57 protein-coding genes and 5 tRNA genes (2 of these 62 running past the window's edge) are annotated in these 55,424 nt (G+C 58.3%); 16 read left to right on the forward strand and 46 right to left on the reverse strand.

Annotated features, from left to right (window positions below):
* The 5 genes from ACP3TY_RS15260 to ACP3TY_RS15280 all read right to left on the reverse strand — a co-directional run.
* Positions 1-799: the beginning of an amidohydrolase gene (locus ACP3TY_RS15260; protein WP_282354532.1), read on the reverse strand. It extends 1,040 nt beyond the left edge of the window; only the first 799 of its 1,839 coding nucleotides appear in the window; its start codon is at positions 797-799; its stop codon lies off the left edge, out of view.
* A 43-nt stretch (positions 800-842) separates the two neighbouring features.
* Positions 843-1,469: an antibiotic biosynthesis monooxygenase gene (locus ACP3TY_RS15265; protein WP_053119045.1), complete on the reverse strand. Its 627-nt coding sequence runs from the start codon at positions 1,467-1,469 to the stop codon at positions 843-845.
* Positions 1,462-1,878, reverse strand: a complete 417-nt coding sequence (locus ACP3TY_RS15270; protein WP_159815775.1) for a DoxX family protein — start codon at positions 1,876-1,878, stop codon at positions 1,462-1,464. Before ACP3TY_RS15270 ends, ACP3TY_RS15265 begins: the two co-directional genes overlap by 8 nt.
* Before the next feature lie 273 nt (positions 1,879-2,151).
* Positions 2,152-2,511 carry a DUF6124 family protein gene (locus ACP3TY_RS15275; RefSeq protein ID WP_212546165.1) on the reverse strand — a complete coding sequence of 120 codons (360 nt, stop codon included), beginning with the start codon at positions 2,509-2,511 and terminating at the stop codon, positions 2,152-2,154.
* 516 nt (positions 2,512-3,027) lie between these two features.
* The gene (locus ACP3TY_RS15280) at positions 3,028-3,951 is read right to left on the reverse strand and encodes a LysR substrate-binding domain-containing protein (protein ID WP_426617898.1); all 924 of its coding nucleotides are present in this window, start codon (positions 3,949-3,951) and stop codon (positions 3,028-3,030) included.
* A 212-nt stretch (positions 3,952-4,163) separates the two neighbouring features.
* On the opposite strand from ACP3TY_RS15280, the gene ACP3TY_RS15285 reads away from it, so the two are divergent.
* Positions 4,164-4,586 (forward strand): helix-turn-helix domain-containing protein, encoded by a 423-nt coding sequence (locus tag ACP3TY_RS15285; protein WP_426617900.1) that lies wholly within the window; start codon positions 4,164-4,166, stop codon positions 4,584-4,586.
* A 142-nt stretch (positions 4,587-4,728) separates the two neighbouring features.
* Positions 4,729-7,623: an ATP-binding protein gene (locus ACP3TY_RS15290; RefSeq protein WP_426617902.1), complete on the forward strand. Its 2,895-nt coding sequence runs from the start codon at positions 4,729-4,731 to the stop codon at positions 7,621-7,623.
* Here ACP3TY_RS15290 and ACP3TY_RS15295 read toward each other — a convergent pair.
* Together ACP3TY_RS15295 and ACP3TY_RS15300 are read right to left on the reverse strand one after the other, a co-directional pair.
* Positions 7,588-9,024 (reverse strand): ATP-binding protein, encoded by a 1,437-nt coding sequence (locus tag ACP3TY_RS15295; RefSeq protein ID WP_426617903.1) that lies wholly within the window; start codon positions 9,022-9,024, stop codon positions 7,588-7,590. The two genes, ACP3TY_RS15290 and ACP3TY_RS15295, sit on opposite strands and share 36 nt — an antisense overlap.
* An 89-nt stretch (positions 9,025-9,113) precedes the next feature.
* The gene (locus tag ACP3TY_RS15300; RefSeq protein ID WP_401239312.1) at positions 9,114-10,064 is read right to left on the reverse strand and encodes a GlxA family transcriptional regulator; all 951 of its coding nucleotides are present in this window, start codon (positions 10,062-10,064) and stop codon (positions 9,114-9,116) included.
* A gap of 220 nt (positions 10,065-10,284) precedes the next feature.
* On the opposite strand from ACP3TY_RS15300, the gene ACP3TY_RS15305 reads away from it, so the two are divergent.
* On the forward strand, positions 10,285-11,007 hold the full coding sequence (locus ACP3TY_RS15305; RefSeq protein ID WP_426617905.1) for a pirin family protein: 723 nt from the start codon (positions 10,285-10,287) through the stop codon (positions 11,005-11,007).
* Positions 11,008-11,055: 48 nt separating this feature from the next.
* Here the strand turns inward: ACP3TY_RS15305 and ACP3TY_RS15310 are convergent, their stop codons facing one another.
* Both ACP3TY_RS15310 and ACP3TY_RS15315 read right to left on the reverse strand, forming a co-directional pair.
* Entirely contained in the window at positions 11,056-11,472 is a 417-nt protein-coding gene (locus tag ACP3TY_RS15310; RefSeq protein ID WP_426617906.1) for a hypothetical protein, read from the reverse strand.
* Between the two features lie 238 nt (positions 11,473-11,710).
* Positions 11,711-12,586 carry a LysR family transcriptional regulator gene (locus ACP3TY_RS15315; RefSeq protein WP_426617907.1) on the reverse strand — a complete coding sequence of 292 codons (876 nt, stop codon included), beginning with the start codon at positions 12,584-12,586 and terminating at the stop codon, positions 11,711-11,713.
* Positions 12,587-12,697: 111 nt separating this feature from the next.
* Between ACP3TY_RS15315 and ACP3TY_RS15320 the strand changes: the two genes are divergently transcribed.
* The 3 genes from ACP3TY_RS15320 to ACP3TY_RS15330 all read left to right on the forward strand — a co-directional run bounded on the left by ACP3TY_RS15320 (position 12,698) and on the right by ACP3TY_RS15330 (position 16,096).
* Positions 12,698-13,981 (forward strand): YbfB/YjiJ family MFS transporter, encoded by a 1,284-nt coding sequence (locus ACP3TY_RS15320; RefSeq protein ID WP_426617908.1) that lies wholly within the window; start codon positions 12,698-12,700, stop codon positions 13,979-13,981.
* A gap of 62 nt (positions 13,982-14,043) precedes the next feature.
* Positions 14,044-15,042 (forward strand): NAD(P)H-quinone oxidoreductase, encoded by a 999-nt coding sequence (locus tag ACP3TY_RS15325; protein WP_426617909.1) that lies wholly within the window; start codon positions 14,044-14,046, stop codon positions 15,040-15,042.
* 109 nt (positions 15,043-15,151) lie between these two features.
* On the forward strand, positions 15,152-16,096 hold the full coding sequence (locus tag ACP3TY_RS15330; protein ID WP_426617910.1) for an alpha/beta hydrolase: 945 nt from the start codon (positions 15,152-15,154) through the stop codon (positions 16,094-16,096).
* Positions 16,097-16,149: 53 nt separating this feature from the next.
* On the opposite strand, the gene ACP3TY_RS15335 is transcribed toward ACP3TY_RS15330, so the two are convergent.
* On the reverse strand, positions 16,150-16,479 hold the full coding sequence (locus tag ACP3TY_RS15335; RefSeq protein WP_426617911.1) for a hypothetical protein: 330 nt from the start codon (positions 16,477-16,479) through the stop codon (positions 16,150-16,152).
* Positions 16,480-16,676: 197 nt separating this feature from the next.
* Between ACP3TY_RS15335 and ACP3TY_RS15340 the strand changes: the two genes are divergently transcribed.
* Together ACP3TY_RS15340 and ACP3TY_RS15345 are read left to right on the forward strand one after the other, a co-directional pair.
* Positions 16,677-16,955, forward strand: a complete 279-nt coding sequence (locus tag ACP3TY_RS15340) for a hypothetical protein (protein WP_426617912.1) — start codon at positions 16,677-16,679, stop codon at positions 16,953-16,955.
* A 270-nt stretch (positions 16,956-17,225) separates the two neighbouring features.
* Positions 17,226-17,693, forward strand: a complete 468-nt coding sequence (locus ACP3TY_RS15345) for a hypothetical protein (protein ID WP_426617913.1) — start codon at positions 17,226-17,228, stop codon at positions 17,691-17,693.
* A 410-nt stretch (positions 17,694-18,103) separates the two neighbouring features.
* Here ACP3TY_RS15345 and ACP3TY_RS15350 read toward each other — a convergent pair whose 3' ends face one another.
* The 10 genes from ACP3TY_RS15350 to thrS form a co-directional block, all read right to left on the reverse strand.
* A complete protein-coding gene (locus ACP3TY_RS15350) occupies positions 18,104-18,571 on the reverse strand; it encodes a hypothetical protein (protein ID WP_426617914.1) in 468 nt (155 codons plus the stop codon).
* Between the two features lie 204 nt (positions 18,572-18,775).
* A tRNA-Pro gene (locus ACP3TY_RS15355) sits at positions 18,776-18,852 on the reverse strand.
* Between the two features lie 89 nt (positions 18,853-18,941).
* Positions 18,942-19,298 carry a MerR family transcriptional regulator gene (locus ACP3TY_RS15360; RefSeq protein WP_003179985.1) on the reverse strand — a complete coding sequence of 119 codons (357 nt, stop codon included), beginning with the start codon at positions 19,296-19,298 and terminating at the stop codon, positions 18,942-18,944.
* Entirely contained in the window at positions 19,279-19,581 is a 303-nt protein-coding gene (gene ihfA, locus ACP3TY_RS15365; protein ID WP_002553164.1) for an integration host factor subunit alpha, read from the reverse strand. The genes ACP3TY_RS15360 and ihfA overlap by 20 nt, the downstream gene beginning before the upstream one ends.
* A 3-nt stretch (positions 19,582-19,584) precedes the next feature.
* Positions 19,585-21,963, reverse strand: a complete 2,379-nt coding sequence (gene pheT, locus ACP3TY_RS15370) for a phenylalanine--tRNA ligase subunit beta (RefSeq protein ID WP_426617915.1) — start codon at positions 21,961-21,963, stop codon at positions 19,585-19,587.
* Between the two features lie 26 nt (positions 21,964-21,989).
* Positions 21,990-23,006 (reverse strand): phenylalanine--tRNA ligase subunit alpha, encoded by a 1,017-nt coding sequence (gene pheS, locus ACP3TY_RS15375; RefSeq protein WP_003226365.1) that lies wholly within the window; start codon positions 23,004-23,006, stop codon positions 21,990-21,992.
* A 109-nt stretch (positions 23,007-23,115) separates the two neighbouring features.
* Positions 23,116-23,472, reverse strand: coding sequence for a 50S ribosomal protein L20 (gene rplT / locus ACP3TY_RS15380; RefSeq protein WP_007913489.1), 357 nt, complete (start codon positions 23,470-23,472; stop codon positions 23,116-23,118).
* A 28-nt stretch (positions 23,473-23,500) separates the two neighbouring features.
* Positions 23,501-23,695 carry a 50S ribosomal protein L35 gene (gene rpmI / locus ACP3TY_RS15385; protein ID WP_002553160.1) on the reverse strand — a complete coding sequence of 65 codons (195 nt, stop codon included), beginning with the start codon at positions 23,693-23,695 and terminating at the stop codon, positions 23,501-23,503.
* A gap of 60 nt (positions 23,696-23,755) precedes the next feature.
* Positions 23,756-24,307 carry a translation initiation factor IF-3 gene (gene infC / locus ACP3TY_RS15390; protein ID WP_170947229.1) on the reverse strand — a complete coding sequence of 184 codons (552 nt, stop codon included), beginning with the start codon at positions 24,305-24,307 and terminating at the stop codon, positions 23,756-23,758.
* On the reverse strand, positions 24,307-26,229 hold the full coding sequence (gene thrS, locus ACP3TY_RS15395; protein ID WP_007913488.1) for a threonine--tRNA ligase: 1,923 nt from the start codon (positions 26,227-26,229) through the stop codon (positions 24,307-24,309). The genes infC and thrS overlap by 1 nt, the downstream gene beginning before the upstream one ends.
* 372 nt (positions 26,230-26,601) lie before the next feature.
* On the opposite strand from thrS, the gene ACP3TY_RS15400 reads away from it, so the two are divergent.
* Together ACP3TY_RS15400 and ACP3TY_RS15405 are read left to right on the forward strand one after the other, a co-directional pair.
* Positions 26,602-26,904, forward strand: coding sequence for a hypothetical protein (locus ACP3TY_RS15400; RefSeq protein WP_212544426.1), 303 nt, complete (start codon positions 26,602-26,604; stop codon positions 26,902-26,904).
* Positions 26,905-27,194: 290 nt separating this feature from the next.
* Positions 27,195-27,407, forward strand: coding sequence for a cold-shock protein (locus ACP3TY_RS15405; RefSeq protein WP_003179963.1), 213 nt, complete (start codon positions 27,195-27,197; stop codon positions 27,405-27,407).
* Between the two features lie 72 nt (positions 27,408-27,479).
* Here the strand turns inward: ACP3TY_RS15405 and ACP3TY_RS15410 are convergent, their stop codons facing one another.
* A complete protein-coding gene (locus ACP3TY_RS15410; protein WP_400651562.1) occupies positions 27,480-27,797 on the reverse strand; it encodes an I78 family peptidase inhibitor in 318 nt (105 codons plus the stop codon).
* A 167-nt stretch (positions 27,798-27,964) separates the two neighbouring features.
* Positions 27,965-28,270, reverse strand: coding sequence for a hypothetical protein (locus ACP3TY_RS15415; protein ID WP_159814881.1), 306 nt, complete (start codon positions 28,268-28,270; stop codon positions 27,965-27,967).
* A gap of 132 nt (positions 28,271-28,402) precedes the next feature.
* Here ACP3TY_RS15415 and ACP3TY_RS15420 point away from each other — a divergent pair, with 132 nt between their 5' ends.
* Complete coding sequence (locus ACP3TY_RS15420; RefSeq protein ID WP_400754843.1) at positions 28,403-28,609, forward strand: hypothetical protein; 207 nt, start codon at positions 28,403-28,405, stop codon at positions 28,607-28,609.
* A gap of 148 nt (positions 28,610-28,757) precedes the next feature.
* Here ACP3TY_RS15420 and ACP3TY_RS15425 read toward each other — a convergent pair whose 3' ends face one another.
* From ACP3TY_RS15425 to ACP3TY_RS15460, 8 genes are all read right to left on the reverse strand, one after another.
* On the reverse strand, positions 28,758-29,786 hold the full coding sequence (locus ACP3TY_RS15425) for a nucleoside hydrolase (protein WP_426617916.1): 1,029 nt from the start codon (positions 29,784-29,786) through the stop codon (positions 28,758-28,760).
* A gap of 31 nt (positions 29,787-29,817) precedes the next feature.
* Complete coding sequence (gene rbsD / locus ACP3TY_RS15430; RefSeq protein WP_053118990.1) at positions 29,818-30,222, reverse strand: D-ribose pyranase; 405 nt, start codon at positions 30,220-30,222, stop codon at positions 29,818-29,820.
* Positions 30,219-31,136: a ribokinase gene (rbsK, locus tag ACP3TY_RS15435; protein ID WP_426617917.1), complete on the reverse strand. Its 918-nt coding sequence runs from the start codon at positions 31,134-31,136 to the stop codon at positions 30,219-30,221. Before rbsK ends, rbsD begins: the two co-directional genes overlap by 4 nt.
* 24 nt (positions 31,137-31,160) lie before the next feature.
* Positions 31,161-32,180 (reverse strand): LacI family DNA-binding transcriptional regulator, encoded by a 1,020-nt coding sequence (locus ACP3TY_RS15440; RefSeq protein ID WP_426617918.1) that lies wholly within the window; start codon positions 32,178-32,180, stop codon positions 31,161-31,163.
* 9 nt (positions 32,181-32,189) lie between these two features.
* On the reverse strand, positions 32,190-33,167 hold the full coding sequence (locus tag ACP3TY_RS15445) for an ABC transporter permease (protein ID WP_053118984.1): 978 nt from the start codon (positions 33,165-33,167) through the stop codon (positions 32,190-32,192).
* The gene (locus tag ACP3TY_RS15450; RefSeq protein ID WP_426617919.1) at positions 33,164-34,717 is read right to left on the reverse strand and encodes a sugar ABC transporter ATP-binding protein; all 1,554 of its coding nucleotides are present in this window, start codon (positions 34,715-34,717) and stop codon (positions 33,164-33,166) included. Before ACP3TY_RS15450 ends, ACP3TY_RS15445 begins: the two co-directional genes overlap by 4 nt.
* Before the next feature lie 56 nt (positions 34,718-34,773).
* Positions 34,774-35,730 (reverse strand): sugar ABC transporter substrate-binding protein, encoded by a 957-nt coding sequence (locus tag ACP3TY_RS15455; protein ID WP_159814877.1) that lies wholly within the window; start codon positions 35,728-35,730, stop codon positions 34,774-34,776.
* 198 nt (positions 35,731-35,928) lie between these two features.
* Positions 35,929-36,375, reverse strand: a complete 447-nt coding sequence (locus ACP3TY_RS15460) for a hypothetical protein (RefSeq protein WP_426617920.1) — start codon at positions 36,373-36,375, stop codon at positions 35,929-35,931.
* Between the two features lie 349 nt (positions 36,376-36,724).
* Between ACP3TY_RS15460 and ACP3TY_RS15465 the strand changes: the two genes are divergently transcribed.
* The 3 genes from ACP3TY_RS15465 to ACP3TY_RS15475 all read left to right on the forward strand — a co-directional run bounded on the left by ACP3TY_RS15465 (position 36,725) and on the right by ACP3TY_RS15475 (position 38,978).
* The gene (locus tag ACP3TY_RS15465; RefSeq protein ID WP_159814875.1) at positions 36,725-37,813 is read left to right on the forward strand and encodes an asparaginase; all 1,089 of its coding nucleotides are present in this window, start codon (positions 36,725-36,727) and stop codon (positions 37,811-37,813) included.
* 198 nt (positions 37,814-38,011) lie between these two features.
* On the forward strand, positions 38,012-38,281 hold the full coding sequence (locus tag ACP3TY_RS15470) for a DUF1654 domain-containing protein (protein ID WP_371262368.1): 270 nt from the start codon (positions 38,012-38,014) through the stop codon (positions 38,279-38,281).
* Positions 38,282-38,285: 4 nt separating this feature from the next.
* On the forward strand, positions 38,286-38,978 hold the full coding sequence (locus ACP3TY_RS15475; protein WP_426617921.1) for an endonuclease: 693 nt from the start codon (positions 38,286-38,288) through the stop codon (positions 38,976-38,978).
* A 54-nt stretch (positions 38,979-39,032) separates the two neighbouring features.
* Here ACP3TY_RS15475 and ACP3TY_RS15480 read toward each other — a convergent pair whose 3' ends face one another.
* Together ACP3TY_RS15480 and ACP3TY_RS15485 are read right to left on the reverse strand one after the other, a co-directional pair.
* Entirely contained in the window at positions 39,033-39,932 is a 900-nt protein-coding gene (locus ACP3TY_RS15480) for a siderophore-interacting protein (protein WP_426617922.1), read from the reverse strand.
* Between the two features lie 86 nt (positions 39,933-40,018).
* Positions 40,019-40,387: a sporulation protein gene (locus tag ACP3TY_RS15485; RefSeq protein WP_053118968.1), complete on the reverse strand. Its 369-nt coding sequence runs from the start codon at positions 40,385-40,387 to the stop codon at positions 40,019-40,021.
* 250 nt (positions 40,388-40,637) lie between these two features.
* Here ACP3TY_RS15485 and csrA point away from each other — a divergent pair, with 250 nt between their 5' ends.
* Positions 40,638-40,832, forward strand: a complete 195-nt coding sequence (csrA, locus tag ACP3TY_RS15490; RefSeq protein ID WP_003179932.1) for a carbon storage regulator CsrA — start codon at positions 40,638-40,640, stop codon at positions 40,830-40,832.
* A 220-nt stretch (positions 40,833-41,052) separates the two neighbouring features.
* On the opposite strand, the gene ACP3TY_RS15495 is transcribed toward csrA, so the two are convergent.
* Positions 41,053-41,508, reverse strand: a complete 456-nt coding sequence (locus tag ACP3TY_RS15495; protein WP_053118966.1) for a DUF2214 family protein — start codon at positions 41,506-41,508, stop codon at positions 41,053-41,055.
* A gap of 810 nt (positions 41,509-42,318) precedes the next feature.
* Positions 42,319-42,395: transfer RNA gene (locus ACP3TY_RS15500), tRNA-Val, on the reverse strand.
* Positions 42,396-42,578: 183 nt separating this feature from the next.
* Here ACP3TY_RS15500 and ACP3TY_RS15505 point away from each other — a divergent pair.
* Positions 42,579-43,862: an NAD(P)/FAD-dependent oxidoreductase gene (locus ACP3TY_RS15505; RefSeq protein WP_053118964.1), complete on the forward strand. Its 1,284-nt coding sequence runs from the start codon at positions 42,579-42,581 to the stop codon at positions 43,860-43,862.
* Between the two features lie 130 nt (positions 43,863-43,992).
* Here ACP3TY_RS15505 and ACP3TY_RS15510 read toward each other — a convergent pair whose 3' ends face one another.
* The 12 genes from ACP3TY_RS15510 to ACP3TY_RS15565 form a co-directional block, all read right to left on the reverse strand.
* Positions 43,993-44,964: an XdhC family protein gene (locus tag ACP3TY_RS15510; protein ID WP_053118962.1), complete on the reverse strand. Its 972-nt coding sequence runs from the start codon at positions 44,962-44,964 to the stop codon at positions 43,993-43,995.
* Position 44,965: 1 nt separating this feature from the next.
* Positions 44,966-46,201 (reverse strand): c-type cytochrome, encoded by a 1,236-nt coding sequence (locus tag ACP3TY_RS15515; RefSeq protein WP_426617923.1) that lies wholly within the window; start codon positions 46,199-46,201, stop codon positions 44,966-44,968.
* A gap of 2 nt (positions 46,202-46,203) precedes the next feature.
* Positions 46,204-46,743, reverse strand: coding sequence for a (2Fe-2S)-binding protein (locus ACP3TY_RS15520; RefSeq protein WP_053118958.1), 540 nt, complete (start codon positions 46,741-46,743; stop codon positions 46,204-46,206).
* The gene (locus ACP3TY_RS15525; RefSeq protein WP_426617924.1) at positions 46,736-49,567 is read right to left on the reverse strand and encodes a xanthine dehydrogenase family protein molybdopterin-binding subunit; all 2,832 of its coding nucleotides are present in this window, start codon (positions 49,565-49,567) and stop codon (positions 46,736-46,738) included. Before ACP3TY_RS15525 ends, ACP3TY_RS15520 begins: the two co-directional genes overlap by 8 nt.
* A 474-nt stretch (positions 49,568-50,041) precedes the next feature.
* Positions 50,042-50,118, reverse strand: a tRNA-Asp gene (locus ACP3TY_RS15530).
* A gap of 93 nt (positions 50,119-50,211) precedes the next feature.
* Positions 50,212-50,288 (reverse strand) — tRNA-Asp (locus ACP3TY_RS15535).
* Positions 50,289-50,343: 55 nt separating this feature from the next.
* Positions 50,344-50,419: transfer RNA gene (locus tag ACP3TY_RS15540), tRNA-Val, on the reverse strand.
* Between the two features lie 167 nt (positions 50,420-50,586).
* Positions 50,587-51,363 carry an SDR family oxidoreductase gene (locus ACP3TY_RS15545; protein ID WP_053118953.1) on the reverse strand — a complete coding sequence of 259 codons (777 nt, stop codon included), beginning with the start codon at positions 51,361-51,363 and terminating at the stop codon, positions 50,587-50,589.
* Positions 51,360-52,571, reverse strand: coding sequence for an O-succinylhomoserine sulfhydrylase (locus ACP3TY_RS15550; protein ID WP_053118950.1), 1,212 nt, complete (start codon positions 52,569-52,571; stop codon positions 51,360-51,362). The genes ACP3TY_RS15545 and ACP3TY_RS15550 overlap by 4 nt, the downstream gene beginning before the upstream one ends.
* A gap of 148 nt (positions 52,572-52,719) precedes the next feature.
* Positions 52,720-54,225, reverse strand: coding sequence for an amidophosphoribosyltransferase (gene purF, locus ACP3TY_RS15555; protein WP_053118948.1), 1,506 nt, complete (start codon positions 54,223-54,225; stop codon positions 52,720-52,722).
* A gap of 41 nt (positions 54,226-54,266) precedes the next feature.
* Positions 54,267-54,827 carry a CvpA family protein gene (locus ACP3TY_RS15560; RefSeq protein WP_053118946.1) on the reverse strand — a complete coding sequence of 187 codons (561 nt, stop codon included), beginning with the start codon at positions 54,825-54,827 and terminating at the stop codon, positions 54,267-54,269.
* Between the two features lie 98 nt (positions 54,828-54,925).
* Positions 54,926-55,424 carry the 3' portion of an SPOR domain-containing protein gene (locus ACP3TY_RS15565; RefSeq protein WP_282354448.1) on the reverse strand. The gene runs 164 nt beyond the window's last position, so only the last 499 of its 663 coding nucleotides appear in the window; its start codon lies beyond the right edge, outside the window — the gene reads right to left on this strand; the stop codon is at positions 54,926-54,928.

Below are 55,424 nucleotides of genomic sequence, written 5' to 3' on the forward strand. Positions count from 1 at the left end.
GTTTCTGGGTGAACAGGTTGTAGGCGATGCGCACGGTCAACTGGTCGTCTTTGGCCAGTTGCTCGATCACTTGATAATCGTCCGGGTAGTTCTGGAAACCACCGCCAGCATCGATCGCGCTGGTCAGGCCGAGGCGATTGAGTTCGCGCATGAACTGGCGGGTCGAGTTGACCTGATACTCCAGCGGCAGCTTCGGCCCTTTGGCTAGCGTCGAATAGAGAATCATCGCGTTAGGCCGCGCGACCAGCATGCCGGTCGGGTTGCCATTGCTGTCGCGAACGATCTCGCCACCCGGCGGGTTCGGCGTGTCGCGGGTGTAACCGGCGACACGCAGCGCGGCGCGGTTGAGCAGCGCGCGGTCGTACAAATGCAAGATGAACACCGGTGTGTCCGGCGCGGCCTGGTTGATTTCTTCAAGGGTCGGCATGCGTTTTTCGGCGAACTGGAATTCGTTCCAGCCACCGACCACGCGCACCCATTGCGGGGTCGGCGTGCGGTCAGCCTGATCCTTGAGCATGCGCAGCGCGTCGGCCAGCGACGGCACGCCTTCCCAGCGTAGTTCGAGGTTGTAGTTCAAACCGCCACGGATCAAGTGCAAGTGCGAGTCGTTGAGTCCGGGGATGACGCAGCGGCCGTGCATATCGACCACTTGCGTGTTCGGCCCGCGCAGGGCCATGGCTTGGTTGTCGTTGCCGACGACCACGAAACGGCCGTCGGTAATCGCCACGGCACTGGCCAGCGGTTTGGTGCGGTCTACGGTATGAAATTGGCCATTGAACAGAATCAGATCGGCGCTCATCGCAGTTCCTCAAGCAAAGTAAAAAGAAGCAAACCCCGCGCGCTCAGCGTGGCGAGGTTTCTTGGGAATCGAGGTGTTCATGGGCCTGACTGGCTTCGAGCCACGGCGCGAACAAGCGCGTGACGCGCGGCATGAACACGTACACCACCGACACGACGATGGTCAGAGTGATCAGGAACGTGGCGACCACGTAGTTGGAAAGCAGCGGATGCAATCTGAGCAGCGGCCCCCAGATCAGCGGCACCAGCAAGGTGTGCGGCAGAATCACCAGCAGCGTGATCACTGCTTGTTTCCAGCGCGGCGGTGGCGAAGCGGCTTCGGCCAGCGGCGAGAACCAAAACTCGTTGACCGGCGCGACTTCGGTCTGGTCGCCATCGGCAAGCATCGGCGCAGCTTCATCGACCAGCGCCTGACGCTGCGGCGATTCCAGCCACGACTGCATCGCATCGGTCGAACAAAAACGCAGCACGCAGGTATAAAAGTCGAGGCCGGCACGCTTGCCGCGCACCACATCAACCCCCAAGTGCCCTTCCCGCTGCCCCGCGACCCGCACGATATTGCGTAGCCAGGCTTCATACGCCGCCTCAAACCCGGCCTTGACCCGGTGCTTGACGATCAGCGTCACGGTCTCATCAGACCCCGGTGCTTTTGGACTCAGGACTTCAGGCATAACGCAGCACTCCGGGCAAACGGACATTGAGCGCCAGCCGTCCCGGCCCGGCGATAAACACAGTGGCAAACAGGATCAACAGCAACCAGCCGAACTGCCCCTCGGCCACACTCCATTGCGGATGCACGACCAACAACGCCACCAGCAGAACAAAGAGAATAGGCACGCAGGCCAATCGCGCCAGTACCCCGGCGACGATCAGTAGCGGGCAGACGACTTCGGCGAAGATCGCCAGCATCAGGGTGAGGTGCGAACCGAGGTGGAACGGATCTTCGATCAGCTGCAATTGCGCGCTGAAATCCAGCAGCTTGGGCAAGCCGTGTACCCACAGCAAAAACAACCCGCCGCTGACCCGCAGAAACAGCAAACCGACGTCGCGCGCCCGTTCATCGCGTTGCAAAGCGTTCATGACCCCATCCTGGAAACTTCATCGACCTGAATAATGCCGATGCCGGGAAGGGAAAAATTGAACGGGTGTGCTCAGTTCACCAGCGTGCCGAGATATTCAGCACACCACAAAACCCTGTGGGAGCGGGCTTGCTCGCGAAGGCGTCGGGCCAGTCGATTGATCGTTCCCACGCTCTGCGTGGGAATGCAGCCCGGGACGCTCCGCGTCCCTTCCAGGGCCGAACGCGGAGCGTCCGTTGAGGCATTCCCACGCAGAGCGTGGGAACGATCATGTTCAGGCAGGTGGATTGAGGTTATCCAGCACCCGATTCACCGCGAGCTCGCCGAGCATGATCAACTGCGCTATCCCCAACAATGCCCGGCGCTGCGCTGCGGGCAAGAGGTGAGCGACGTCCTGGGCAATGGTTTTGGCTGAGGCGAGGGTTTCGCTGGCGTCGGTCAGTAGATCTTCGTTTTTGGTGTCAGCGGTGACGGCGTACATTCCACGGGTTTTACGTGGAGGCGGCGTAGAGCCGGGTGGGCAAAGGTAATGGTCGAGGGCGCGGTCGGCGGCTTGGTGGAGTTTTCTGGAATCGATGGATGCGTAGGGGGATGTGGGGTCGATGTCTGGTGGGTTGGGGGTGACTTTGAACATGGTGAATCTCCTTTTTAGCGCAGGGATCACCACGTCCAGTCGCTAAACAGGATGGGTGGCGACCGTATGCAGGTTAGCGAACCGGAAAAAAGGCAACCCGGTAGACCCGAAGGTCTCCCGCATACAGCCGCCATAGCGAGGTGCAGACGATAGCCCGCAACGAAGCATGGAGCGTTGATGCACTTTTTTGATCCGAGTCGCTAAACCCGATCGCTGAATATTTCAGCGACCGCCAAACGATAGAGACCGGGCCACAAGCGCACAAGCCGGCGGATTCTGTCTTAGCTGTAGGCAAAGGCGCAAGGTTGTGTAGCCTGAAAGAGTGTCTGTGCATGTTGCTTAAACAGCGGTGTTTAAAACACCCACAATTCAAGCATGACGCAGATGCCAATGTGGGAGCGAGCCTGCTCGCGAAGGCGTCGGGGCAGTCGATAAATGCTTTGACTGACACGCCGCTTTCGCGAGCAGGCTCGCTCCCACAGGGGTCTTTTATTGTCTGTGAGATCGGCGCTGGGTTTAGACCGTTGGGATATCCAGCGGCGCCGCCATGAACTGACTGATCCGCGACCGCAACCACTTCTCCGCCGGATCGTTGTCATGCACCCCGCTCCACGCCATCGACAACTGCGCCGCATCAATCGGAAACGGCGGGTCTTCGGCACGCAACGCACAGCCTTCAACCAATGCACACGCCGCATAATCGGGCACGGTGGCGATCATTTCGGTGCCGGCCAGCAACGCGCGCAAACCACTGAACTGTGGCACGCCGAGCACGACGCGGCGGCTGCGGCCGAGCTTGGCCAAGTCGAGGTCGATGTTGCCGCTCAAGTCGCCGGAGAACGAGACCATCGCGTGCGGGCGTGCGCAGTATTCGTCGAGCGTCAGCGGGCCTGGGCGACCGTCGCCGCGCAGGACTTTGCAGGGGATGTCGCGGAGTTTTTTGCGTTTGGCGTTGGCCGGCAGGTCGGTGGTGTAACTGACACCGACGGAGATCTCGCCGGACGCCAGCAGCGCCGGCATCAGCAAGTAGTTGGCGCGGCGCACCACGACGACGATGCCCGGTGCCTCTTCCTGAAGCTGACGCAACAACGGCGGGAACAGGCCGAATTCCGCGTCGTCCGACAAGCCGATCCGGAACACATCGCAGCTGCTTGCTGGCTCGAATTCCTTGGCGCGGCTGACAGCGCCGGAGATCACGTCCATGGCCGGTTGCAGTTCTTTGAGAATATCGAGCGCGCGCGCCGTCGGCTCCATGGCGCGACCGTTGCGCAGCAGCAACGGATCATCGAACAGATCGCGCAAACGGCCTAACGCGGCGCTGACGGCGGGTTGGCCCATGAACAGTTTTTCGGCCACGCGGGTCAGGTTCTTTTCGAACATCAAGGCTTCGAAAATCACCAGCAGATTCATGTCGACGCGGCGCAGATCGTTACGGTTCATGGGCTCGATTTCCTTGTATGGCCAGCCAGACGCAAGTGCTACGCACTTTACTCGATCAACAGCCCATCCAGCGCGGATCTGTTAAGCGAATTAACAACGATTAACTCGTCAGCGGCCAGCCCGCGCACAACAATCGGTGGCCTGCGCAGCGTTGTTTTTTGACCTGAGGGAAAGCGCCGAGTGTGCGTTCCCCACCGACACGGATCCTGGCCATGGCTCACTCTCTGCAAACCGTCGCCCTCGCCCCTGCCTGCGAACCCCTCGTGCCACGCACCGGTGGCCTCAGCCCGCAACGGGTGCGGCGGGTCAAGCAACTGATCCTCGACCGTCTCGGCGAAAGTCTGGAAGTCACCGAACTGGCGCAGGCGTGCTCGCTGTCGCGCAGTCATTTTTCGCGAGCCTTCAAGTGCAGCACCGGCGTGTCGCCACAAGACTGGATACGCAGCCAACGCCTCGCCCGCGCCAAACTGTTGATCCAGCACACCGACCTGAGCCTGACGCAAATCAGCCTGGAATGCGGTTTCTGCGATCAGGCGCATTTCTGCCATATTTTTACTCGCAGCGAAGGGATCAACCCGTTCGCCTGGCGCTGCCAGGTCATGCGTGAACCGAGAAGTCCTCGCCCACTGTCATGAAGTTTTGAACCCACCACTCACACCAGCCGTTGCACCGATGCTCAAACCTGAGGATTATGCCCGGACACCGCGAAACAGACGCCCTGCGCGCTCGCCCAGTGCTGTTTCGTCCTGTCCGCTGCAGCACCGCAGGAGTGAGTGGTTGAGTCTTCCGTCAAATCAGGCCATCGGCTTCGGCCCTTATCGGATTTACCCGGCACAACGGCTGGTGCTTGAGGGTGAGCAACCGTTGAGGCTGGGTCGCCGGGCCATGGACATTCTCCTGATTTTGCTGGCGCACGCTGGCGAAGTGGTGAGCAAGCAGGCGTTGATGGCCGGAGTGTGGCCGGACAGCGTTGTCGAAGACATCAATTTGCGCGTGCACATGGCCGCCTTGCGCAAGGCACTCGGCGATGGTCAGGCCGGTCAGCGCTACATCGTCACCGTGGCGCAGCGGGGTTACAGCTTTGTCGCACCGATTCTGCAACAGAACATCGATCAACAACCCGCTGGCACGCACGTTGGGCGACATAACCTGCCGCTGCGGCGCACGCGGATGATCGGCCGCCAAATGCTGGTCGACAGCCTGATGACGCAATTGCCGCGTCAGCGCTGCATCACCTTGGTCGGCCCCGGCGGAATCGGCAAAACCACGGTTGCCCTGCGCGTTGCCGAGCAATTGATCGGGCATTATCGCGATGGCATTCGCTTGCTCGATCTGGCACCGCTGAGTGATCCGCGAATGATCTACTCGCACCTCGCCGCCCTCCTCGACACGTTGCTCAACGATCACGATCCGCAGACCAGTCTGATCAACGCCCTGCGCGATCGGCAAATGCTGCTGGTGATCGACAATTGCGAGCACTTGATCGACGCCGTCGCCCTGCTCAGCGAGAGCATTTTGCGCGGCGCGCCGCAGGTGCACATTCTGGCGACCAGTCGCGAAAGCCTGCGCGCCGAGGGCGAGTATGTGCAGCGGCTGGAATCCCTCGACTGCCCGCCGGACATCGTCCTCGACCGCGCGCAGGCATTGAGTTTTGCAGCCCTGCAACTGTTCGTCGAACGGGCCATGGCCGCTTGCGAAAACTTTGAAATCAGCGACGCCGAACTGCCGCTGGCGATTGAAATCTGCCGACGCCTGGACGGTATTCCGCTGGCGCTGGAGTTGGCGGCCGCGCAAATCGGCGAATTGGGATTGAGCGGTTTGTCGAAGCAGTTGCAGGGGCGTTTGCCGCCCGTGGCGCCGGACAATCAGGATCGTCACGTCACACTGCGGGCCACGCTGGACTGGAGTTTCAATTTGCTCACCGCTTGTGAGCAAACCTGCTTGCGGCGGCTGGGGGTGTTTCGCGGCGGCTTCACGCTAGAGTCCGCTGCGGCAGTCATTGGTGGCCAGCACCTCACGCCCGGTGAAGTGTTTGGCTCGATCACGCAATTGGTCGCCAAATCACTGCTGAACGTTGAAGTCGGCGATGAAGAGGTGTTCTACCGTTTGCTCGACACCACCCGCCGTTATGCCCTGGAAAAACTCTATATGTCGGGCGAGCTTGGACAGACCCGCAAGCGCCACGCGGAGCGCTGTCTGGCGCTGATGCATCAGGCGCAGAGCGCTTGGGAACACACGCCGACCACGCTGTGGATCGAGCGCTATGCGCGAGGTCTGGAAGATTTGCGCGCGGCGCTGGACTGGAGCCTGAACGGTGACGGCCCGGATGAGCTGGCGATTCGATTGGCCGCCGCTTCCGCGCCGTTATGGCAGGAACTGTCGCTGCTCAAGGAATACGGCGGTTACGTGCGTCAGGCGCTGTCCCTGCTCGAGGATGCAGAGACGCCGTGTCCGCGTCTGCAAATCGCCTTGAATCTCGCACTCGGCAGCGCCTGTTATCACACTTGGGGCGGCACCCCGGAAACCATTGACGCGTTTGCCAATGCCACTGCGCTGGCCCATCAGCATGGCGATGTCGCCGGGCAACTGCGGGCGGTGTCGGGGCACATGGCGGTCAATCTCAGTTGTGGGCATTACCAAATGGCTCTTGAGCAGAGCGAACAATTCGATCGCCTCGGCCTGCACGGTGATCCGCTTTTGACATTAAGTACTCACCGTTTGCGCGTGCTGGCGCTGCACTACGCCGGCGACCAGACGCAGGCGCGCATCCACGCCGAACAAGTGATTCAGCGCATGGCGCAGAGCGGTCACCTCAATCGCTTTACCCACGGTTTCGGCGTGCAATACGACCAGAGCGTCGCTTCGCTGACCGTACTCGCCCGCGTGTTGTGGTTGCAGGGTTTTCCCGAACAGGCGTGGAATACGGCGCGGCAGGCGCTGGACATCGCGGTGCAGATCAATCATGGCACCTCGATTTGCTACACCCTGGCGCTGTCCACCTGTCTGATCGCGCATTACAACGGTGATGAGCAGAACGCGCGGGCCTTGCTGCGTCTGCTGCTGGAGCAGTCGCAGAAGCATTCGGTGCTGCTGTTTCATACGTGGGGGCGGCATTACGCGCAGGTGATTGATGCTGAGACGCCGACGGTTGTGCGGGCGGAGGGTGGCGGGTTGATCCGGGAAATCATGGTGACGCTGGACAGTGGTTTTGTGGATGACGCGTTGCTGGAGCGGGCGCGCAGTGGTGCGGCGGGTTGGAGCACGGCGGAGATATTGCGGGCTCGGGCGGAGCAGCTTTTGGCTGAAAATTTGGGCTGTGAAGAAGGAAGCCTTCGCGAGCAGGCTCGCTCCCACAGAGATTTATGCCCGACGCAATGCCAATGTGGGAGCGAGCCTGCTCGCGAAGGCGCCAGATCCAACATCACAAAAACCCAAGAAGCAGAACACATCCTGCTGCAGGCCCTGTCCATCGCCCAAACCCAAGGCGCGCTGGCCTGGGAACTGCGCAGCGCCACGTCACTGGCCCAGCTCTGGCAGCAACAATCGCGCTACCACGAAGCCCTTGATCTGCTGACCCCGATCTACCAACGTTTCACCGAAGGCTACGCCACCCCGGACTTGCGCAAAGTGCGCCAGCTACTCAACAAGTTGCGCAGTCAAACGCAAGCCTGAAACCCGGGATGACCGCCGCAGAAAATGTAAATGGCGATGTTCAAAATCACCGCTGATGAGTTTTGCCCGCGCGTACAACCGAGTGGTATTGAGCATTCGATAGTGCAACGCCCCCTCTCCGCGCTTTACCGTCAGTAACGACTTCTGCACCAACTGATCAATGATCAACTGCCCGTGTGCCTCGGCGAGCACCGCCAGCGCCGCCTCAAGCGTAAAAGCCACTTTGAACACCGACAAACGTTGCAGCACCCGCTGCTGTTGTTCGCTCAAGCGCTGATAGCTCCAGTCCAGCGCGGCTTGCAGGGTCTGATGCCTTGGCTCAGCAGTGCGCCGCCCCTGAAGCTGTAGACTATTACTCAATTGCGCTTGCAACCCCACCAGCGCCAGCGCATCGATTTGCGCTGCCGCCAGTTCTATCGCCAACGGCAAACCGTCGAGGCGCCGACAGATTTCGCGCACGACTTCCAGATCCTGAAGTCGCAGGCAAAACCCCTGCTGACGTGCGCGGGCGCGGCTGACAAACAGCTGCACCGCCGAATAACCCATGGTTTCCTCGACACTGTCCAGCGCGCTCGACGGGGGAAGGCTCAGCGGAGGCAAGTGCTGCACGGTTTCCAGATCGGCTTGCAGCGCTTCGCGGCTGGTCACGAGGATCGACAAACGCGGCGCCGCATTCAGCAGTTTCTCCACCAGAGACTTGCAGGCGTCGCGCAGATGCTCGCAGTTGTCGAGCAGCAACAGCGTATGACGACTGGCCAACGTGGCGAGATCGGTATTTAGCGTTTGCAAAACGTGATCAAACAGCGCCGTGCCATCGTCGACAAGCGCCAGATCCACCCGCCACACGCCATCGCGAAAGTGCTGCAGCAACAACTCGGCCGCGCGCAAAGCCACCGTGGACTTCCCGACCCCGGCCGGGCCCGTCACGCTCATCAACCGGCACAGTGGCAGTTGCCGCACCATCGAACCGACTAACGAATCGCGGCCGGTCACCGGCGTCAGGCGTGCCGGCAGATTGTGCTGGGGCGCTTGCAGGGTTTCGAACACCACTTGCGCGGTATTGTCGCCCTGCACCGGGGCGACGAAGCTGTAGCCGCATTGCGGCACGTTGACGATGTAGCGCTGGCCATTTTCACCGTCACCCAGCGCTCGGCGCAGCGCGGCAATGTGCACGCGCAAATTGATCTCTTCGACCACCGACGTCGGCCAGACCAGCGCAATCAAGTGCTCCTTCTTGACCACTCGACCGGCGCGCTCGACCAGCACTTGCAGAATGTCCAGCGCACGCCCGCCCATGCGCAATTGCCGATCCCCTTCCAGGATCAGCCGCTGGCGCAAGTGGAACGCGTAAGGGCCAAAATGCAGCACTGACGCCGAGGTCAAATCGATGGGGCTGTTCATGCCATCATCTTGGCAGCCTCAAGTGACGGTACAACTGCCACGCGGGGCGCAACACGGACTTCCGGGTGCGCGAAACGGACAGAACCGCTCTAGCTGAACTGTTCGCGGTACTGCGCAGGGGTCAGACCGAGCTTTTCTGCAAACAGAAAACGCATATGGCGGACGCTGCCGAAACCACTTTTGTAAGCCACGGTTTTCAGCGGCAAGTCGCTGGTTTCCAGCAAATTACGGGCGCAATCGATACGCGCACTTTGCAGAAACTCCATCGGCGTCATGTCGACGTCACGGCTGAACAGGCGCGCGAAATGCCGCGCACTCATGTTCGCCAGTCCTGCCATGCGCTCGATGGTGAAAGCCTCGTCGAGGTGTTCAAGGACGTAATTCTGCACGCGGGTAATCGGCGTTTCCTGCGGCGCAACCGCTGCCATCAACGGGCTGAACTGCGCCTGACCACCTTGGCGTTTCATGACGACCAGCAACACTTTGGCGACATTCTGCGCGAGCGTCTTGCCGTGGTCTTGAGCGACTACGGCCAACGCCAGATCGATACCCGCGGTGACCCCGCCCGAAGTGATCAAGTTGCGATCCTCGACGAAAATCTGATCGGTCGCGACATCTGCCTTGGGAAATCCCTTAATCAGACGTTCGGTGTAATTCCAGTGGGTGGTGACGCGATAGCCGTCGAGCAACCCGGCATGTCCCAGCACAAATGCGCCGGTACAGATTGACCCGTAGCGCTCGGCCCGATTGACCGCGCCCTTCAACCAATTGAGCAACGGCGGAGACTTGTCGTTGTAGGCACCGGGGCCGCCCGGCACCAACAGTAAGTCGTAGTACTCGTCTGTCTGCTCAATATGGCGGTCGGCGTGTACCAACACGCCATTTGAAGCGCGCAGGGGGCCGGGCTCGGTGCCAAGCGTGGTCAATTGGTAATGTGCTTCAGCCTTCAAAAAGCGGTTGGCGACCGAAAAAACTTCCAGCGGCCCGGCCATGTCCAGCAGAAGAAAGTCGGGGAACAGCACCATTGCCACGGTTTTCATGGAAGATTTCACTGAGTTCAAAGAAAGAAAGACGCACCGGATACGCGAGGCATTATGGCCAACTGCAGCGCAGACGTCGGAAAAAATGCGTGAACCACCGCGCAAAACTGTCAACCTGATCAGGACAGTCTTTCAATTTTCATCTACTTATTGCACTAGGCAATTACCATTAACCTTCTCCTCACTCGGACGAATTAACGTCCCGTAAGGAGATTTCATCATGCTGACTCTTCGCAAAGCCTCCGATCGTGGCCTCGCCAATCATGGCTGGTTGAAGTCGTTCCACACCTTTTCCTTCGCCAGCTACCGCGACCCGCGTGAACAGGGTTTCTCTGACCTGCTGGTGATCAACGATGACCGCGTTGCTGCCGGTAAGGGTTTCGGCCAACACCCGCACCGCGATATGGAGATCTTTTCCTACGTGCTGGAAGGCGCGCTGGAACACAAAGACACCTTGGGCACCGGTTCGGTCATCCGCCCCGGCGATGTGCAACTGATGAGCGCCGGCAGCGGCGTGGCGCACAGCGAGTTCAACCACTCGGCGACCAAGCCTGTGCACTTCCTGCAAATCTGGATTGTGCCGGAAGTCAGTGGCGCCAAACCGCGTTATCAGCAGGAGCACTTCAGCGCCGAGAAAAAACGCGGTCGCCTGCAATTGATCATCTCGCCGGACGGCAAAGATGGATCGCTGAAAGTGCGCCAGGATGCGCGAGTGTATGCCGGCCTGTTCGATGGCAAGGAAAGCGCCACACTGAAACTGGCCGCTGACCGTTATGCTTACGTGCATGTGGCACGAGGCAGCGTTGAACTCAATGGCGTGCAATTGCAGGAAGGCGATGGCGTGCGGGTTCGTGAGGAACAGACACTGACCTTGAGCAATGGCGTAGACGCCGAGGTGCTGGTGTTTGACTTGCGGCCGCAGGAATTGCCGCAGATGCCGTAAGCAGTATTTCAACGCCAACAGAAACGGCCTTCTTTTGAAGGCCGTTTTTTATTGGGGTGGTACCGGTATTTGCAACGAGGCCGGCTTTTGCACGCTGATGTCTTTGCCCAGTTGAATTGCTGCGAGCGTAGTCTGCAGGGTAGTCAGCACGGCGGCTTGATTGGCGAAGTGCGCGGCCACAACGATGGTGATCACTCCGAAAAAATGTACGGCAGTCGCTGCCCAGTAATTAGCCTTCACAGTCGATGCCTGTTTGATGGCTTCTTTCGACTCTTCGGCGATTTTTTGCACTCCGGCCCACATCAAATCATAGCGTCTATCCCGCTCGGTTTGAGTCTTGTCCCGCTCGGCCTGGGCCGAAAGAAAGGCGTCGAATCTCGCCGACACACCCTCAAGCCGAGCATCCATTCTGGCTTCGATGGTTTCTATCTTTGCATTGAATTCTTCGCGACTGATTGCACTCATGGTTTGGGTATTCCGACCTTGTCTCGACAGGTCACTGATTAAGTTTTGACTGAGTTCCGTAGTTTTCAATTCGACACCTTCCTGGGTCTACCGATACCGTCCCTGGTACTCCACATCAGTGCGAGCCTTTGGCCTCTCACCGAGCTGTCGTAACGATAGAACTCGCCCAGTCGGCTGACAAGCCAGCCGATTCTGCCTGTTTTGTAGGCCGTTTCGTCAGAAGTCGTAGCCCTTGCATCTAGTCATTCTCAGATGCAAACACACCGACAATCTGCTCGATCACCGCCCTCACCCGCGCGGTATGGCGCAGATCCGCGTGGGTCACCAGCCACACGTCGTACGGTAACGGTCGAGTACGTTCGGGCCAGAGCCTGACCAGACCATCGCGCTCGCCCATGTACACGGGAATTTCTCCTACACCGAGACCGGCCGCCATTGCCCGGCGCACCAACAGGCTGGAGCCGAGGCCGGCAACAATCCGCCCGCGAGTCATCGGTTCAGAGACCAGCGTCAGGTCTTTATTGCCCTGCAAATACGGCTGATAGACCACCAGATCATGCCCCTCGAACGCCGAGCCCGGTTGCGGAATGCCCTTGGCATCGACGTACGCTTGCGAAGCGAACAGCCCCACCGGCCAGCGGGCAATTCGCCGGGCGATCAGATCCGGATTGTCCGGCCGCGTGTTGCGCACGGCGATGTCCGCCTCGCGCTTGGCCAGGCTGAGAATCTGCGTGGACGCGTCCAGTTGCACGCGTACGTCCGGGTGCAACTCGTGCAGGCGGGCAATGGCCGGAATCAGAAAATCGATGGCCAGCGAATCGGTGGTGCTGACGCGCACATTGCCGGTCAGGCGGTCGTCGAGCCCCTGAATCTGTCGCTCAAGCTCCAGCGCCGAATGCTCCATTTTCTCCACGTTCTTCAGCGCGGCCTCACCCACCGCCGTCAACGCGTAACCGTCGGAGGTGCGCAGGAACAACGTCGCACTCAGGGACTTTTCCAGCGCAGTGATGCGTCGCCCTACTGTCGCTTGATCAACTCCCAGCACCCGCGCTGCGCCGCGTAACGTCGACTCGCGACAAACCGCGAGAAACACCCGCGCATCATCCCAATTCATGCTGTCTCCTGATGATGCAAATACGCATCAGTGCGCCGCTTAATCGCTGCGCGAATGCAGCAACGATAGCCGATATCCTCAGCGCCATATACCTTCCTCGAGATCGCTCTCATGCGTACTTCATCATCCACCGGCCTCTGGCTGCCGATCTTCGCCGGACTCTGCGCCAGCCTGGTCAGCATCGGGCTGGCGCGGTTTGCTTACACACCGCTGATTCCTGCGCTGATTCAAGCGCAATGGTTTTCTGCCAACGACGTCGTGTACCTCAGCGCCGCCAACCTTGTCGGTTATTTGATCGGTGCCCTGCTCGGCCGTCCCGTGGCGCGGCAACTTGGCAACAAAAATGCGCTGCGCCTGATGATGTTCGCGGTGACAGCGGCATTTTTCGCCTGTGCCTATCCGCTGTCAGTAAGCTGGTTTTTCGGCTGGCGACTGCTGTCGGGGATTGCCGGTGGCGCGATCATGGTGCTGGTGGCTGCGACCGTGCTGCCGCATGTGCCGGCCGCGCGCAAAGGGCTGGCCAGTGGCGCGATTTTTCTGGGGATCGGTTTGGGCATCGCCGGCTCGGGGACGATTGTGCCGCCGCTGTTGAGTTCGGGTCTGCAAACGACTTGGCTGGGACTGGGCGCTTTGTCGCTGTTACTGACGGCGTTGAGCTGGTTCGGCTGGCCTGCGAACCTGCCGCAGCCGACCGTCTCACATGATGTGGCGGCGACTCAAGCGACTCCGCCCGGCGTTTATCTGCTGTTCGCTCAATACGCCTTCATGGCGGCGGGTCTGGTGCCGGCGATGGTTTTTCTGGTGGATTACGTGGCGCGTGGACTCGGTGCCGGGGCGCATGTCGGCGCGTTGGTGTGGGTGATGTATGGCGTGGGCGCGATTGTCGGGCCGGTGAGTTATGGCTTTCTGGCGGATCGATTCGGCGCACGTAAAAGTATTCGGCTGGTGCTCGTCGTGCAGGCGATCACGCTGGGGCTGCTGGCGGTTTCGCATTCCTTTCTGGCACTGGCGCTGCTCGCGGTGATTCTCGGTTCATTCCCGCCGGGCATCGTGCCGCTGGCCCTGGCTCGGGTGCATGAGCTGGTGCCGAATCATCATCGCCAGCAAATCGCCTGGAGCCGCGCCACGGTGTCGTTTGCGACGTTTCAGGCGTTGGCCGGGTTTGCCTATTCGGCGCTGTTCAATGCCACGGGCGGCCATCACGCGTTGCTGTTTGTGATTGCTGCTGGTGCGATTGCGGTGGCGCTCATCCTGGAGTTAGCCATGAACGTATGGACACGCACAATCCAATGTAGGAGTGAGCCTGCTCGCGAACGCGGTGTGTCTGGCAACCCTGCATCGACTGCCCCGACGCCATCGCGAGCAGGCTCACTCCTACAGGGGTGCGGGGATTGACCTGAATTTATTGATCGACGCAGCACTCCCATTTACACAAACCTTTGCTGAGAGGACTCTGCATGTCTTTGCCCACCCAAATGACCCAAATTCAAATCACCGAACCCGGTGGCCCGGAAGTCCTGCAACCCAAACGCGTACCGTTGCCAGTCGCCGCTGAAGGCCAAGTACTGATCCGCGTACACGCAGCCGGCGTAAACCGTCCGGATGCCTTACAACGTGCCGGCAAATACCCGATGAAGCCAGGCATGGATCCGATTCCCGGGCTCGAAGTGGCCGGTGAGGTCGTGGCGCTGGGCGCCGGCGTCAGCCAGTTTGCCGTGGGCGACCGGGTTTGCGCGTTGACCAACGGCAGCGGCTACGGCGAGTACTGCGCGGTTCCAGCAGGCCAGACCTTGCCGATTCCCGACGGCATCGACTGGATTCAAGCGGCAGCGATCCCGGAAACCTTCTTCACCGTGTGGGCCAATCTGTTCGTGCTCGGGGCCGCCAGCCGTGGCCAACGCGTGCTGATTCACGGCGGCACCAGCGGCATCGGTACCACCGCGCTGATGCTCTGCCGCGAATTCGGCATCGAAACTTTTGCCACCGCCGGTAGCGCTGACAAATGCGCGGCAATCAGCAAACTCGGCGGCCAGCCGATCAACTATCGCGAAGAGGATTTCGCCGCGGTGATCGCCAAGAAGACCGACGGCAAAGGCGTGAATGCGATTCTCGACATCATGGGTGGTTCGTACCTCAACGGTAATGTCAGCGCGCTGGCGATAGACGGCCGGCTGGTGATGCTCGGCTTCCTCGGCGGCGCCCGTGCCAATGACTTCGATCTGCTGGCAATGATGGCCAAACGTGCGGTGATCACCGGTTCGCTGCTGCGCGCCCGCACTGCGGCGGAAAAAGCCGAGATCGCCAGCCAACTGCGCGAGCACGTCTGGCCGGCACTGGCTGCCGGGCGCTGCCTGCCGATCATCGACAAGGTCTACCCGCTCGCCGACGCGGCCCAGGCCCACGCGCACATGGAGGCCGGCGACCATATCGGCAAGATCGTGTTGCGGGTGATTTAAGCCGTTGCAGCATTTTGTAATCGTTGCCCACGGGCGCTGGTCGAAATTGTCACGCGCAGACCGAGGGTTCTGGTAAAAAGCGTTCTTTGTCTGCATGGTGAAACGTTTAATGTTCCAGGCCTTCATGACTCGTCTGCGACGCCGCCGTCTGGCGTTCGCCTGCATGGCTGCGCTGATTATCGGCGTGCCAACGAGTTGTGCCGTGCTCGAACACACCGAGCGCAAACTGCTGTTTCGCATCGAACCGGGCACGGCCGGCTGGTATCACGGCTTGCCCGGCAGTGTGCAGGAACTCGACCTGCAGCCAAAAAGCTTCAAGGCCGGGCAGAACATTCACGCGTGGTGGTGGCCGGCGGAAAAAGCCAATGCCCCGGCCATTCTCTATTTGCACGGCGTGCGCTGGAACCTGACTGGGCAGTTGTTCCGCATTGAGCAATTGCGCGCAGCGGGTTACTCGGTGCTGGCCATCGACTATCGCGGTTTCGGCCAGAGCCACGGTGATCTGCCGTCGGAAAGCAGCGTTTACGAAGATGCCCGCGTCGCCTGGGAGCGCTTCAAACTGCTGCAACCGGATCCGAACAAACGCCTGATCTACGGCCACTCTCTTGGCGGCGCAGTGGCGATCGATCTGGCTGCAGAACTTGGCCAGGACGCCGAGCTTAATCACACACCGCTGCCGGTTCGTGGATTGGTGATTGAATCGACCTTCACCACACTGGCGGACGTCGCCGCGTCTGTGGCCAACACCTCGCTACCGGTGCGCTGGTTGCTCTCGCAGAAATTCGATTCGATCGACAAGATCGCCGACATTCATATGCCTTTGCTGGTCGTACACGGTCTGGCCGACGCTTTCGTGCCACCGCGTTTCAGTGAGCAACTGTTCAATGCCGCGCAACAACCCAAGCGTCTGCTGTTGGTGCCGGGAGCAACGCACAACAACAGCATGGCGCTCGGCGGTCAAAGTTATCGCAAAGCGCTGGACAGCCTGATGCAATCCAAACCCGCTCCCCGCATGGCCGGGCCTGCTTTGTTAAAAAGCTCAGGCGATTCCTGATCAAGTTTTAGACGGTGCTGAACACGATGTTTTTTCAGGTTGGGCTTTTTGCTTTAGCGCTGGGCCAATTCGTGGCGTATGCACTGTTCGTAATAAATTTGCTTGATCGCCGCCGGTTTGAGCTTCGAGCTGCTGTTGTAGGTCTGCTCGGTGATCCCCATCGCGGTCATGCGCATCCACGGTTGCTGGAACTTGCGCACCTGCAATTGCTTTCGCGCGCCATATAAAGACACGCCAGACAGCTTGGATTGCTGCGCCCCGGCGGCCATGTCTGAACCCCAGGTGCAGGCAAACTGATGACTCTTGCTAATCTCTTTCGCCTCGACAGTCGAAGCAAAGGCAGCCAGGGAAAGCGTTGCAACGGTGATGGCAATCGTCCGCATATAGCCAACCTAACCTTTTGAAAAAAGGCGATTTTGACCGGATGTTTCCGATCAGGGGGCCAGCAATTTGCCGCCTATTGAGGATTTTTTCAGACTGGAAATAAGGTCGGCAAGGGTTACCGCTCGTCCAGCGCGATGCACCTTTAACGCCCTCGCCCTTCCAATGCGATACATCCCCAGCGTGGAAGGCTCAGACCATGAACAAGAAAATTGCCACCCTGTCGCTCGCTAGTCTGCTTGTCGCCGGCCCTGTTTACGTCTTGGCGAGCGACCAGAATATGGCCGGCTCCGCAGCCCCGCCGACCGCCATGCCGGGAGTCAATCAGTCGAAAAGCTCGAAAGGCAACGACGACAAGGCCAGCAAGAAGGGCGAGGAATCATCAGGCGGGAACGCCGGCGCGGAGTCCCATGAAACGGCGAAGGATGCGGCGACATCGAGTGATTCTGAGGACATTAAAAAAGCACCCAAGCCTTGATCCCGTTATGCAAAAAAGCCCAATCGGTGCCGGTTGGGCTTTTTCTTGTCAGTCGTAGAGCAACTGCCGTGGACCTTTTCCGCTAACACCGCCGAGCCGTATACCCATTCCCGGCGATTTGCGTGCCTACACACCTCAGATTATTGAAGCGGTGCTTTACCTTCGACGGTAAGGCCGTCAAGTCCACTTGATCAGGATTGATAACGACGCGGATAGCTGGATCGAGAGGATTGACGTAGAGTGCGACGCTTTCAGACATCGATGATCAATATGAAAACTATGAACAAACTCAGTGCAGCAAGCTTTATGGTTATGGCAGCTTTATTTCTATCAGGCTGCAACGATAAAAATGAAAATACAACCGTCACCACTAACGCCACGGACAAATGCAACGTGGAGTCGATTAACGGCAAAACCGACGCAATTGTTTATGTCAAGCGAGGTACCGTTGAAATCAACGGTTGGGCGTTTGATGATGCCAAGCACGCTGTAGCGCAGGATTTGCAGATTTACTTAGTGGGTGCACAAGGCAAATCCCTCACTGCGAAGGATCCTGAGAAAATTCAGCGCCCTGATGTAGCCAAGGTGTACAACAACAAAGAGCTTACGAACTCTGGTTTCAAATTCACTGTAGACACTTCGTCGTTCGTACCAGGTGCCTACGGTATTACTTTGAAAATGCTTGAAGGAAATACGCAGTCTGTTTGTCAGTCCAAGAAATCTCTAGTGATTATGTAAATTAGCGGCTGACAAATTGGCCGATTGTTGCAACTGCTGTCTTGAGGAATCAGCCTGATGGCGCTTTCACACGGAGTTCCACTGATGGAATCTCGTTGGAAAAAATGTGACGACCGAGCTGGCGTCTGAGTGGCACCCCTCACGCAGTCAGGGGGCGGTTCTCTCAGTCGTCCAGAAGCCCTGGCTCTACGCCGGGGCTTTGCTATTCATGGGGCATGACTTCACCTATTGAATACAGGACTGATCGAAGGCGCAGGCCGGGGGACTTCCCGTACCTGCTCCGCGCCTATGTCGAGGCACATCTCAGCCTGTATCAGGTTCGTCAATAGTTGAAGGCTTCGTGAACAAGCCCGCGAATCATTCCAAACAAAAACCCCGCATTTGGCGGGGCTGGCTTCTGAAAACTGTGATCACTTGAATTTCGGCGTGATACCCATGCGATAAAGCAAAGATCTCGCTACAGCAGTAAACGCGGTATCTCGAGGATCAATCGCCTTGGCATCTATTTCGATGGTGCCTTCATCACCCAGAATCACGTTACCGAACCTATCGATTCTGAGAGCCCAGACCGGAATCCAGATCTCATCGCCTCGTTCAGAAACAACGCTTTTCTCAAAAACATATCGGCCAAAAATTTCGTCACGCAAAATCTGGATATCCAGACTTCCGCGAGCATTTCCGAATGGAGATTTGATCTGAGATTCAAGACTCTGTTGAAAAAAAAATTCAATGCCAAATTTCTCTAGCGCATCTTGCGTATCGAGGGAAGTCTTGATTCCGTTCAATAGTCGCTTGCAAAAAATCCTGATTGCATAAATGACGTTGACGGTCTCTTCAACAACCATCTGCTCTTTCAGTCCCACCTGTTCGAATTTCAAAGTGCGTTCTCATCCAATTGAACAGGCATTATGCCATCACAAAGAGCTTGCTCACCACCATTGCTACCTACGGACTAGAGCCTCTGGTGCTCTGAAACGGATTCAGCCATCCTCCCCGCCGACAATCTCACCGAGTTTTTTGTGCAGGTACAAAAAAGCCGATCTAGATGATCGGCTTAAGTGTCTGATTTTAATCAGGAATTATGGTCGGGACGGAGTGATTCGAACACTCGACCCCTAGCACCCCATGCTAGTGCGCTACCGGACTGCGCTACGCCCCGACTGGTTTTGCATCTCACCCTTCACCTCGAAGAGCGTTCAAGAATATATCGCAAGCTTTTGAAAACTGGAAGTATTCAAAAGCAGCTTTTTATTTCTTGAGAACCACCAGCACGTCTTCCAATTCGGCAATCATCTGGCGAATCATCTGCTTGTATTGGGTGGTGTCGTCTTTGGCTTCATCGCCGGACAGGCGCAAGCGTGCGCCGCCGATGGTGAAACCTTGATCGTAAAGGAGCGCGCGGATCTGCCGGATCATCAGCACGTCCTGGCGCTGATAATACCGGCGGTTTCCGCGGCGTTTGACGGGGTTGAGTTGAGGAAACTCCTGCTCCCAGTAGCGCAGCACGTGTGGCTTTACGGCACACAGCTCGCTGACTTCACCGATGGTGAAGTAGCGTTTGCCCGGGATGACGGGTAGTTCGTCGTTATGACTTGGTTCCAGCATAAGCCTCAACTCGGGCCTTCAACTTCTGCCCTGGACGAAAGGTGACCACACGGCGAGCCGTGATCGGGATTTCTTCCCCCGTTTTCGGGTTGCGGCCAGGCCGCTGGCGTTTGTCCCGAAGGTCGAAATTGCCGAAACCGGACAATTTGACCTGCTCGTTGTCTTCAAGAGCGTGCCTGATTTCCTCGAAAAACAGTTCTACCAATTCCTTGGCTTCCCGCTTGTTCAGGCCCAGCTCTTCATACAGACGTTCCGCCATCTCAGCTTTCGTCAAAGCCCCCATACGTCACTTCCTTAACGTGGCGTTCAACCTTTGTTCGAGCGAGGTGAGGATATTTTGCGTCGTCGAATTCACCTCATCGTCATTAAGAGTGCGCGATGGATGCTGCCAGGTCAAGCCAACTGCAAGGCTTTTTCTATCAGGATCAATGCCTTTACCCTGATATACGTCAAACAGCCTGAGATCTGTGAGCCATTCGCCTGCATTTTCACGGATTACGTCCAGTACTGCCGAGGCCGCGACGTCTTTGTGTGCAATTAATGCAAGGTCACGACGCACTTCAGGAAAGCGCGACAACTCGTGGAATTTCGGCATTTTACCGAGTGCCACTTCAGCCAGAACCAGCTCGAAAACGAAGACTGGACGATCCAGACCCAAGGCTTTCGACAATTCCGGGTGAATGGCGCCGATGAAACCGACTTCACGCCCTTCTCGCTCGATGCGCGCGGTTTGACCCGGGTGCAGCGCCGGGTGTTTGCCCGGTGCGAAAGTGAACGAATCCAGTGCACCGGCAAAACCCAGTACCGCTTCCACGTCAGCTTTGACGTCGAAGAAGTCGATGGTGTCGCGACCTTGTGCCCAGCCTTCCGGCAGACGGCTACCGCAGACAACACCCGACAGCATCGGCTCTTGCTTCAAACCTTCGAGCTGACCAACGAAGCGCAGACCGCTTTCGAACAGACGCACGCGATCTTGCTGACGATTGAGGTTGTGCTGCAGCGCCTTGACCAGACCCGGCCACAGCGACGAGCGCATGGCAGCCATGTCGTTGGAGATCGGATTGGCCAGCAACAGCGGCTCGATGCCTGGATTGAACAGTTCGAACTGGCGTGGATCGATGAAGCTGTAGGTGATCGCTTCCTGATAACCACGAGCCACCAGCAGACGACGCAGTTCCGGCAGATCGCTACGCGCTTCAGCCTTGGCTTGCGGCGCGAGACGCGCTTGCGGGTAACGAACCGGCAGACGGTTGTAACCGTACAGGCGTGCCAGTTCTTCGATCAGATCGACTTCAAGGCTGATGTCGAAGCGATGGCTTGGCACTTCTACGTGCCATTGGTCAGCGCCGTCGGCGGTAATGCCCAGACCCAGGCCGCTGAGCAGACGCTCAACCTGAGCCGAATCCATTTCCATGCCGAGCATCTGAGTGATGCGCTGCGAACGCAGGGTGATCGGCGCGATCGACGGCAGGTGCTGCTCGCTGACGGTCTCGATGATCGGGCCGGCTTCGCCGCCAGTGATTTCCAGCAGCAGGCCAGTGGCGCGCTCCATGGCTTCACGGGCCAGTTGCCAGTCAACGCCACGCTCGTAGCGGTGCGACGCATCGGTGTGCAGACCGTAGGAACGAGCCTTGCCCGCCACAGCGATCTGGTCGAAGAAAGCACTTTCCAGAAACACGTCGCGAGTGGTCGCGGACACACCGCTGTGCTCGCCACCCATCACACCGGCAATCGCCAGAGCGCGAGTGTGGTCGGCAATCACCAGCGTATCGCTACGCAGGCTGACTTCCTGACCGTCGAGCAGTACCAGCTTCTCGCCCTCTTCCGCCATGCGCACACGGATGCCGCCATTGATTTCGGCGAGATCGAAAGCGTGCAGCGGCTGACCCAGCTCGAGCATCACGTAGTTGGTGATGTCGACGGCAGCGTCGATGCTGCGCACGTCGGCACGACGCAGACGCTCAACCATCCACAGCGGCGTAGGCTTGGACAGGTCGACGTTACGGATCACGCGGCCGAGGTAACGCGGGCATGCAGCCGGCGCCAGCACTTCAACCGAACGCACTTCGTCGTGCACGGCAGCTACGGCCGGCACTACTGGACGGGTGACCGGAGCGTCATACAGCGCGCCAACTTCACGGGCCAGACCGGCCAGGGACAGGCAGTCGCCACGGTTCGGGGTCAGGTCAACCTCGATGCTGGCGTCTTCCAGATCCAGGTACACGCGGAAATCTTCGCCCACTGGCGCATCGGCCGGCAGTTCCATCAGACCGTCGTTGCCTTCACCAACCTGCAGCTCGGCTTGCGAGCAGAGCATGCCGTTGGACTCAACGCCACGCAGTTTGGCTTTCTTGATCTTGAAGTCGCCCGGCAGTTCGGCACCGATCATGGCGAACGGTATCTTCAGGCCCGGACGCACATTTGGCGCACCGCACACGACCTGAAAGGTTTCCGCGCCATTGCTGACCTGGCAAACGCGCAATTTGTCGGCATCAGGGTGTTGCTCGGTGCTCAGCACCTCGCCCACAACCACGCCGCTGAATACACCGGCGGCCGGCGTAACGCTATCGACCTCAAGACCGGCCATCGACAGACGAGCAACCAGCTCATCGCGATCTACCTGCGGGCTAACCCAGCCACGCAGCCATTGTTCACTGAATTTCATCCTGCTCTCCTAAGAATTCGTTACGACTAGCGAAATTGCGCGAGGAACCGCAAGTCGTTGTCGAAGAACAGACGCAAGTCGTTCACGCCGTAACGGAGCATGGCCAGACGCTCGACGCCCATGCCGAAGGCAAAGCCGGAGAACTCTTCCGGATCGATGCCGGACATGCGCAGCACGTTCGGGTGAACCATGCCGCAGCCCATCACTTCCAGCCAGCCGGTCTGTTTGCAGACGCGGCAGCCTTTACCGCTGCACATCACGCATTCCATGTCGACTTCAGCGGATGGCTCGGTGAACGGGAAGTACGAAGGACGGAAACGTACGGCCAGTTCTTTCTCGAAGAACACCCGCAGGAATTCTTCGATGGTGCCTTTGAGATCGGCAAAATTGATGTCGCGATCAACCAGCAGGCCTTCGACCTGGTGGAACATCGGCGAGTGGGTGATATCGGAGTCGCTGCGATACACGCGGCCTGGGCAGACGATGCGAATCGGCGGCTGCTTCGATTCCATGGTGCGAACCTGGACCGGCGAGGTATGAGTGCGCAGCAACATGTTGGCGTTGAAATAGAAGGTGTCATGCATCGACCGGGCCGGGTGGTGGCCTGGGATATTGAGCGCTTCAAAGTTGTGATAGTCGTCTTCGACCTCAGGGCCTTCGGCAATGCCGTAGCCGATGCGGGTGAAGAACTGTTCAACACGTTCCAGAGTGCGGGTAACCGGATGCAGACCACCGGAGGTCTGGCCACGGCCCGGCAATGTCACGTCAATGGATTCGGCGGACAGTTTGGCAGCCAGTTCGGCTTCTTCAAACAAGGCCATGCGCGCATTGAGAACGCCTGTTACACGCTCCTTGGCAACGTTGATCAGGGCGCCGACTTGCGGACGCTCTTCTGCCGGTAAATTCCCCAGGGTCTTCATCACCTGAGTCAATTCACCCTTTTTGCCAAGGTATTGAACCCGGATTTGCTCCAGGGCATTGATATCTTCAGCGCTTTGCACAGCCTCTAGTGCTTGAGAGACCAGCGCATCCAGGTTTTCCATGTACAGACTCCAGATACAAAATAGGGGAAGAGCTTGAAGGCTCTTCCCCTATTTAAGACGTTTACCACCTGGCCCCACGGAAGTGAGGCCGGGTGATTGTCGGGGGTACTTAAGCCAAGGTGGCTTTAGCTTTCTCGACAATCGCAGCAAACACCGCTTTTTCGTTCACTGCCAGATCAGCCAGAACCTTACGGTCGATCTCGATGGACGCTTTTTTCAGGCCAGCGATGAAACGGCTGTAGGACAGACCGTTAACACGAGCACCAGCGTTGATACGAGCGATCCACAGAGCGCGGAACTGACGTTTTTTCTGACGACGGTCACGGTAGGCGTATTGGCCTGCCTTGATTACCGCTTGCTTGGCAACACGGAATACGCGCGAACGTGCACCGTAGTAGCCTTTAGCAAGTTTCAGAATTTTTTTGTGACGCTTACGGGCAATGACGCCACGCTTTACACGAGCCATGAGTTACTTCCTCTATTCTTGACTAAAATTAACGAAGGCGCAGCATGCGCTCGACTTTTGCCACGTCAGACGGATGCAGCAAGCTGCTACCGCGCAGTTGACGCTTACGCTTGGTCGACATTTTAGTCAGGATGTGGCTCTTGAAAGCGTGCTTGTGCTTGATACCGTTAGCAGTTTTCAGAAACCGCTTAGCAGCACCACTTTTGGTTTTCATTTTTGGCATGTTCGGATACTCCGCATTCAGTTGATAAACATAATCAGAAGGCCTGCCGTGCCCTGTTGATTACTTCTTCTTTTTCGGGGCGATGACCATGATCAGCTGGCGTCCTTCCATCTTAGGATGCTGTTCGACCGAACCGTACTCGAGCAGGTCAGCTTCAACCCGCTTGAGGAGTTCCATCCCCAGCTCCTGGTGGGCCATCTCACGGCCGCGGAATCGCAAGGATACCTTGGCCCTGTCCCCATCACTCAGGAAACGTACCAGGTTGCGCAGTTTTACCTGGTAATCCCCTTCCTCCGTCCCTGGACGAAACTTGATTTCTTTAACCTGAATCTGCTTCTGGTTTTTTTTGGCCGCGGCAACCTGCTTCTTCTTCTCGAAGATCGATTTGCCGTAGTCCATCAGTTTGCAAACAGGGGGTACTGCATCGGCGGAAATTTCCACCAAATCCAGTTTGGCCTCTTCAGCCTTAAGAAGCGCGTCTTCAATTGACACAATCCCAAGCTGTTCACCTTCAGCCCCAATTAACCGAACCTCGCGTGCCGAGATATTCTCGTTGATCGGGGCTTTCGGTGCAGCTCGTTTATCTTGTCTCATTTCACGCTTAATAATAATTACTCCGAATCTGGGCGACCACGCCGGGAAACCGCTTGCGCGAGAAACTCAGCGAACTGGGCGACGGGCATCGAGCCCAGGTCAGCACCTTCACGAGTACGCACAGCGACAGTCTGCATCTCGACTTCCTTATCTCCGATTACCAAGAGATAGGGAACCTTGAGCAAAGTATGCTCGCGGATTTTAAAGCCGATCTTTTCATTTCTCAAGTCGGACTTGGCACGAAATCCGCTTTCGTTGAGAGTTTTTTCAACTTCTGCAACAAAATCTGCCTGTTTATCAGTGATATTCATGATCACCGCCTGGGTCGGCGCGAGCCACGCAGGGAATGCACCTTCATAGTGCTCGATCAAAATACCGACGAAACGCTCGAAGGAACCGAGGATCGCACGGTGCAACATCACTGGGTGTTTGCGGCTGTTGTCTTCGGAGACGTATTCAGCGCCCAAACGGACAGGCAGGTTAAAATCGAGCTGCAAGGTACCACATTGCCAGACGCGACCGAGGCAATCTTTTAGCGAAAACTCGATCTTCGGACCGTAGAACGCACCCTCTCCCGGCTGCAGATCGTACGGCAGGCCCGCAGAATCAAGGGCTGCAGCCAATGCGGCCTCAGCGCGATCCCACAGCTCGTCGGAACCGACGCGTTTTTCCGGACGAGTGGACAGTTTCATTTCGACGTCGGTGAAGCCGAAGTCGCGATAAACGTCCATGGTCAGCTTGATGAATGCAGCGGATTCGGCTTGCATCTGCTCTTCGGTGCAGAAGATGTGGGCGTCGTCCTGAGTGAACGCACGCACACGCATGATGCCGTGCAGCGCACCCGACGGCTCGTTACGGTGGCAGGCACCGAATTCGGCCAGACGCATCGGCAGCTCGCGGTAGCTCTTCAGGCCTTGGTTGAACACCTGCACGTGGCATGGGCAGTTCATCGGCTTGATGGCGTAGTCGCGGTTTTCCGACTGCGTGGTAAACATGTTGTCGGCGTAGTTGGCCCAGTGCCCGGATTTTTCCCAGAGGCTGCGATCAACGACTTGAGGGGTTTTGATCTCAAGGTAGCCGTTGTCACGCTGGATCTTGCGCATGTACTGCTCAAGCACCTGGTACAGCGTCCAGCCGTTCGGGTGCCAGAACACCATGCCCGGGGATTCTTCCTGAGTGTGGAACAGGCCCAGACGCTTGCCGATCTTGCGGTGATCGCGTTTTTCAGCTTCTTCGATGCGCTGGATGTAAGCCGCCAGCTGCTTCTTGTCTGCCCAAGCGGTGCCGTAAACGCGCTGCAATTGCTCGTTCTTGGCGTCGCCACGCCAGTAGGCGCCCGACAACTTGGTCAGTTTGAAGGATTTCAGGAAGCGAGTGTTCGGCACGTGCGGGCCGCGGCACATGTCGACGTATTCTTCGTGATAGTACAGACCCATGGCCTGCTCGTTCGGCATGTCCTCGACCAGACGCAACTTGTAGTCTTCGCCGCGAGCCTTGAACACTTCGATCACTTCGGCGCGCGGAGTGACTTTCTTGATGACGTCGTAATCTTTCTCGATCAGCTGCTGCATACGCTGTTCGATCGCAGCCATGTCGTCCGGAGTGAAAGGACGTTCGAAGGCGATGTCGTAATAGAAGCCTTCGTCGATGACCGGGCCGATCACCATTTTTGCAGTCGGGTACAGCTGCTTGACCGCATGCCCCACCAGGTGAGCGCAAGAGTGGCGAATGATCTCCAGCCCCTCTTCATCCTTTGGCGTAATGATTTGCAGGGTCGCGTCGCTGCTGATGATGTCGCTGGCGTCGACCAGTTGACCATTGACCTTGCCGGCCAGTGTGGCTTTGGCCAGGCCAGCACCAATGGATGCGGCGACCTCGGCTACGGAAACCGGGTGATCGAATGAACGTTGACTGCCGTCGGGAAGAGTAATAGTTGGCATGGCGCCTCCTCTCCTAGTGGTGACCCCTACCAAAGGTCACGTGGGTTGGGATGAGCCAGTACAAGATCCGATCCAGGCCATTCAATGACGAACGCCTGCCTTACAGCGGCAGGAGCCTTGCGGCCAACCGGAAAACCGAACCAGAGTGACTGGGATTCAAATCAGAAATATTCGCACGTTGACCGCGTCCGGGATTGTAGGTCATCCGGCGCCTGAGAACGCTTGAGCCCGGCATGCTAGCACAGATGAGCGGTCACTTATGCCTCTGTTTGATCAGAAGGCAAATCGTCCGTTTTTATGCCAGAGTGCTGAACTTGATCGGCCTTTCAGCCCTCAGATAACAAGACATTGACCCACAAGGAGCATCCTCGCATGCGTCTGAATACCCTGTTCGCCGTCGTCGCCCCGATCGTTATGTTGCTGCCGTTGACTGCCCACGCCGATTGGCCAAAGGGCGAGCGCGAGAAGTACATGGCGCAGTGCACTCAGGCTGCGACCCAACAAATCGGTGCTGCCGCAGCGAAATCTCATTGTGCTTGCGGCGCTGACGCCATCAAGTCTTATCCGGCCAGCGACATTCAGGCACTGATGGACAATAAGGCGACTCCTGAACTGCAGCAGAAAGCGCTGGGCCAAATCGCCAAATGCAAGGCAAATACCCCGGCGAAAAAGTGATCAAAAAAGTCTTTTGAATCGGCTCAGCGCCTCTAAAAAGGGCTGAATTTGAGCCTTTTCGGAGGATTTATGCAGGTTTTACAGGTTTTTTTATTGTCTTTACGTTCCGCGCAAACCCTTGTAAACCGGGGCTTTCAGCCGAAATCGGCAGTAAAGAAAACACGACTGATTGGCAAACAGCACGTCCGGGGGGCTACCAAAGCGAACATTTCGACTATGATACTCCGGTGTGCCCAGTTGGCCTGAGCAGCACAGCACTACTGAAAATATATGTTTCTTGGAGATACACCATGTCTAATCGCCAAACCGGCACCGTTAAATGGTTCAACGATGAAAAAGGCTTCGGCTTCATCACTCCTCAAGGTGGCGGTGACGACCTGTTCGTACACTTCAAAGCTATCGAATCCGACGGTTTCAAAAGCCTGAAAGAAGGCCAGACCGTCTCCTTCGTGGCTGAGAAAGGCCAAAAGGGTATGCAAGCTGCACAGGTTCGCCCAGAGTAATTTCTCGGCGCACTAAAAAAACCCCGTCCATGTGACGGGGTTTTTTATGCCTGCAACAAAAGCCTTGTGAAATCAGCCGCAGTTGACGCGGGTGATCACCAGGTTGTTGTCGGTGTTCAGGTTCAAGCGATCGGAACGGTACTCAAGGGTGATCATGTCGTTCGGCTTGAGGAAGCGGGCATTCTGCGCGCCTGCTTTGGTGCGGGCTTGCTCCAGCAGTTCCGGCGAGGCTTTCTTGCCGATGGTGAATTGCGCTGCCGAAGCATCACAGCGGCTGTGACCCGCTTCGGTCGCCACGGAATCCTTTGCCGACTCGCTGGAGGTCGTGCTGCAACCGGCCAACATGGCAGCGGCCATAAGTGCACCCAGTGTCGCGAACTTCAAAGGCATGAAGCCTCCTTATTTCAAAAAGTTAAGCTGAGATCGTGCGACCGCCATTCCGGCGTTTGGTTTCACGGGCGATGCCATCACCCTGCCCCACGATCGGAAAAACGCCGAGTGTGCCTGAGCGGCGTTCATGTCTTCATCAATCAATCGTGACTGAATATTAACGGCGCTCAATACACGTCGATGTAGTCAAACGGCGGATTCGGCCAGTTGTCCTTAAGCGCGTTGAAAATCTGCATCACCCACACCTCATCGCTGGCCGCGACATTGCCCACATAGCCCGAACCCTTGGCCCAGGTTTCGAGGCGAAACAACAGTCCGTCGATATCCTGCCCACCGGTAATGCCCGAAGAAAGGTAAGCGATGCCGCCCTTGGTTACGCGCAGTTGCGTATGTTCGTCATCACTGGCTGAAGCGAGCAACTGGCGCACCGCGTCGAGCGTAAGGCCGTCAGGGGTATTCAAATCGATCTGCACAGCACGATCCTTGGAAAGCCGGAAAAGACCAAGTGTCGCATAGCGCTCCGCTCATGCCTAAGTCGCAGTGCCAAACGCCCGACAAAATGGTTAACTCGGCACACAGACTTCCCGACTTTTCGAGCGCACCTCATGACCACCATCAGCATCGACGCCGACATCAAAGCCAAATGGGCAGACGGACACAGCTCCTACAGTCCGGGGACAACGGAAGAGCTGGCGCTGATTGGGATCGATCTATTGGTCAAAGAGCTGGGCACGGAAGCGGCCAAGCAATTCATCAAGCAGATTTTTGAGCGTTACCCGACTGAAAAAGTCGAGCACGCAGAGAAGGCGTGAACTCTCGCTGGAGTAAAGGTTTAGGGCGTCTGTGCGGGCCTCTTCGCGAGCAAGCTCGGCTCCTACAAAACTGCGTGAATTTGTAGGAGCTGAGCTTGCTCGCGAAGGCGGCCTTACCGACGACGCACCCTCCGCGAGTGCGAATGCTTTATTTCAGGCGCTTCAGGCGCTCGGTCAGCAAGTCGAAGAAACCCTGAGCGTCACCGTTTTCAACCCAGAAGGCATTTTTCGGCGCTTTCAGGCCGTCATACCAGTCAACAATGGTCTGGCCGAAAGTCGGGCCTTCACGGCTATCAACCACAACATTCACCGAACGACCGGTGAACAGCTCAGGCTTGAGCAGGTAAGCGATGACGGTAGCGTCATGCACCGGGCCACCCGGGATGCCGTAATGCTCCATGTCGCCTTTGATGTACTCGTTGAGGATGTCGCCAACAATCTTGCTCGCATTGTTGTTGAGCGCAGCGATCTGTTTCAGGCGTGCGTCACTGGTGAGGATCTTGTGGGTCACGTCCAGTGGCAGGTAGGTAAGTTTCACGCCGCTTTTGAGTACCACTTCAGCCGCTTGCGGATCGGCAAACAGATTGAATTCGGCCACCGGGGTGATGTTGCCGCCATTGAAGTGCGCACCGCCCATGATCACCACTTCCTTGATGCCCTGCACAATCTCGGGCTCCTGGATCAGCGCCAGCGCCAGGTTGGTCTGCGGGCCGAGCATGGCGATGGTGATGCTGTGCGGCTTGGCGCTCTTCAGGGTATCGATCAGGTAGTTGACAGCATTGCCTTGCGCCAGGCCTTTTTTCGGCTCATGCACGGTGACACCCGACAGGCCTTCCTTACCATGGATGTTCTCGGCGTAAATCGGCGTGCGCATCAGCGGCTTCGGCGCACCGGCGTAAACCGGCACATCCTCGCGCCCTGCCCACTCGCGGGCCAGACGTGCATTACGCGAGGTTTTGTCGAGACGCACGTTGCCGGCAACGGTGGTCAGCGCGCGAATGTTCAGTTCTTCTGGCGAGGCCAGTGCGAACAGCAAAGCGACCACGTCGTCAGCACCCGGGTCGGTGTCGATGATCAGGTCGATTTTTTCCGCCGCCTGAGCGCCGGTGGCAGTGATGACGGACAAAAGCAGCAGACTCCGGAGCAAATGGTGCAGTTTCTGAGCATAGCGTTGCATGGCGCATTCCTTGTGCTGGTGAAATCAAAAGTTAGAAGGTGACCCCGGCGACCAGCACGATGTTGCAGTACGGCTGGCATTCGCCCGTACGAACAATCGCTCGCGCCTGTCGGCTAAGCACCTTGAATTGCTCATGACTGAGCAGATCGCGGCGCCCCAAAGCGCCCTCTTCGTTCAACGCGTCCAGCGTACTGAGCGCCGTCGGTTGCTTGTCGAAAATTTCTTTAGCCAGCGCATGGCTTTCCACCTGCATCTCGCTGAGCACGACTTTCAACGTGCTGACGAAATCCGGCACGCCATGGGTCAGCGCCAGATCGATCAGCTCGACACCCGGCGGCACCGGCAGCCCGGCGTCACCGATGACGACCATGTCGCCATGGCCCAGGGAGGCGATCAGTCGCGACAGGGCGACGTTGAGCAGAGGAGTCTTTTTCATGCGGGTTTAAACGCCTGTACGTCGGATTGGGTGGGAATGGACGGTTGCGCGCCGGCGCGAGTGACCGACAGCGCGGCGGCAATCTGCCCGTAACGAATCGCTTCGGCCTCGGACTTGCCAGCGGCCAGCGCAGCGGCGAAACCACCGACAAAGGTGTCCCCCGCTGCCGTGGTGTCGACGGCTTTCACCTTCGGCGCCGGGAAATGCTCGAAGCTTTGACCGTTGGCGAACAGCGAACCTTGCGCGCCGAGGGTGATGATGACTTTGCCCGCGCCCATGGCGATCAGGTGGCTGGCCGCTTTTTCTGCGGTCTCCAGCGAGTCCACCGGCAATCCACTCAACGCGGTCGCTTCGCTTTCATTGGGAATCAGGTAATCAATGGCGGTGAACCAGTCAGCGGGCAGCGGGCGGCTAGCCGGTGCCGGATTGAGGATCACGGTTTTACCGAGTGCGCGGGCACGCTTGAGCGCATGGCCCACGGTTGCGTCGGGAATTTCCAGTTGGCAGATGACCACGTCAGCCGCCTGCAACACTGCATCGAACTGGTCGATCACCGCAGGCGTCATCGCGCCATTGGCCCCGGCGACGATAACGATGGCGTTCTGACTGTTGTCATCGACCACAATCAACGCCACACCGCTGGAATCCTCAACAACGCTTACGGCCTGGCAATCGATCTGCTCGGCCAGCAAGGCGTCACGCAATTGCACGCCATAGTCATCGTTGCCCACGCAACCGACCATCGCCACCTGCGCGCCCAACCGGGCAGCGGCGACGGCCTGATTGGCACCCTTGCCGCCGGAAACCGTGGCGAAGGAATGACCGATCAGCGTTTCACCGCCGACGGGAAGGCGTGGCGCCCGGGTCACCAGATCCATGTTCAGGCTGCCTATTACCACTACATTTGCTGGCATACATCACTACTCGTCAATTCGGTTTCAGCGGTATTCGGTGAACACGCCGGACAGCGGCGCGGTCGATTCGCGCAGGACAATACTCGGGGTCACGATGCGTTGATCGGTGCCCAGATGCGGGGTGGCAATCCTTCGCAGCAGTACTTCCGCGGCCATCTCGCCCAGTTGCAGGATCGACTGGCCGACGGTGGTCAGCGCCGGGTACACGTAACGGCTCATCTGGATATCGTCGAAGCCGATCACCGACAACTCGCTCGGCACGCGCACGTTGCGTTCAGCCGCCGCGCGCAACACGCCGATACCGATCATGTCGTTACCGGCGAAAATCGCGCTCGGCGGATTGTTTTCCAGCAGGATCGCCGCGGCGTTGTAACCGCCAGTGCTGGTGAAATCGCTTTCCAGCATGCGTTCCTGCCGGACTTCGATACCGGCCTCTTTCAGCGCTCGGCAATAACCGGCCTGACGCATCTGCGCCACGCTGGTAGTCGCCGGGCCACCGATGGTGGCGATGTCGCGATGGCCCAACTCCAACAGATGGCGAGTCGCGAGGTATGCGCCGTATTCGTGGTCGATGCGCACCAGATCCGCGTCGACACCGTCCAGTCCCCGGTCGACGATGACCATCGGCGTTTTAACACCGGCCAAGCCTTGCGCCAGACCGCTGTCACCCCCGGCGGAGGCGACGATCAAACCGTCGATGCGTTTTTCCAGCAGCACGCGTAAATAACTGCGCTGCTTTTCCGGGTTGTCGTCGGAGTTGCAGAGGATCACGCAGTAGCCGTTACGCTCGCAATAATCCTCGATGCCCCGCGCCAGCTCGGCGAAGTACGGGTTAAGACTGTTCGGCACCAGCAGGCCGATGGTCGCAGTGGTTTTGGCTTTCAGTGAGCGCGCCACGGCACTCGGCACGTAGTCGAGACTCTTGATCGCCGCCTCGACTTTCAGCCGCACTTCCTGGCTGACTGGCCGGGTTTTGTTCACCACATGGGACACGGTCGTGTAGGAAATCCCCGCGAGCGCCGCCACATCCTTGATCGTTGCCATAAGTCTTTCTCAGCCCCGTCGACTGGCGCGTTGACTGCGATAAGTGTCGAGTACCACGGCAATGACGATCACCGCACCGGTGATGATGCGCTTGGTCGGCTCGCTCGCGCCAATTTGCGCCAGACCGGCCGCCAGCACCGAGATGATCAATACGCCAAAGAACGTGCTGATCACCGAACCGCGTCCGCCCATCAGGCTGGTGCCGCCGATGACCACGGCCGCAATCACTTGCAGCTCAAGGCCGGAACCGGCATTCGGATCCGCCGCTTCCAGACGCGAAATCTGAAACAGCGCCGCGATACCGGCCAGCAACCCCATCAGGCTGAACACCAGAATCTTGTACGGCTTCGGATTGATCCCGGCGAGGCGCACGGCCTCTTCGTTGGTGCCGATGCCGATCAGGTAGCGACCGAACACAGTGCGGGTCAACACCGCTTGAGCAATGATGATCACCAGCAAGGCGATGATGAACGACGGCGAGATACCGAACGCCACCGGATTCGACAGCCAGGCGAACGAGTCACCAATGTACGCGGTGCGCGAGCCGGTCATCTGATAGGCCAGACCCCGAGCCATTTCCAGCACACCGAGGGAGACGATGAACGACGGAATGCGCCAGGCCACGGTGATCGAACCGGTGACGGTACCGGCCAGTGCTGCCACTGCCATGCCGAGCAACGCCGAAGGCAACACCCCCCAGCCCCAACCGAGAATCGCCACGCTGACCGTCGACGCCGCCAGCGCCAGCACCGAACCCACTGAGAGGTCGATGCCGCCGATGATCAGCACGAACGTCATGCCGACCGCCAGCACCATCAAGTCCGGAATCTGGTTGGCCAAAGTGCTGAAAGTGTTATAGGACAGAAAATGGCTGCTCAAGACCGAGAACAGCGCAATCATCGCCAGCAAGGCCCCGGCCAGGCCCAGATAAGTGCCCAGACCGTAAAAATTGCCACTACGTTTGCTGGCAGGAGATGCAGTTTTCATGGGAGATCCCTAGGCGCCGCTTCGTTGAGCAACGCATCACGTTTTTGGTAGCCGGCGAATGCGGCGGCAAGCAAATCATCCTGAGTCCAGCTGTCACGCTCGAAGGTGTCGATCAGGCGCCCCGCCGACAGCACGCCGATGCGGTCGCAGATCAGCATCAACTCACGCAGATCGCTGGAGACCACCACCAGCGCTTTACCCTGGCGAGTCAATTCGCCGAGCAATGCATAAATGTCGAATTTGGCGCCGACGTCGATGCCTCGGGTTGGCTCGTCGAACAGCAGTACCGAGCAATTACGCTCCAGCCAACGGCCGATCACGACCTTTTGCTGGTTGCCACCGGACAACTCTGAAACAAGCTGTGTCGGGCTCGAACTGCGGATGCGCATGGCGTCGATCTGACGCTTGGCCAAGGCAATTTCGTCGCTGTTATTGACGACACCGCCACTGGAAATTTCTGGCATGTTGCCCAGCGCAATGTTGGCGCTGATCGACTGACTGAGCAGCAGCCCTTCGCCCTTGCGATCTTCGGTGATCAGCGCGATACCGTTGCGCACGGCATCAACCGGCGAACGAATGCTGACTACTTTGGCGGGCGAACCGAGGGCGATGGTGCCGCTGTCGGCCAGATCCGCACCGAAGATCAGCCGCAGTAACTCCGTGCGCCCTGCCCCGATCAATCCGGAAATCCCGTAGATCTCGCCGGCGCGCACTTCGAAGGAAACATCGCGAACCTTGTCGGAGCGAGTCAGGCCGGTGACCGTCAACGCTGGCGCGCCAATATTGCGCGCGCCCATATCAATATGCTCGCCCAGCTCGCGGCCGACCATCAGCGTGACCAGTTGCTCGCTGTTGTAATTGGCCATCGGCTCGACGCAGACCAGATTGCCGTCACGCAGCACGGCGATGCGCTGCGCCACACGGGCAAGCTCTTCGAGGCGATGGGAAATGTAGATGATCGAGACGCCGCGCGCCTGCAATCGGGTGATCTGCTCAAAAAGCATTTCGACTTCGCGCGCCGTCAGCATCGCGGTCGGCTCGTCGAGGATCAGCACATGGCAATCGCCGATCAGGTTGCGGGCGATTTCAACCATCTGCTGATGGCCGATGCCCAGCTCGCCGACCAGTGTGTCCGGATCGATCGCGTCGAGGCCGACTTGCGCCATGGCTTCGATCGCCGCTTTACGCAGTTGCTTGCGACTGATCCAGCCACCGTTGCTCGGCAAGTTGTCGAGAAACAGGTTCTCCGCCACCGACAAGGTCGGCAACAAATTGAGTTCTTGCATGACCATGCGCACGCCAAGCTCTTCGGCCTGAGTACGACTGCCCGGGCGATAGTCCTTGCCCTGAAACTGCATCTGGCCGGTGGTCGGAGTGACCAGTCCGCAAATGATTTTCGACAAGGTGCTTTTGCCGGCGCCATTCTCGCCGGTCAGCGCCAGCACTTCACCGCGCATCAGCGTCAACTCGATGCCGGTCAGCACCGGTTGCGCATAGGTCTTACCGATACCGCTGACCGAGAGGACAGCGTTCGGGGCGGAAACTGACATAAAAACTCTCCATGCGCTCGCCCGGACGGACGAGCGCCGTTGTGCCGCCAGAAGACTTACTTGGTGACCAGCTCGACCGGCGTTTCGATCACGCCATTCGGGCCGCTGTCGACTTTCTCGCCTTTGATGATCTTCAGCGCAGTCTCGATGCCGAATACCGCTTGTTTGGCAGCGTATTGATCAGCAGTGGCGAGCACACGACCGTCCTTCAGCATCGGCTTGATCGCGTTGATGTTGTCGTAACCAACGACCTGCACCTGACCAGCCTTGCCGGCGGCACGTACGGCGGAGACGGCGCCAACGGCCATGCTGTCGTTACCGGCCAGCAGTGCTTTGACGTCCGGGTATTCGCTGAGGATCGAGGCGGCAACCTTGTTGCCCTTGTCGATTTCCCAGTCGCCGGATTGCAGCGACACCACTTTGATCTGCGCCGCGTCCATCGCGTCCTTGAAGCCCGCAGTTCGTTGCTGGGCGTTGGTGGTCGTCGATACGCCTTCGATGATGCCGACTTCGTCACCGGCCTTGAGCTGCTTGGCCAGGTATTCACCGACCAGACGCGCGCCTTTACGGTTGTCCGGGCCTACGAAAGGCACGCTGATGTTTTTGCTTTTGACGATGGCCGGATCAAGCTGATTGTCGATGTTGATCACGGTAATACCGGCGTCGACGGCTTTCTTGATCACCGGCACCATGGCCTTGGAGTCAGAGGGCGCGATCACCAGAGCGTTGACCTTGGCGAGAATCATCTGCTCGACGATGCGCGTTTGGCCGGCGGTATCGGTTTCATCTTTGATGCCGTTGGAGATCAGATCGAAATCGGCGGAGTGTTCTTTCTGGTAGGCCTTGGCGCCGTCTTCCATGGTCAGGAAGAATTCGTTGGCCAGGGATTTCATGACCAGTGCGACTTTAGGTTTTTCGACAGATTCGGCGAACGCCGAGGAGACAGGTAGCGCGGCGGCGGTGGCAGCCAGCATAGCGACAGCAAGAAGACGTCCAGCGAATGGCAGCTTCATGGGTTCACTCCGATCTTATGATTATTGTGAGCAAAGGTTGCGCTGGCGTAAGCTGCGTGGTCTTCCCTGCAAGGGAAACCAGCCGTTAAAGCCGCGCAAACGTTTGCGTAGACCGAACTATGCGAATCCCGCCGACATTTGTCAATAAACAGAAATCAGTATTTTGCGGCAGGGCAAATCATCGGACTCGCCCTCGCCTCATGCCGTGGTATTGACCACGCTGCCGGTGCTCGAACCCTTGGCCATCTCTTTGACCAGGCTGCCCGCCACCTCCATAAGCGCTGCGTTGGTATCGGCGATCTGCCCCTGAATCGACATGACCGCGGTGGTCTTGGCTTCCGGAGTTGGATACTTCGCGGCTTGCGCGGCGGCTAGTTGCTGCTGCTGTTCCTGCAACTGCTTTTGCAGTTCCTGCATGCGCTTGAGCAGCAGTTTTATGGTGACGCTTTGATTGCCGCCGCTTTCAGCCTTGCTCTCTTCCTGCGCCGGCCCGCCGGTTCTCACCGTTTTGCTATCAGCCTCTTCCTTGCCCACTGCATTGGGTGACGCTTCTGCATCCGCTTTGGCCAGCGCATCGATCGTTGCCGCCGTTTTACCACCGATGGTGACCGCGCCGGGGTTGGCAAAACCGACTGTCAGTGACATATGAAACTCCTGAAAAAATGGATTCCTTGAACAGGCATCGGCCTGCCTGACGCTTTCTTTAATAAGACGCTGGAAACGTCGGACTCCCGACAGGCAATCAACATCGCCATGCTTTTCGGTGAGCCGAACATAAAAGCCCGTTCTGTTCGGAAAGCCGGATATGCACTTGGTTACGACACGCTATCGATCGAATAAATCCTGATATAAATCATTAACTTAAACAATTTTCTCGAGCACAGTACGAATGGTACAGATCCTGCTCCCTACCCTGCACCCCGGCATCCAGATCGGCCGGGGCGCATCTAGATGAACCTGCATCAGCACCGTCTCACTACTAGAGAGAAAAATAATGAAATCTGCTTTCAACACTTTGGTTCCGGGCGCTTTGGCCCTCCTTATGCTCCTGCCCACCGCCCTCCAGGCAAAAGAAGTCGAAACCCAGACCAAACTCGCCAACGTTGTGGTGCTTGCCACGGGCGGCACCATTGCCGGTGCGGGCGCCAGCGCTGCCAACAGCGCGACGTATCAGGCCGCCAAGGTTGGTGTCGAGCAACTCATCGCCGGTATTCCCGAGCTGAGCAAACTGGCGAACGTGCGTGGCGAACAAGTCATGCAGATCGCGTCCGAAAGCATCACCAACGACAACCTGCTGCAACTCGGTCGTCGCGTCGCCGAACTGGCTGACAGCAAAGACGTCGACGGCATCGTCATCACCCACGGTACCGACACCCTCGAAGAAACCGCGTACTTTCTGAACCTGGTCGAGAAGACTGACAAGCCGATCATCGTTGTCGGTTCGATGCGCCCAGGCACCGCCATGTCCGCCGACGGCATGCTCAACCTGTACAACGCCGTGGCCGTGGCCAGCAGCAAAGACGCGCGCGGCAAAGGCGTACTGGTGACCATGAACGACGAGATCCAGTCGGGTCGCGACGTCAGCAAAATGATCAACATCAAGACCGAAGCATTCAAAAGCGCCTGGGGCCCGCTGGGTATGGTCGTTGAAGGCAAATCCTACTGGTTCCGCTTGCCAGCCAAGCGTCACACCATGGATTCGGAATTCGACATCAAGAACATCAAGAGCCTGCCTGACGTAGAAATCGCCTATTCCTACGGCAACGTAAGCGATACGGCCTACAAAGCCCTGGCCCAATCCGGCGCCAAAGCAATCATCCATGCCGGCACGGGCAACGGTTCGGTGTCTTCCCGCGTGGTGCCAGCGCTGCAAGAGCTGCGCAAGGAAGGCGTGCAAATCATTCGTTCGTCCCACGTCAACGCCGGCGGTTTTGTTCTGCGCAACGCCGAACAGCCTGACGACAAGTACGACTGGGTGGTTGCTCACGACCTGAACCCACAGAAAGCCCGCATCCTGGCGATGGTCGCGTTGACTAAAACCAACGACAGCAAAGAGCTGCAACGGATGTTCTGGGAATACTGATTGACCTTCGCCCGGTCTTCTCTTGATCGGGCACACTTCACACCACTCGTTTACCGGGCGAGTGGTGTGACGCTTACGACCCTTCTGCATTTTTCCTACAAAAAAATCGACTCGCCTCACATTAAAATCAAAAAACCGCTGTCAGAGGATTTTCTTGAATTTTAAGCAGTTGCGAAAATGCCTACAGTTAAATACTGTATGCACGTACAGCTTAATAAGGATAACCTCGTGGCCACCTCTCCTGATGCTCCTGACGCCTTTGAACGCATGGGTATGCGCGTTCAAAAGATCATCAATTCCCCTACCGCACAAAAAGCCAAAGCCGCACTGATCTTCCGTCTGCCGGACGAGCCGATGGATGACTGGGAGCGTTTGCTTGAGGAAATCGACGAGAACGACAACGTCACCCTCGCCTATCGCGACGATGGTGGCGTGCAGATTTTTTGGGTTGTGCCGAAGGAAGATTGATTCAATGAGTGTCCGCTGTTTTGTTTTGCTGTTGTTATCGTTCATCGCTTTTGGCGCCCAGGCCGGAGCGCCACGCACGTTTTCTGAAGCCAAGAAGGCTGCGTGGAAGCTCTACGCGCCGCAGTCCACCGAGTTTTATTGCGGGTGCAAATACACCGGTAACAAAGTGGATTTGAAGGCCTGCGGCTACGTCCCGCGCAAGAACGCCAAGCGTGCGTCGCGCATCGAATGGGAACACATCGTCCCGGCCTGGCAGATTGGCCATCAGCGCCAATGCTGGCAGGACGGCGGCCGCAAGAATTGCACGCGCTACGACCCGACCTATCAGAAGGCTGAAGCCGATTTGCACAACCTGGTGCCGAGCATTGGCGAGGTCAACGGCGACCGCAGCAACTTCAGCTACGGCTGGCTGCCGTTGCAATCCGGTCAATACGGTTCCTGCCTGACCCAGGTCGATTTCAAAGCAAAGAAGGTCATGCCCCGCCCTTCGATTCGCGGCATGATCGCCCGCACCTATTTCTATATGAGCAAGCAATACGGCTTGCGCATATCGAAACAGGATCGGCAATTGTACGAAGCGTGGGACAAGACCTACCCGGTGCAAGACTGGGAGCGTCAACGCAATCAAAGCGTGGCGTGCGTGATGGGACGCGGCAATGAGTTTGTCGGCCCGGTGAATATGAAAGCCTGCGGTTGATCGAACGCGCAAAAAGAAAGGCCTCGAACGTGATGTTCGAGGCCTTTTTTGTGGCTAGCTGCCGACCTTGTTGTAGCGCCAGTAACCCATCAGATTGAGCGACTCGCGCGGGATGCCACAGTCTTTGATCAGGTACCTGCGCAAGCTCATCACTGCCGCGCTTTCTCCAGCGATCCAGCCGTAGAAACCTTCGGCGGCGGTTTCGGCGATTTCCCAGAGTATTTCTTTGTCGATATCGACGTCGGCGAGTTCGACAGTCCGACCGATGGATGAAGTGTGGATGGGTGGAACGGCTTTTTGCACCGCCTCAACCATCAATGTACCGGCGGTGGTTTTCTCGCGGATCAGCCACTGCACGGTCAGCCCCGGCCAATCGGGCACCGGCAGCATGTCCTGAGCGCTGTCGACTTCAAAGAACGCTTGAGTCTGGGGCGGAGCGGCTTTCGCGGCCAACACATCAAGAATGCCCATGGCAGCCGGCAACGCGGTGCCGTCGGCGACCAGCAGAACCTGATTGAGGACTTGCGGCGGCTTCCATTCGAAGCCCCCGGCGTCATTGGCCGAGAAGCGCCGGTCGGGCGCAAGGATCTGCATCGAATCCCCCGGTTGCGCACGAAGCGCCCAGCGCGATGCAGGGCCAGTTTCACCATGGAGGACGAAATCGATATCAACCTCGCCTTGTTCGGCGCGCAAATGGCGAATGGTGTAAGTGCGCATCGCCGGACGTCGATCGACGATCATGGCCTTGAAGCGCGCGTACCAGCCTTCACCTTGAGCCAGTCTGGCCGGCGAACCGTCGGCCGCAGGGAAAAACAGTTTTACCCGTTGATCCGGCGCCCAGGTGGCCATGTCGTTGACCGAGGGATGGGCCAGGGTGATCCGCATCATGTGCGGGCTCAGTTGGGTTTTGCGTTGCAGGGTGACGTCGAACAGCTTGTAGGGGTTGGAGGCCATGCGGAGCTCCTTTGGGGAATCGTGACTGACTCGTATAAGACGAGTCACCTGCGACGTCCTTTAGGGCGCTCCACTGAAAGGCAGGCTTACGGCGTGATCGGGTGCTCGATCACCACCGATTCAATATTTTGTTTCTTGGCTTTTACCAATGCCGCATCCACTTCTACTTTTCGCGCTTCGGCGTCGGCTTGCGAGTTGAACGGGCCGATCAGAATGCGCGGTTTGCCGCTGCTGTCTTTGATCACCGTCGGGATAAAAGCGTGCTCGATCAACCAGCCGCTCAGGTCGCTGACAGCCTGAGGGGTTTCGCCGCGCACTTCGAGATCCCATTGCGGTGCAGCCGCCGCTGCTGGCGCCGTCACTGCTGCCGTTTGTGGTTTCGGTGCCTCAACGTTTTTGCCTTCACCACACCCGGCCAATACCAGTGCCGCGACCATCCAGACCAATTTGCGCACAACGCTTTCCTCGAAATTCTCAAAGGCGCGATCTTAACATTCAAAAATACTTCGCGAGCCCCGCAAAATGGGCACAAAACAACGAGAATGATGATTGCAGCCTCTGTATAGTTACGCCCTGGGAATTAATGCCGCATCTGCGCGTCAGAAAGAGGCACCCAAACTGTGAGACTTCGCACTAATCTATACGTACCACCGACCTCTGCACTGTCTGAATCAGGTGCCCTACAAAGCAATCAAGGAGAAGACCATGCTGATACTCACCCGCAAAGTCGGTGAAAGCATAAACATTGGTGATGACATTACGATCACCATTCTGGGCGTAAGCGGCCAACAGGTTCGCATCGGCATCAACGCTCCAAAGAACGTTGCCGTACACCGTGAAGAGATCTATCAGCGCATTCAAGCTGGCCTGACCGCACCGGACAAGCCACAAACGCCCTGAGCCTCACAGCAGTCAGTAGCCAGTTAGCTTGCCCGAACGCAATGACTGGCTAAAGATTCATGCGCCGTCCTGCCATCCACCCCCACTTCGTTGGCCACGGCGCTTGATATGCTTTCCCGCCCCGCTTGATCCACCCTGCCCTCTGTTGAATCCGATACTACCCGCCAATCTTAAGGCTGGATGTCGGACGTTTCCGAGAGAGCACGGGGAATCCGCTCTCCTAGCCGAACGTCACCCCTCGCGCCATTCCTGTTGCGGCGACAACCATCAGCACCAGCAATAGCGCTTCAGCGTGACTGATTCGTGCATAGATTTTTGCCCGCCCGGTATCAATCGGCTTGCCCTTTGCCAAAGCGATCCGCCATTTGATCAACGTAATCATCGGCGCGAGCTCCATCAGCAGAATCAGCACAAACAACGTCATCTTCAGATGGAACAGCGGCTGATGCAGGTAATAGTCGGTGCCTTTTTCATACCCACCGAAGGCCCGCATCCCGCCGGTGATCAGCAGGATCAACGCAGAGACACCCCATAGATTGTCAGCGAGCAAAACCCGCTTCACCTCTCCGGTTCCGGCAGCGAGTCGACTGAACGCCGTCCCGCGCGTCAGTACCGCCCAGAAGCCCAGGGCAAACGCCAGTAGATGAACCGCTGCAAGAAACCAGTGAACCAGCATCGAGACACTCCCCTCAGCAAGAGTCGGAAATCGGCCAGTCAGTAGTAGTCGAAAAAGTAGGGATTTGCTCGGGCAGGTACGTAGGACTTATTACGTCTTTGCGCAGGAAGAAAGGGAGAAGCCAAATCGCAGGCAAAAAAAATCCCAAGCAGCTGATGGAAGCTTGGGATTTAAAAATGCATAAACCGTGGTGGTGAACGCGGGGCGGATATTACTGAAATTCACAGTCTGTAACAAGGTGTTTTTGATAACCGGTTGGTTAAATAAAACCGTAACCCATTCAATATACGAATTATTTTTCATGCCCTCGGCGACGAACGGTGATCGCTTACCAAGGATTGGTTCGAATTTATAGATTCACAACTCGACCAGTTTTTACGAGCAACCCCGGAGCAGATTCCTTGGAAAGGTCGACTGCATTCGACTTAATCACTTTCCACACCGAACAACTCACTCAGGCAGAAAAAATGAATTACCTGATTCGGCATTCGGTCAAGAATTGTGAACGCAGTAAATCTGACGAGGTGCAGTAATGACTATCGAAGCAGAGACACTCGTACAACTGACCGAAGCGCTCCAGCAACGCGGCATGACTCTGGTATCAGACGTTGCATTCATCCGAGCGCCCTACCGGCATAACCATCGCTGGGTTTGCAGCGTAGAGTAAAAAATCGACTGGATCTGTCTGTAGCAGCAGTCAGGATTGGCGAAGATCCTCGCTCCGAAACGGGCCTTGCAAATCGCAGACAACAAAAAAGGGCCCACCTTTCGGTGAGCCCTTCTAGACCGCCCAGCAGAGCGGATTTTGTTTGGTAGGCGCGATTGGACTCGAACCAACGACCCCCACCATGTCAAGGTGGTGCTCTAACCAACTGAGCTACGTGCCTGCTGTGAGGCGGCATTCTACGGAATTCCGGAGGGGTGTCAACACCTTTTTTTCACCTAACCCTATGAATATGCAAAATATTTAATTTCGAGTCGGCGACGAGGATTTTCCGGTGGCTGGCGGAGGTTTTTCAACTCGGGTAGGATCGATGCACTCGTAAAATATATTAAACAGAGGCTGCAGGATGGCGAACACCCCTTACCCAGAGTCCTATTACGCTGCGTCGGCCAATGCCGTACCGCCCCGCCCTGTTTTGCAGGATGACGTGGAGACGGACGTCTGTGTGATCGGCGCCGGGTATACCGGGCTGTCCTCGGCGTTGTTTCTGCTGGAGAACGGTTTTCGCGTGACGGTGCTGGAGGCGGCCAAGGTCGGTTTCGGCGCGTCGGGGCGCAATGGCGGGCAGATCGTTAACAGTTATAGCCGCGACATTGATGTGATCGAGCGCAGTGTCGGGCCGAAGCAGGCGCAACTGCTCGGGCAGATGGCGTTTGAAGGTGGGCGGATCATTCGTGAGCGTGTGGCCAAGTACAACATTCAGTGCGACTTGAAGGACGGCGGCGTGTTTGCTGCGCTGACTGCCAAGCAGATGGGTCATCTGGAATCGCAGAAGCGCCTGTGGGAGCGCTTTGGCCATACGCAGCTCGAGCTACTCGATCAGCGCCGCATTCGCGAAGTGGTGGCGTGTGATCAATATGTCGGCGGCATGCTCGACATGAGCGGCGGGCACATTCATCCGCTGAACCTCGCGCTAGGCGAAGCGGCCGCTGTGGAGTCGTTGGGCGGCAGCATTTATGAGCAATCGCCCGCTGTGCGTATCGAGCGCGGCGCTAACCCGGTCGTGCATACGCCGCAGGGCAAGGTGCGGGCCAAGTTCATCATCGTTGCGGGCAACGCTTACCTCGGCAATTTGGTGCCGGAACTGGCAGCGAAATCGATGCCGTGTGGCACGCAGGTGATCACCACCGAGCCGCTGGGTGATGAGCTGGCGAAAGCGCTGTTGCCGCAGGATTACTGCGTCGAGGACTGCAACTACTTGCTCGACTATTACCGACTGACCGGCGACAAGCGTCTGATCTTCGGCGGCGGCGTTGTTTACGGCGCCCGGGATCCGGCGAACATCGAGGCGATCATCCGTCCGAAAATGCTCAAGGCGTTTCCGCAGCTCAAGGATGTGAAGATTGATTACGCCTGGACAGGAAATTTCCTGCTGACCTTGTCGCGTTTACCGCAGGTTGGGCGGCTGGGTGACAACATCTATTACTCGCAGGGCTGCAGCGGTCATGGCGTGACGTATACGCATCTGGCCGGCAAAGTGTTGGCTGAGGCATTGCGCGGCCAGGCTGAGCGTTTTGATGCGTTTGCGGATTTGCCGCACTACCCGTTCCCGGGCGGGCAGATGTTGCGCACGCCGTTTGCGGCGTTGGGGGCTTGGTATTACGGGTTGCGGGATAAGTACGGTTTTTAAATTCGAGCTATGGAAACCTTGTGGTGAGGGGATTTATCCCCGATGGGTCGCGCAGCGGCCCCAAAAAATGGGACTGCTACGCAGTCCATCGGGGATAAATCCCCTCGCCACAAATGCATCTACCAGTTAATCAGAGCTGGTCGCGAGCGATACCGCTACGAATCCGCAGGATATCGGCGAGTACCGCCAAGGCAATCTCCGCCGGCGTCTTGCTGCCAAGGTTAAGCCCGATCGGCGCATGAATTCGCGCCAACTCACTCTCCCCCAGCCCGCCAATCCGGCGCAGGCGCTCAAAGCGTTTCTGCGATGTCTGCAGCGAACCCATCACGCCAATGTAGAACGCTTCGGTACGCACTGCCTCCATCATCGCCAGATCGTCAATGCGCGGATCATGTGTCAGCGCCACCACCGCCGTATCACGGTGGCAGCCACCATCGGCAATAAACACCGATGGCAGTTGCCGACGAATTTCCACGCCATTGAGCACCACACCTTCAAGCACTTCATCGCGCGGATCGCAGAGAATCACTTCAAAGCCGAGGCCGACAGCAAATTCGGCACACGCCTGCGCGACGCTGGAATAGCCGGCGAGCAACAAACGTTGCGCCGCGCCGATGCGGATACGCACCCGATCAATCTCACGCTCGATGCGCGCGCCCTGCTCGCGATCAGCGAACAGGCTGCGCGCACCGCTGGCCAGATCGACCTCGCGAATCAATCGACGCTGACCAAGCAGCGCCGATTCCAATTCACGCAGATGCGCCTGCACCTCGCAGTCAGCGTCAAATTTCTCAACCAGCACATCGAGAATGCCGCCGCACGGCAGGCTGACCCGCGAGCGCGGATCGTCGCCTTCGCCATAACGCACGACGTTGATCGCATCGAGAAATGCACCTTCGGCGACGCGCTCAAGAAAGTCTTCCTCGACGCAGCCACCCGACAGCGATCCGATCCACTGCCCGCCTTCGTTCACCGCCAGCAGCGAACCCGGCGCGCGCGGCGCCGAGCCGTAGGTGGTCAGCACGGTGCAGAGCCAAATGCGCTGCCCCGCCACCGACCACTCCAGCGCTCGCCGAACCACTTGCAGATCGAGATGCTGCATGTCAGTGCGCCTTGTGCTCGATGGACGGTGCGTCAGCTTGCAGCTTCTGCACGTCACCCACCGCCAGTTCAGCCGACTGACCACCCCAACCTTGACGCAGGTAGTTGAGCAGATCGGTCAGTTGCTCAGGCTTGAGTTTGTCGGCGAAACCCGGCATCGGTTGCATGCGCTCGAAACCGGAGAATTTCTGTTCGCCGATACCATCCTCGATCACGCGCAACAGGTTGCGTGGATCTTCCAGACGCAGCGTGGTGTTGCCGCGCATGGCCACCGCGATGTGCGGTTTGCCTTCGCCACCGACCGCATGGCAACCGGCGCAGACGTTCAGGTATTCCTGCTGACCGCGCTGGGCACTGGCGCTGAGTTTCTCGACCGGCACTTCAACCAGCGCTTTGGCTGCCGGCGGTTTGTCGCCAAGCAGGAACGTCGCCATCGCTGCCAGATCCTGATCGCTCAGCCCCTGAGTGCTGTTGTGGAACACCGGGAACATCTCGTTGAACATCGTGCCTTGCGCGCTCATGCCGTGCTTGAGGAACGTGCTCAGATCCTGTTCGTTCCAGCCGCGCGCGGCCAGATCAGTGGCCAGCAGGCTTGGCGCCAGATAACCATTGAGGATGCCGCCCGTCAGGCGTTTGTCCAGTTCCATCGCGCCCGGCAGGCCGCGTGGCGTGTGGCATTCGCCGCAGTGGCCGAGGACTTCGACCATGTACTGGCCGCGCTTCCACGCTTCACTTTTACCTTCGGCCGGCTCCAGTTTGAGGGCTTTGCCGTACAGCACGTTCCAGCCCATCAGGCCCAGACGCACGTTGAACGGGAAGCTCAAACTGGTGACCGGTGCAGCGCGCTCGATCGGCTCGATGGTTTTCAGGTACGCATGGATCGCGTCCGAATCTTCGCGCGGCATCAGGTGATACGAGGTGTATGGCATCGCCGGATACAGGTTCGCACCGTCGCGACGCTTGCCTTCGGTCAGCGCGGCGAAGAACTCGTCATCGTTGTACAAACCGATGCCGTGCTCTTTGCTCGGCGTGATGTTGGTGCCGTAGATCGTGCCGAACGGCGAGACGATCGGCAGCCCGCCGGCAAACGGCGCGCCGCCCGGTGCAGTGTGGCACGCCATGCAGTCAGCGCCGCGAGCCAGATACTCGCCGCGTTTGACCTGATCATCGGCGTGAGCAAACAACACCGGCGCAGCCAGACCGACCGCCAGGGTCAGTCGGGTCAGAAAAAGCTTCATGCTTAACCCTCCTTGACCAGGCCGAGATCGGTCAGCACGTTGCGGGTGGCGTTGTAGTAACGCACGTACCCGGTGCAACGGCAGATGTGATGGCCGAGGCTGTCTTCGATGACTTGCTCGAGTTTGCTTTGCACGGTCGGCTGGCGTTGCAGCTTCTCGACCAGCACGGTCGCGGCGTTGACGAAGCCTGGCGCGCAGTAGCTGCACTGGAACGCGAACTCATCGACGAAACGTTGCTGGATCGGGTTCAGCTCAGTGACCTGGCCCGCTTCGTCACGCTTGGCGTGCGATTCGATGGTGCGGACTTTCTTGCCTTCGAAGTAATGCGCGCCGGTGATGCAGGTGCGCACTTCTTCGCTGGTGCCGTCCGGGTTATCGACAATCACCACGCAAGCGTGGCAGATACCTTGACCGCAGCCCAGACGCGAGCCGGTGAGGTTTTTGTATTCGTGCAGGTAGTCGATCATCGGCAGGTCATCAGGGATGTCCACCGGGCCGACGGATTGACCATTGAGGGTCAGTTGAAGCGGACGGTTAGCCATTGAGGGCCTCCTTGATGCGCGCTGGAGTGATAGGCAGATCGCGAACACGTTTACCGATGGCATGCGCCACGGCGTTACCGATGGCCCCGACAACCGGGATCATCACCACTTCAGCGATGCCTTTGGACGGATCGCTCGGCGACAGTGCCGGGAGAATCTCCGACGTCTGTTTCCACACGGCAACGTGACGCGCCATCGGCAGACGGTAACGGTTGAAGTTCCAGTCACCCTCCCCCGGCCCGCCTTCGTACAGCGGCATCTCTTCCATCAGAGCGTGACCGATGCCCATGGCGATACCGCCTTCGAGCTGGCCCTTGACCAATTCTTCAACCAACACACGACCGCACTCGACCCACGAATGGTGGTTGAGCACTTCAACATCCAGCGAGCCTTTGCTGACCTTCAACTCGACCAGCGTGGCGACCGGGCTGTAGTAAGTCACGGCAGCGTTGTTCAACTGAACAACCGGGTAGTTGATGTTCTGGCGATCCAGCAGATGGAAACCAGACGTGGTCATCAACGCTTTCTTGGCTTTCGGCGCACCATCACCGTATTTCACCGCCAGACCGTCGAGCGGCAGACGCTCGCGCACGCCGTCGATGCTGTATTCGGCCTCAGCCCAGCTCCAGCGGTTGAACGCATGAACGGTGGCGCCGGTGACCAGACCACGCTCGTGAGCGTGCTTGGCCAGTTCTTCGAAGGTCAGCGGCTGCATGCCGTTGGCAGTCAGCTTGCCATCCACCCAGTGCGCATCTTCGCGACGCACAACGTATGGGTTGGCTTGGCCGCCGTAAGGGCCCTGACGCCAGATCTCCATGGCCGCCGGCCACAAACCGTTGTTGAACAACACGCGGGCTGCTTCACGGGTGGCGTGACTGAAGTAGTAAGCCGAGTTGGTCGCGGACGACGCCGAGGCCAACTTGCCGACCCAGCGTGGATTGCGCAGCAGGTTATCTTGGTCGGCCTGGCTCATGATGTAAGGGTTGCCGCTGGTGATCAGCTGCATTTCCTTCCATTCGGTTTCGCCAGTCTTCACTTCGTGGGCCGGGCTGCCGAGGAAATCGGCGACGACCAAGGCTTGCGAAGTGGACATGCCGGTGCCGATTTCGATACCGATGTGGCGCAAGGTGATGCGACCGTCAGCGGTGAATTCGATGCTGGCCATCGGCGCTTCAGAACCGGTGCCAAAGTCTTTCTGGCAGATGGCGAAACCAACGCCGTACCAGTTATCCGGGTCAGCGGCTTCGCGTTGTTTCTTGATCGCGTCGCGGTTTTTCCAGACCTCGTGTGCAGCAGCCTTGTCGAGAATCTCGTGCAGACGCAAAGCACCGGCAGGGATCGCGCCCTGGGTATTTTTCATCCCCGAACGCAGCGCGTTCTTGCGGCGCAGTTCGATGGCATCGACGTTCAGGCGATCGGCGATTTCGTCGACCATCATTTCGGTCGCCGCCATGCTTTGCAGGGTGCCGTAACCGCGCATCGAACCGGCTTCAACACCACGCGAGTGATACGCAGTGACTTGCAGGTCGTTCTGCGGCATGTAGTAAATCGACTGCGCAGCCGTGGCGCCCACAGCGGCCACCGACGGGCTGTAGTTGATCCGGCCACCGCCGTCGACGCTCATATCAGCGAGGAATATCTTGAAGGTCTGATCGTTCTTGTCCACGGCCAACTGGTAGCGAATGTCGAACGGGTGACGCTTGATGCCGCTCTGGAACTGCTCGTAACGGTCGTTCGCCAGACGCACTGGCACACCGGCGCCGTACAGCGCAGCGAGGGCGGCGTAGTAAACGAAGATGTTGTGGTCTTTGGAACCGTAACCCACGGTGTAACCCGGGTGCATGTTCAGGTTGTCCAGGCCGAAGCGCGACGGCGAAATCATTTTCGCGGTCTCGGTCGCCGCTTCCAATGGGCACTGGGTAGCCACCACGAAATGCAGGGTCTTGGTTTTCGGGTCGTACCAGCCGTTGCCGTTGTCCGGCTCCATGGCGGCCGGTTCGATCGACGGCGTCTTGTAGCGCTCATCGAACACCAGCCAGTTGTCCGGCGGCGTGCTGATCTGGCCCTTCATGCGATCGGCGTAGAACAGGCCACGCTCGGTGAGATTACCGTGCAGGTTCGGCTGGGAATTCCACACCGGGCGACGGTTTTTCAGCATCGGGAACAGGATCGAATCCTTGAGGCTGGCGAATTCGTCTTCATCTGCCGAGGTCGGGCCGCCCACGCGCACGTAGCGGAAGCTGCCGTAGGGATCGCCTTCGTAGAACGGCACTTTGGCGCCGTAACGAATCGCTTTGTCATTGAATTTGAGTTTGTTCTTGGCCTGACGGAAACGCTCGAAGTCGTTCCAGATCAGGATCGCTACCGGGTGACCAATGAACATCGGCACTTTGCCCTCAGGCAGCAGCGGATCCGGTGCATGCTCCTCAGGGAAGACGATACCGTCCTTGTCCAGATCGGCAGCGGTGACGATGCGGTCAGGCTGCAGATCGGCGCCAAGCCACGACAGGTCGTAGCCGGCATAGATATGGTCGGCCTTGATGGTTTTCAGCAGCATGGCGTGGCCTTGCTGCTCGGGCCAGCCCGGCATGTCCTTGGAACGGATGTCGCGGGCAAAGACTTTGCTGCCGCAGACTTTCGACAAGGCATCGTTACGCTGGCGCGCTTTGCCGTTGTTGCCGAGCCATTTTTCGGACGGCACGGTCACGCTGTTTTCCATCAAGGCAGCCAGCGCCTGGGTGCTGAGCGGCGTAAGCGTGACGCTCACACCCGCCACCAGCCCGCCCTGGAGGAACGAGCGCCGGGTTATTTCACGGTTGGACATGGATCATCCTCTGGACGGTTATACATCCGCCCTTCTGGTTATCTACTGGGGAATCTCGAGTCTTGCAGAAGCCCTTCTTGGCTAAACGAAGGACGAAATGACAGTGCAAAGCTGACCGAAAGGTTAACTTTAAAGGTTTCTGCGCTCGCAGCAAACAACCAGATACAAATTTCTGACTAAAGAATCAAAAAAGACAATGCGACGTGGCACCGCAGGATGGTTACAGGCATCCCTTGCAGGAGCTGTCGAGTGAAACGAGGCTGCGATCTTTTAATCCTGTTTTTTACGATCAAGATCAAAAGATCGCAGCGTGCCGCAGCTCCTACAGGGAGCCGGGTTGCGTGATGGGAGCGGAGGTCAAATTTCAGACACAAAAAACCCCGATCTTTCGACCAGGGTCTTTGCTATCGATTCCGAATCAACCAACGGTTGCTTTCGGTGCTTCAAGGCGTTCAGTGATCCTTGAAGCAGATATGGCGCAGCGGACGGGACTCGAACCCGCGACCCCCGGCGTGACAGGCCGGTATTCTAACCGACTGAACTACCGCTGCGTATCGCTTTGAGCTTGCGCTCAAGTAACTCGTTTTGATTGAAAGCTTCGGTGCTTTTCAATCGCAAACCAGACAAGTCTGATTTGTACAATATGGCGCAGCGGACGGGACTCGAACCCGCGACCCCCGGCGTGACAGGCCGGTATTCTAACCGACTGAACTACCGCTGCGCGTCGGTGCAGGCACTTTCAGCCTACGTTCTTGCTTACGCAAGTTTCTCGGGAGTGGTGGGTGATGACGGGATCGAACCGCCGACATTCTGCTTGTAAGGCAGACGCTCTCCCAGCTGAGCTAATCACCCGTTTGCATCTCCGAGGCCGCGAAATTTACGCAGGTAGCGAACCTAAGTCAATAGCAGGATTGAAGTTTTTCTAAAAAAGACGAAATTGCTTCAATCCCTGAGAAAGTAACATCCATGAAACCGCTATCGCGAGCAGGCTCACTCCTACACGTTCGCGGCTTCGCTTCTTACTCTGTGTAAATCATCTTCTTGGTCATACCGCCATCGACGACGAATTCCTGCCCGGTGACAAACCCGGCATTCCTTGACAGCAACCACGCAACCATCGCCGCCACGTCTTCGACCGTCCCTACCCTGCCCGCCGGATGCTGAGCATGATCAGCATCAGCCAAAGGCTCCGCCCGACGCGCAGAAGGATCGCGCGCATCGATCCAGCCCGGGCTGACCGCGTTAACACGAATCTCCGGCCCCAGACTGATCGCCAACGCATGCGTCAGCGCCAACAACCCGCCCTTGCTCGCCGCATATGCCTCAGAGTCGGCTTCCGATTGCCGCGCACGGGTCGAAGCCAGATTGACGATCGAACCGTTGTGAGCGCGCAGATACGGCGCGCAGTGCTTGGCCAGCAACATCGGCCCACTGAGGTTCACCGCCAACACACGATTCCAGTAGGCCAGATCGAGGCTTTCCAGGGTGATGTTGTGCGGATCAGCCACGGCCGCGTTGCACACCAGCGCATCGAGACGACCAAACTGCCCCAACACTTCAGCCACACCGAGCGCGACCTGAGCTTCGTCGGCAACGTCCATGGCGATGAACCAGGCACTTTCGCCCAGCACCTTCGCCACTTTCGAACCGCGCGCACGATCCAGATCCGTCAGCACCACTTGCCAGCCTTCGCTGATCAGCCATGCCGCAATCCCCAGACCGATACCGCGCGCGGCACCGGTGACCAGCGCAACGCGGCCATGAGTACCGGGTTTCGGGGTCGACAACTCGATCACAGCGCTGCCAGACCGCGCGCCAGATCGGCTTGCAGATCCGCCACGTCTTCCAGACCGACCGCAATTCGGATCAGGCTGTCACGGATTCCCGCTGCTTCACGCTCTTGCGGCGCCAAGCGACCGTGAGAAGTGGTGCTCGGGTGGGTGATCGTGGTTTTGCTGTCGCCGAGGTTGGCGGTGATCGAAATCAGTCGAGTTGCATCGATAAAGCGCCACGCGCCCTCTTTGCCACCCTTGACCTCAAAGCTCACCACCGCGCCAAAGCCCTTCTGCTGACGCTGGGCCAGTTCGTGCTGCGGATGGCTCTTGAGACCGGCGTAATGGACTTTCTCGATGCCGTCCTGCTGCTCCAGCCATTCGGCCAGTTGCTGGGCGTTGGCACAGTGCGCCTTCATCCGCAGGTTGAGGGTTTCCAGCCCCTTGAGGAAGATCCACGCATTGAACGGGCTCAGGGTCGGCCCGGCAGTGCGCAGGAAACCAACGATTTCTTTCATCTGCTCGCTGCGACCGGCGACCACGCCGCCCATGCAACGGCCTTGGCCGTCGATGAACTTGGTCGCCGAATGCACGACGATGTCCGCGCCCATTTTCAGCGGCTGCTGCAAGGCTGGCGTGCAGAAGCAGTTGTCGACCACCAGCATCGCGCCTTTGGCGTGCGCGATTTCTGCCAGCGCGGCGATATCGACCAGTTCAGCCAGAGGATTGGACGGCGACTCGACGAAGAGCAATTTGGTGTTCGGCTTGATCGCCGCGTCCCAGCCCGACAGATCGGCCAGCGGCACGTAATCGACTTCCACGCCGAAACGCTTGAAGTACTTCTCGAACAGACTGATGGTCGAACCGAACACGCTGCGCGAGACCAGCACGTGATCGCCAGCGCTGCACAGGCTCATCACCACCGCCAGGATCGCGGCCATGCCGGTTGCGGTGGCAACGGCCTGCTCGGCGCCTTCCAGCGCAGCAATGCGCTCTTCGAACGCGCGCACGGTCGGGTTGGTGTAACGCGAGTAAACGTTGCCCGGCACTTCGCCGGCAAAGCGCGCGGCCGCGTCGGCGGCAGTGCGGAACACGTAACTGGAGGTGAAGAACATCGGATCACCGTGCTCACCTTCCGGCGTACGGTGCTGACCGGCACGTACGGCCAGGGTATCGAACGCTACGCCTTCAAGGTCGCTGTCCAGCCGACCGGCATCCCATTCCTGACTCATGCTGTCACTCCTTGCCCTGTTCTGAAATAGATACAAAACCGGCCCGGAGGCGTGATGCCTTTGTAGGAGCAGGGCTTGCCCGCGATGGGGCCTCTGGCAGCGCCAAAAGCTTCGCGGGCAAGCCTTGCTCCTACAGGCCGGTGATTACTTAGTTGTTGTACAGATCGATGATCGCACTGACCGCCTGGGTCTTGATCTTCGAGGAGTCGTTACGCGCCTGCTCGATCTTGTCCAGATACGCCTCATCGACGTCGCCGGTAACATATTTGCCGTCGAACACCGCGCAATCAAAGCTCTCGATCTTGATCTTGCCGCCACCGACCGCTTCGATCAAGTCAGGCAAGTCCTGATAGATCAGCCAGTCAGCGCCGATCAGATCCGCCACGTCCTGGGTCGAACGGTTGTGTGCAATCAACTCGTGAGCGCTTGGCATGTCGATGCCGTACACGTTCGGGAAGCGCACCGCCGGAGCAGCCGAGCAGAAGTAGACGTTTTTCGCGCCGGCTTCGCGGGCCATCTGGATGATCTGCTTGCACGTGGTGCCGCGCACGATCGAGTCGTCGACCAGCATCACGTTCTTGCCGCGGAATTCCAGCTCGATGGCGTTGAGCTTCTGGCGCACCGACTTCTTGCGCGCTGCCTGGCCCGGCATGATGAAGGTACGGCCGATGTAACGGTTCTTGACGAAGCCTTCGCGGAATTTCACGCCCAGGTGGTTCGCCAGTTCCAGTGCCGCGGTACGGCTGGTGTCCGGAATCGGGATGACCACGTCGATGTCGTGCTCTGGACGCTCGCGCAGGATCTTCTCGGCGAGTTTTTCACCCATGCGCAGACGGGCCTTATAGACCGACACGCCGTCGATGATCGAATCCGGACGCGCCAGATAAACGTGTTCGAAGATGCATGGGGTCAGCGAAGGATTGGTCGCGCACTGACGGGTGTGCAGCTTGCCCTCTTCAGTGATGTAGACCGCTTCGCCCGGCGCCAGGTCGCGAATCAGGGTGAAACCGAGCACGTCCAGGGAAACGCTTTCCGAGGCGATCATGTACTCGACGCCTTCGTCGGTGTGACGCTGGCCGAACACGATCGGACGGATGCCGTGCGGGTCACGGAAACCGACGATGCCGTAACCGGTGATCATCGCGACCACCGCGTAACCGCCGACGCAACGGTTGTGCACGTCGGTCACGGCGGCAAACACGTCTTCTTCGGTCGGTTGCAGCTTGCCGCGCTGGGCCAGCTCGTGAGCGAACACATTCAGCAGCACTTCCGAGTCGGAACTGGTGTTGACGTGACGCAGATCGGATTCGTAGATCTCTTTGGCCAACTGTTCAACGTTGGTCAGGTTACCGTTATGCGCCAGGGTGATGCCGTAAGGCGAGTTGACGTAAAACGGCTGGGCTTCGGCCGAAGTCGAGCTGCCCGCGGTTGGATAGCGGACGTGACCGATACCCATGTGGCCGACCAGACGCTGCATGTGACGCTGTTGAAACACGTCACGCACCAGGCCATTGTCCTTGCGCAAGAACAACCGGCCATCATGGCTGGTCACGATACCGGCAGCGTCCTGGCCGCGGTGCTGGAGCACGGTTAGCGCGTCATACAGCGCCTGATTGACGTTCGACTTACCGACGATACCGACGATGCCACACATGCGACGCAACCCCTACTTAATGGATCTGAACTGAACAACACTCACTGAGGCGTTTTCGCCGACGGCAAGAGTTGCTCCTTGAACGGAATATCAGCGGGTACGCTGATTCCGCTGGCAAGCCACTGACTGCTCCACCCGAGGATCAGGTTTTTGGACCAGTCGGCGACCAATAGAAACTTGGGAACGAGTTGGGATTCTTTCCACCACCCGTCCTGCTGTACCGGCCCCAGGCTCAACAGCCCGATCGCCACGACCACCAGCAACACGCCACGCGCTGCGCCGAAGGCCATGCCGAGGAATCGATCGGTCCCGGATAATCCGGTGACGCGTACCAACTCGCCGATAAGATAATTGATCATTGCGCCCACGATCAGTGTGGCGACAAACATGATGGCACAGCCCGCGATCACGCGAGCCGATGGGGTTTCGATGTATCCGGCGAGGTACTCGGACAATGAACCACCGAACATCCAGGCGACGACTCCTGCGATGATCCAGGTCACCAGCGATAATGCTTCTTTGACGAAGCCGCGGCTCAAACTGATCAAAGCGGAGATGGCGATGATTGCAACGATCGCCCAGTCAACCCAGGTAAATGGCACAGTGCAGCCTACAGACGGATAAGGCGGCGCATTTTAGCAGAGCGCATGCCTCTCGGTAAGCTGCGATTGTCAGTGCATTTCAATCGAGGCGATAGTTTTTAACCGCGCTCAGGCTGGAAGCGCACGACAAAACCCTTGAGGTTCTGCTGACGGCTCAAAAGATCACGCAAACGATCGGCTTCAGCGCGCTCGATCAGCGGGCCGACAAACACCCGATTCTTGCCATCGGCCGTACGGATATAGGCGTTGTAACCCTGGCTGCGCAGGGTTTTCTGCAGGCTTTCGGCGCTGGCACGGCTCGACAGGCTAGCCAGTTGCACCGACCAGCTCACCGACAGACCGTTGGCATCGACGCGACTTTGCGTGGTGTCCGGCTTGCTCGCTGCGGCGCTCGGGCCGGCAGTAATCGGCTGAGCAGGCGCAGGAATCGGTTTTGAGGTTGGCGGCGGCGTTGTCGGTTTGACGATCTGCGCTGGCACTACCGGTGCGGCGGCGATCGGTGCCGAAGGCGCTTCTTGCTCGGCAACCTCTTCGTCCGTCGGCACAGGCTCTTGCGGCAAGGCTTGCGGTTCAGGCACGGCGACCGGCTCGACCTGC

The sequence above is a fragment of the Pseudomonas rustica genome (assembly GCF_049959085.1).
In the GTDB taxonomy this organism is placed as follows: Bacteria; Pseudomonadota; Gammaproteobacteria; order Pseudomonadales; family Pseudomonadaceae; genus Aquipseudomonas; species Aquipseudomonas rustica.

What these genes read in the sequence shown, in the direction of transcription:
- ACP3TY_RS15270 (WP_159815775.1), bottom strand. Translation starts at nt 1,878, where the DNA reads ATGAACGCTTTGCAACGCGATGAACGGGCGCGCGACGTCGGTTTGCTG.
- ACP3TY_RS15480 (WP_426617922.1), bottom strand. Translation starts at nt 39,932, where the DNA reads ATGGCCTCCAACCCCTACAAGCTGTTCGACGTCACCCTGCAACGCAAA.
- pheS (WP_003226365.1), bottom strand. Translation starts at nt 23,006, where the DNA reads ATGGAAAACCTGGATGCGCTGGTCTCTCAAGCACTAGAGGCTGTGCAA.
- rbsD (WP_053118990.1), bottom strand. Translation starts at nt 30,222, where the DNA reads ATGAAAAAGACTCCTCTGCTCAACGTCGCCCTGTCGCGACTGATCGCC.
- ACP3TY_RS15280 (WP_426617898.1), bottom strand. Translation starts at nt 3,951, where the DNA reads ATGAACCGTAACGATCTGCGCCGCGTCGACATGAATCTGCTGGTGATT.
- ACP3TY_RS15465 (WP_159814875.1), top strand. Translation starts at nt 36,725, where the DNA reads ATGAAATCTGCTTTCAACACTTTGGTTCCGGGCGCTTTGGCCCTCCTT.
- ihfA (WP_002553164.1), bottom strand. Translation starts at nt 19,581, where the DNA reads ATGGGGGCTTTGACGAAAGCTGAGATGGCGGAACGTCTGTATGAAGAG.
- ACP3TY_RS15265 (WP_053119045.1), bottom strand. Translation starts at nt 1,469, where the DNA reads ATGCCTGAAGTCCTGAGTCCAAAAGCACCGGGGTCTGATGAGACCGTG.
- ACP3TY_RS15410 (WP_400651562.1), bottom strand. Translation starts at nt 27,797, where the DNA reads ATGCCTTTGAAGTTCGCGACACTGGGTGCACTTATGGCCGCTGCCATG.
- ACP3TY_RS15285 (WP_426617900.1), top strand. Translation starts at nt 4,164, where the DNA reads ATGGCTCACTCTCTGCAAACCGTCGCCCTCGCCCCTGCCTGCGAACCC.
- ACP3TY_RS15400 (WP_212544426.1), top strand. Translation starts at nt 26,602, where the DNA reads ATGCGTCTGAATACCCTGTTCGCCGTCGTCGCCCCGATCGTTATGTTG.
- ACP3TY_RS15360 (WP_003179985.1), bottom strand. Translation starts at nt 19,298, where the DNA reads ATGCTGGAACCAAGTCATAACGACGAACTACCCGTCATCCCGGGCAAA.
- ACP3TY_RS15520 (WP_053118958.1), bottom strand. Translation starts at nt 46,743, where the DNA reads ATGGCTAACCGTCCGCTTCAACTGACCCTCAATGGTCAATCCGTCGGC.
- ACP3TY_RS15335 (WP_426617911.1), bottom strand. Translation starts at nt 16,479, where the DNA reads ATGCGGACGATTGCCATCACCGTTGCAACGCTTTCCCTGGCTGCCTTT.
- rbsK (WP_426617917.1), bottom strand. Translation starts at nt 31,136, where the DNA reads ATGCCAGCAAATGTAGTGGTAATAGGCAGCCTGAACATGGATCTGGTG.
- thrS (WP_007913488.1), bottom strand. Translation starts at nt 26,229, where the DNA reads ATGCCAACTATTACTCTTCCCGACGGCAGTCAACGTTCATTCGATCAC.
- ACP3TY_RS15330 (WP_426617910.1), top strand. Translation starts at nt 15,152, where the DNA reads ATGTTCCAGGCCTTCATGACTCGTCTGCGACGCCGCCGTCTGGCGTTC.
- purF (WP_053118948.1), bottom strand. Translation starts at nt 54,225, where the DNA reads ATGTGTGGCATCGTCGGTATCGTCGGTAAGTCGAACGTCAATCAGGCG.
- ACP3TY_RS15510 (WP_053118962.1), bottom strand. Translation starts at nt 44,964, where the DNA reads ATGCAGCATCTCGATCTGCAAGTGGTTCGGCGAGCGCTGGAGTGGTCG.
- ACP3TY_RS15450 (WP_426617919.1), bottom strand. Translation starts at nt 34,717, where the DNA reads ATGTCAGTTTCCGCCCCGAACGCTGTCCTCTCGGTCAGCGGTATCGGT.
- ACP3TY_RS15420 (WP_400754843.1), top strand. Translation starts at nt 28,403, where the DNA reads ATGACCACCATCAGCATCGACGCCGACATCAAAGCCAAATGGGCAGAC.
- ACP3TY_RS15475 (WP_426617921.1), top strand. Translation starts at nt 38,286, where the DNA reads ATGAGTGTCCGCTGTTTTGTTTTGCTGTTGTTATCGTTCATCGCTTTT.
- ACP3TY_RS15320 (WP_426617908.1), top strand. Translation starts at nt 12,698, where the DNA reads ATGCGTACTTCATCATCCACCGGCCTCTGGCTGCCGATCTTCGCCGGA.
- rpmI (WP_002553160.1), bottom strand. Translation starts at nt 23,695, where the DNA reads ATGCCAAAAATGAAAACCAAAAGTGGTGCTGCTAAGCGGTTTCTGAAA.
- ACP3TY_RS15425 (WP_426617916.1), bottom strand. Translation starts at nt 29,786, where the DNA reads ATGCAACGCTATGCTCAGAAACTGCACCATTTGCTCCGGAGTCTGCTG.
- ACP3TY_RS15310 (WP_426617906.1), bottom strand. Translation starts at nt 11,472, where the DNA reads ATGAGTGCAATCAGTCGCGAAGAATTCAATGCAAAGATAGAAACCATC.
- ACP3TY_RS15440 (WP_426617918.1), bottom strand. Translation starts at nt 32,180, where the DNA reads ATGGCAACGATCAAGGATGTGGCGGCGCTCGCGGGGATTTCCTACACG.
- ACP3TY_RS15345 (WP_426617913.1), top strand. Translation starts at nt 17,226, where the DNA reads ATGAAAACTATGAACAAACTCAGTGCAGCAAGCTTTATGGTTATGGCA.
- ACP3TY_RS15525 (WP_426617924.1), bottom strand. Translation starts at nt 49,567, where the DNA reads ATGTCCAACCGTGAAATAACCCGGCGCTCGTTCCTCCAGGGCGGGCTG.
- ACP3TY_RS15405 (WP_003179963.1), top strand. Translation starts at nt 27,195, where the DNA reads ATGTCTAATCGCCAAACCGGCACCGTTAAATGGTTCAACGATGAAAAA.
- rplT (WP_007913489.1), bottom strand. Translation starts at nt 23,472, where the DNA reads ATGGCTCGTGTAAAGCGTGGCGTCATTGCCCGTAAGCGTCACAAAAAA.
- ACP3TY_RS15340 (WP_426617912.1), top strand. Translation starts at nt 16,677, where the DNA reads ATGAACAAGAAAATTGCCACCCTGTCGCTCGCTAGTCTGCTTGTCGCC.
- ACP3TY_RS15460 (WP_426617920.1), bottom strand. Translation starts at nt 36,375, where the DNA reads ATGTCACTGACAGTCGGTTTTGCCAACCCCGGCGCGGTCACCATCGGT.
- ACP3TY_RS15295 (WP_426617903.1), bottom strand. Translation starts at nt 9,024, where the DNA reads ATGAACAGCCCCATCGATTTGACCTCGGCGTCAGTGCTGCATTTTGGC.
- ACP3TY_RS15550 (WP_053118950.1), bottom strand. Translation starts at nt 52,571, where the DNA reads ATGAGTCAGGAATGGGATGCCGGTCGGCTGGACAGCGACCTTGAAGGC.
- ACP3TY_RS15305 (WP_426617905.1), top strand. Translation starts at nt 10,285, where the DNA reads ATGCTGACTCTTCGCAAAGCCTCCGATCGTGGCCTCGCCAATCATGGC.
- ACP3TY_RS15495 (WP_053118966.1), bottom strand. Translation starts at nt 41,508, where the DNA reads ATGCTGGTTCACTGGTTTCTTGCAGCGGTTCATCTACTGGCGTTTGCC.
- pheT (WP_426617915.1), bottom strand. Translation starts at nt 21,963, where the DNA reads ATGAAATTCAGTGAACAATGGCTGCGTGGCTGGGTTAGCCCGCAGGTA.
- ACP3TY_RS15470 (WP_371262368.1), top strand. Translation starts at nt 38,012, where the DNA reads ATGCACGTACAGCTTAATAAGGATAACCTCGTGGCCACCTCTCCTGAT.
- ACP3TY_RS15445 (WP_053118984.1), bottom strand. Translation starts at nt 33,167, where the DNA reads ATGAAAACTGCATCTCCTGCCAGCAAACGTAGTGGCAATTTTTACGGT.
- ACP3TY_RS15505 (WP_053118964.1), top strand. Translation starts at nt 42,579, where the DNA reads ATGGCGAACACCCCTTACCCAGAGTCCTATTACGCTGCGTCGGCCAAT.
- ACP3TY_RS15325 (WP_426617909.1), top strand. Translation starts at nt 14,044, where the DNA reads ATGTCTTTGCCCACCCAAATGACCCAAATTCAAATCACCGAACCCGGT.
- csrA (WP_003179932.1), top strand. Translation starts at nt 40,638, where the DNA reads ATGCTGATACTCACCCGCAAAGTCGGTGAAAGCATAAACATTGGTGAT.
- ACP3TY_RS15275 (WP_212546165.1), bottom strand. Translation starts at nt 2,511, where the DNA reads ATGTTCAAAGTCACCCCCAACCCACCAGACATCGACCCCACATCCCCC.
- ACP3TY_RS15315 (WP_426617907.1), bottom strand. Translation starts at nt 12,586, where the DNA reads ATGAATTGGGATGATGCGCGGGTGTTTCTCGCGGTTTGTCGCGAGTCG.
- ACP3TY_RS15300 (WP_401239312.1), bottom strand. Translation starts at nt 10,064, where the DNA reads ATGAAAACCGTGGCAATGGTGCTGTTCCCCGACTTTCTTCTGCTGGAC.
- ACP3TY_RS15455 (WP_159814877.1), bottom strand. Translation starts at nt 35,730, where the DNA reads ATGAAGCTGCCATTCGCTGGACGTCTTCTTGCTGTCGCTATGCTGGCT.
- ACP3TY_RS15515 (WP_426617923.1), bottom strand. Translation starts at nt 46,201, where the DNA reads ATGAAGCTTTTTCTGACCCGACTGACCCTGGCGGTCGGTCTGGCTGCG.